General features: G+C 62.5%; 50 protein-coding genes and 1 tRNA gene (2 of these 51 running past the window's edge). 26 read left to right on the top strand and 25 right to left on the bottom strand.

Annotation, left to right across the window (positions count from 1 at the left end):
• The 4 genes in view from CRO06_RS07985 to CRO06_RS07970 are tightly spaced (at most 15 nt apart) and all read right to left on the bottom strand, a layout consistent with a single transcriptional unit that may run on beyond the window.
• Positions 1 to 769, bottom strand: the 5' portion of a protein-coding gene (locus CRO06_RS07985; protein ID WP_097058169.1) for a YciK family oxidoreductase. 8 nt of this gene lie to the left of the window's left edge; the window shows 769 of its 777 coding nt (coding positions 1-769); the start codon lies at positions 767 to 769; its stop codon lies off the left edge, out of view.
• Positions 766 to 1,446 carry an HAD-IA family hydrolase gene (locus tag CRO06_RS07980; RefSeq protein ID WP_097058168.1) on the bottom strand — a complete coding sequence of 227 codons (681 nt, stop codon included), beginning with the start codon at positions 1,444 to 1,446 and terminating at the stop codon, positions 766 to 768. The genes CRO06_RS07985 and CRO06_RS07980 overlap by 4 nt, the downstream gene beginning before the upstream one ends.
• Positions 1,447 to 1,461: 15 nt before the next feature.
• The gene (gene ubiG, locus CRO06_RS07975) at positions 1,462 to 2,175 is read right to left on the bottom strand and encodes a bifunctional 2-polyprenyl-6-hydroxyphenol methylase/3-demethylubiquinol 3-O-methyltransferase UbiG (RefSeq protein ID WP_097058167.1); all 714 of its coding nucleotides are present in this window, start codon (positions 2,173 to 2,175) and stop codon (positions 1,462 to 1,464) included.
• A complete protein-coding gene (locus CRO06_RS07970) occupies positions 2,172 to 3,500 on the bottom strand; it encodes a TRZ/ATZ family hydrolase (protein WP_022996435.1) in 1,329 nt (442 codons plus the stop codon). The genes ubiG and CRO06_RS07970 overlap by 4 nt, the downstream gene beginning before the upstream one ends.
• 380 nt (positions 3,501 to 3,880) lie before the next feature.
• Between CRO06_RS07970 and gyrA the strand changes: the two genes are divergently transcribed.
• From gyrA to CRO06_RS07910, 12 genes are all read left to right on the top strand, one after another.
• On the top strand, positions 3,881 to 6,580 hold the full coding sequence (gene gyrA, locus CRO06_RS07965) for a DNA gyrase subunit A (RefSeq protein WP_022996436.1): 2,700 nt from the start codon (positions 3,881 to 3,883) through the stop codon (positions 6,578 to 6,580).
• Between the two features lie 76 nt (positions 6,581 to 6,656).
• Positions 6,657 to 7,736, top strand: a complete 1,080-nt coding sequence (gene serC / locus CRO06_RS07960) for a 3-phosphoserine/phosphohydroxythreonine transaminase (protein WP_026949179.1) — start codon at positions 6,657 to 6,659, stop codon at positions 7,734 to 7,736.
• Positions 7,737 to 7,932: 196 nt separating this feature from the next.
• Complete coding sequence (gene pheA / locus CRO06_RS07955; protein WP_022996438.1) at positions 7,933 to 9,015, top strand: prephenate dehydratase; 1,083 nt, start codon at positions 7,933 to 7,935, stop codon at positions 9,013 to 9,015.
• Positions 9,016 to 9,054: 39 nt separating this feature from the next.
• On the top strand, positions 9,055 to 10,167 hold the full coding sequence (gene hisC / locus CRO06_RS07950) for a histidinol-phosphate transaminase (RefSeq protein ID WP_097058166.1): 1,113 nt from the start codon (positions 9,055 to 9,057) through the stop codon (positions 10,165 to 10,167).
• Entirely contained in the window at positions 10,167 to 12,410 is a 2,244-nt protein-coding gene (locus CRO06_RS07945) for a bifunctional prephenate dehydrogenase/3-phosphoshikimate 1-carboxyvinyltransferase (protein WP_097058165.1), read from the top strand. The genes hisC and CRO06_RS07945 overlap by 1 nt, the downstream gene beginning before the upstream one ends.
• Positions 12,407 to 13,078: a (d)CMP kinase gene (cmk, locus tag CRO06_RS07940; RefSeq protein WP_097058164.1), complete on the top strand. Its 672-nt coding sequence runs from the start codon at positions 12,407 to 12,409 to the stop codon at positions 13,076 to 13,078. Before CRO06_RS07945 ends, cmk begins: the two co-directional genes overlap by 4 nt.
• 198 nt (positions 13,079 to 13,276) lie before the next feature.
• Positions 13,277 to 14,956: a 30S ribosomal protein S1 gene (gene rpsA / locus CRO06_RS07935; RefSeq protein ID WP_022996442.1), complete on the top strand. Its 1,680-nt coding sequence runs from the start codon at positions 13,277 to 13,279 to the stop codon at positions 14,954 to 14,956.
• 68 nt (positions 14,957 to 15,024) lie between these two features.
• A complete protein-coding gene (ihfB, locus tag CRO06_RS07930; protein WP_014995307.1) occupies positions 15,025 to 15,411 on the top strand; it encodes an integration host factor subunit beta in 387 nt (128 codons plus the stop codon).
• Positions 15,412 to 15,438: 27 nt separating this feature from the next.
• Positions 15,439 to 15,678, top strand: coding sequence for a lipopolysaccharide assembly protein LapA domain-containing protein (locus CRO06_RS07925; RefSeq protein WP_022996443.1), 240 nt, complete (start codon positions 15,439 to 15,441; stop codon positions 15,676 to 15,678).
• On the top strand, positions 15,675 to 16,853 hold the full coding sequence (gene lapB / locus CRO06_RS07920) for a lipopolysaccharide assembly protein LapB (RefSeq protein WP_022996444.1): 1,179 nt from the start codon (positions 15,675 to 15,677) through the stop codon (positions 16,851 to 16,853). The genes CRO06_RS07925 and lapB overlap by 4 nt, the downstream gene beginning before the upstream one ends.
• Positions 16,850 to 17,545 carry an orotidine-5'-phosphate decarboxylase gene (gene pyrF, locus CRO06_RS07915; RefSeq protein ID WP_022996445.1) on the top strand — a complete coding sequence of 232 codons (696 nt, stop codon included), beginning with the start codon at positions 16,850 to 16,852 and terminating at the stop codon, positions 17,543 to 17,545. Before lapB ends, pyrF begins: the two co-directional genes overlap by 4 nt.
• A gap of 94 nt (positions 17,546 to 17,639) precedes the next feature.
• Entirely contained in the window at positions 17,640 to 17,954 is a 315-nt protein-coding gene (locus tag CRO06_RS07910; protein ID WP_022996446.1) for a ComEA family DNA-binding protein, read from the top strand.
• A 125-nt stretch (positions 17,955 to 18,079) separates the two neighbouring features.
• Here CRO06_RS07910 and nth read toward each other — a convergent pair whose 3' ends face one another.
• A complete protein-coding gene (gene nth / locus CRO06_RS07905; protein ID WP_022996447.1) occupies positions 18,080 to 18,718 on the bottom strand; it encodes an endonuclease III in 639 nt (212 codons plus the stop codon).
• A 135-nt stretch (positions 18,719 to 18,853) separates the two neighbouring features.
• Between nth and gltS the strand changes: the two genes are divergently transcribed.
• Entirely contained in the window at positions 18,854 to 20,029 is a 1,176-nt protein-coding gene (gltS, locus tag CRO06_RS07900) for a sodium/glutamate symporter (RefSeq protein ID WP_022996448.1), read from the top strand.
• Positions 20,030 to 20,261: 232 nt separating this feature from the next.
• Here the strand turns inward: gltS and CRO06_RS07895 are convergent, their stop codons facing one another.
• From CRO06_RS07895 to CRO06_RS07860, 8 genes are all read right to left on the bottom strand, one after another.
• Positions 20,262 to 20,792, bottom strand: a complete 531-nt coding sequence (locus CRO06_RS07895; protein ID WP_022996449.1) for a glycine zipper 2TM domain-containing protein — start codon at positions 20,790 to 20,792, stop codon at positions 20,262 to 20,264.
• A 174-nt stretch (positions 20,793 to 20,966) separates the two neighbouring features.
• Positions 20,967 to 21,680: an electron transport complex subunit E gene (locus tag CRO06_RS07890; RefSeq protein WP_063140721.1), complete on the bottom strand. Its 714-nt coding sequence runs from the start codon at positions 21,678 to 21,680 to the stop codon at positions 20,967 to 20,969.
• The gene (rsxG, locus tag CRO06_RS07885) at positions 21,673 to 22,320 is read right to left on the bottom strand and encodes an electron transport complex subunit RsxG (protein ID WP_097058163.1); all 648 of its coding nucleotides are present in this window, start codon (positions 22,318 to 22,320) and stop codon (positions 21,673 to 21,675) included. The genes CRO06_RS07890 and rsxG overlap by 8 nt, the downstream gene beginning before the upstream one ends.
• Positions 22,317 to 23,342: an electron transport complex subunit RsxD gene (gene rsxD, locus CRO06_RS07880; protein WP_026949172.1), complete on the bottom strand. Its 1,026-nt coding sequence runs from the start codon at positions 23,340 to 23,342 to the stop codon at positions 22,317 to 22,319. Before rsxD ends, rsxG begins: the two co-directional genes overlap by 4 nt.
• A 31-nt stretch (positions 23,343 to 23,373) precedes the next feature.
• Complete coding sequence (rsxC, locus tag CRO06_RS07875) at positions 23,374 to 26,013, bottom strand: electron transport complex subunit RsxC (RefSeq protein WP_097058162.1); 2,640 nt, start codon at positions 26,011 to 26,013, stop codon at positions 23,374 to 23,376.
• Positions 26,013 to 26,597: an electron transport complex subunit RsxB gene (gene rsxB, locus CRO06_RS07870; RefSeq protein WP_014995295.1), complete on the bottom strand. Its 585-nt coding sequence runs from the start codon at positions 26,595 to 26,597 to the stop codon at positions 26,013 to 26,015. Before rsxB ends, rsxC begins: the two co-directional genes overlap by 1 nt.
• Positions 26,598 to 26,640: 43 nt before the next feature.
• A complete protein-coding gene (gene rsxA, locus CRO06_RS07865) occupies positions 26,641 to 27,225 on the bottom strand; it encodes an electron transport complex subunit RsxA (protein ID WP_022996454.1) in 585 nt (194 codons plus the stop codon).
• Positions 27,226 to 27,435: 210 nt separating this feature from the next.
• A complete protein-coding gene (locus CRO06_RS07860) occupies positions 27,436 to 29,343 on the bottom strand; it encodes a metallophosphoesterase family protein (protein WP_097058161.1) in 1,908 nt (635 codons plus the stop codon).
• Between the two features lie 190 nt (positions 29,344 to 29,533).
• On the opposite strand from CRO06_RS07860, the gene CRO06_RS07855 reads away from it, so the two are divergent.
• Positions 29,534 to 29,992, top strand: coding sequence for a Spy/CpxP family protein refolding chaperone (locus CRO06_RS07855; protein WP_022996456.1), 459 nt, complete (start codon positions 29,534 to 29,536; stop codon positions 29,990 to 29,992).
• Between the two features lie 100 nt (positions 29,993 to 30,092).
• Here CRO06_RS07855 and metG read toward each other — a convergent pair whose 3' ends face one another.
• Together metG and CRO06_RS07845 are read right to left on the bottom strand one after the other, a co-directional pair.
• A complete protein-coding gene (gene metG, locus CRO06_RS07850; RefSeq protein ID WP_022996457.1) occupies positions 30,093 to 32,126 on the bottom strand; it encodes a methionine--tRNA ligase in 2,034 nt (677 codons plus the stop codon).
• Between the two features lie 125 nt (positions 32,127 to 32,251).
• Complete coding sequence (locus CRO06_RS07845) at positions 32,252 to 35,014, bottom strand: hybrid sensor histidine kinase/response regulator (RefSeq protein WP_231504718.1); 2,763 nt, start codon at positions 35,012 to 35,014, stop codon at positions 32,252 to 32,254.
• Positions 35,015 to 35,309: 295 nt separating this feature from the next.
• Between CRO06_RS07845 and CRO06_RS07840 the strand changes: the two genes are divergently transcribed.
• From CRO06_RS07840 to CRO06_RS07820, 5 genes are all read left to right on the top strand, one after another.
• Positions 35,310 to 36,722, top strand: a complete 1,413-nt coding sequence (locus CRO06_RS07840) for an alkaline phosphatase D family protein (protein WP_233925179.1) — start codon at positions 35,310 to 35,312, stop codon at positions 36,720 to 36,722.
• Positions 36,723 to 36,786: 64 nt separating this feature from the next.
• On the top strand, positions 36,787 to 37,098 hold the full coding sequence (locus tag CRO06_RS07835; RefSeq protein ID WP_022996462.1) for a DUF2288 domain-containing protein: 312 nt from the start codon (positions 36,787 to 36,789) through the stop codon (positions 37,096 to 37,098).
• A 90-nt stretch (positions 37,099 to 37,188) separates the two neighbouring features.
• Complete coding sequence (locus CRO06_RS07830) at positions 37,189 to 38,235, top strand: PA0069 family radical SAM protein (protein ID WP_022996463.1); 1,047 nt, start codon at positions 37,189 to 37,191, stop codon at positions 38,233 to 38,235.
• Positions 38,236 to 38,352: 117 nt separating this feature from the next.
• A complete protein-coding gene (locus tag CRO06_RS07825) occupies positions 38,353 to 39,114 on the top strand; it encodes an SDR family NAD(P)-dependent oxidoreductase (protein WP_022996464.1) in 762 nt (253 codons plus the stop codon).
• Between the two features lie 18 nt (positions 39,115 to 39,132).
• Positions 39,133 to 39,774: an alpha/beta family hydrolase gene (locus CRO06_RS07820; RefSeq protein WP_244902793.1), complete on the top strand. Its 642-nt coding sequence runs from the start codon at positions 39,133 to 39,135 to the stop codon at positions 39,772 to 39,774.
• Positions 39,775 to 39,780: 6 nt separating this feature from the next.
• On the opposite strand, the gene CRO06_RS07815 is transcribed toward CRO06_RS07820, so the two are convergent.
• Entirely contained in the window at positions 39,781 to 40,257 is a 477-nt protein-coding gene (locus tag CRO06_RS07815; RefSeq protein ID WP_022996466.1) for a hotdog fold domain-containing protein, read from the bottom strand.
• Positions 40,258 to 40,368: 111 nt separating this feature from the next.
• Here CRO06_RS07815 and CRO06_RS07810 point away from each other — a divergent pair, with 111 nt between their 5' ends.
• Together CRO06_RS07810 and CRO06_RS07805 are read left to right on the top strand one after the other, a co-directional pair.
• Entirely contained in the window at positions 40,369 to 43,377 is a 3,009-nt protein-coding gene (locus tag CRO06_RS07810; protein ID WP_179746520.1) for a DUF748 domain-containing protein, read from the top strand.
• Complete coding sequence (locus CRO06_RS07805) at positions 43,378 to 44,124, top strand: spermine/spermidine synthase domain-containing protein (protein WP_022996468.1); 747 nt, start codon at positions 43,378 to 43,380, stop codon at positions 44,122 to 44,124. It abuts the gene before it with no gap.
• 128 nt (positions 44,125 to 44,252) lie between these two features.
• Here CRO06_RS07805 and CRO06_RS07800 read toward each other — a convergent pair whose 3' ends face one another.
• Positions 44,253 to 46,130, bottom strand: coding sequence for a transglycosylase SLT domain-containing protein (locus tag CRO06_RS07800; protein ID WP_244902792.1), 1,878 nt, complete (start codon positions 46,128 to 46,130; stop codon positions 44,253 to 44,255).
• 210 nt (positions 46,131 to 46,340) lie between these two features.
• Here CRO06_RS07800 and CRO06_RS07795 point away from each other — a divergent pair, with 210 nt between their 5' ends.
• Positions 46,341 to 47,309 carry a class I SAM-dependent methyltransferase gene (locus tag CRO06_RS07795; protein ID WP_022996470.1) on the top strand — a complete coding sequence of 323 codons (969 nt, stop codon included), beginning with the start codon at positions 46,341 to 46,343 and terminating at the stop codon, positions 47,307 to 47,309.
• Here CRO06_RS07795 and CRO06_RS07790 read toward each other — a convergent pair whose 3' ends face one another.
• The 4 genes from CRO06_RS07790 to CRO06_RS07775 all read right to left on the bottom strand — a co-directional run bounded on the left by CRO06_RS07790 (position 47,310) and on the right by CRO06_RS07775 (position 50,812).
• A complete protein-coding gene (locus CRO06_RS07790) occupies positions 47,310 to 48,296 on the bottom strand; it encodes an SDR family oxidoreductase (protein ID WP_080531203.1) in 987 nt (328 codons plus the stop codon).
• A gap of 39 nt (positions 48,297 to 48,335) precedes the next feature.
• Complete coding sequence (locus CRO06_RS07785) at positions 48,336 to 49,214, bottom strand: DNA ligase (protein ID WP_063140736.1); 879 nt, start codon at positions 49,212 to 49,214, stop codon at positions 48,336 to 48,338.
• A gap of 167 nt (positions 49,215 to 49,381) precedes the next feature.
• A complete protein-coding gene (fdhD, locus tag CRO06_RS07780; RefSeq protein ID WP_097058158.1) occupies positions 49,382 to 50,263 on the bottom strand; it encodes a formate dehydrogenase accessory sulfurtransferase FdhD in 882 nt (293 codons plus the stop codon).
• Between the two features lie 114 nt (positions 50,264 to 50,377).
• Entirely contained in the window at positions 50,378 to 50,812 is a 435-nt protein-coding gene (locus CRO06_RS07775) for a MarR family winged helix-turn-helix transcriptional regulator (RefSeq protein WP_022996474.1), read from the bottom strand.
• Between the two features lie 95 nt (positions 50,813 to 50,907).
• Here CRO06_RS07775 and CRO06_RS07770 point away from each other — a divergent pair, with 95 nt between their 5' ends.
• The 4 genes from CRO06_RS07770 to CRO06_RS07755 all read left to right on the top strand — a co-directional run bounded on the left by CRO06_RS07770 (position 50,908) and on the right by CRO06_RS07755 (position 52,470).
• Positions 50,908 to 51,234: a rhodanese-like domain-containing protein gene (locus CRO06_RS07770; protein ID WP_022996475.1), complete on the top strand. Its 327-nt coding sequence runs from the start codon at positions 50,908 to 50,910 to the stop codon at positions 51,232 to 51,234.
• A 254-nt stretch (positions 51,235 to 51,488) separates the two neighbouring features.
• Positions 51,489 to 51,710 carry a hypothetical protein gene (locus CRO06_RS07765; protein ID WP_022996476.1) on the top strand — a complete coding sequence of 74 codons (222 nt, stop codon included), beginning with the start codon at positions 51,489 to 51,491 and terminating at the stop codon, positions 51,708 to 51,710.
• A 172-nt stretch (positions 51,711 to 51,882) separates the two neighbouring features.
• Positions 51,883 to 51,956: transfer RNA gene (locus tag CRO06_RS07760), tRNA-Gly, on the top strand.
• A gap of 289 nt (positions 51,957 to 52,245) precedes the next feature.
• A complete protein-coding gene (locus CRO06_RS07755) occupies positions 52,246 to 52,470 on the top strand; it encodes a hypothetical protein (protein WP_014995261.1) in 225 nt (74 codons plus the stop codon).
• 29 nt (positions 52,471 to 52,499) lie between these two features.
• Here the strand turns inward: CRO06_RS07755 and CRO06_RS07750 are convergent, their stop codons facing one another.
• From CRO06_RS07750 to CRO06_RS07735, 4 genes are all read right to left on the bottom strand, one after another.
• On the bottom strand, positions 52,500 to 53,744 hold the full coding sequence (locus tag CRO06_RS07750; protein WP_097058157.1) for an SMI1/KNR4 family protein: 1,245 nt from the start codon (positions 53,742 to 53,744) through the stop codon (positions 52,500 to 52,502).
• Positions 53,745 to 53,907: 163 nt separating this feature from the next.
• Positions 53,908 to 54,546, bottom strand: a complete 639-nt coding sequence (locus CRO06_RS07745; RefSeq protein ID WP_022996478.1) for a peroxiredoxin — start codon at positions 54,544 to 54,546, stop codon at positions 53,908 to 53,910.
• Between the two features lie 152 nt (positions 54,547 to 54,698).
• Positions 54,699 to 56,207 carry a DUF3336 domain-containing protein gene (locus CRO06_RS07740; RefSeq protein WP_022996479.1) on the bottom strand — a complete coding sequence of 503 codons (1,509 nt, stop codon included), beginning with the start codon at positions 56,205 to 56,207 and terminating at the stop codon, positions 54,699 to 54,701.
• Between the two features lie 347 nt (positions 56,208 to 56,554).
• Positions 56,555 to 57,069, bottom strand: partial view of an SIMPL domain-containing protein gene (locus CRO06_RS07735; RefSeq protein ID WP_022996480.1) — the 3' portion only. It continues 184 nt past the right edge of the window; 515 of the gene's 699 nt are visible here — the last part of the coding sequence; the start codon falls outside the window, past its right edge; it ends in the stop codon at positions 56,555 to 56,557.

The following is a 57,069-nucleotide window of genomic DNA, read 5'->3' as shown; positions in this document are numbered from 1 at the left end:
GCTGCGCGTCCAGAGAAACGCCGTTTACGTTGCTGCTGTCCGGGCCCAGCAGATAAAGATAGACCGGTAACAGCTCTTCCGGGGTTTTCAGCGTCATCGGGTCTTCGCCGGGGTAGGCGTTGGCACGCATGGCGGTACGGGTGGCGCCGGGGTTGACCGTGTTGACGCGGATCTTGGAGGTGTTTTCCAGTTCCTCGGCGAGCACCTGGGCCAGATTCTCGGTGGCTGCCTTGGACACCGAATAGGCTCCCCAGTAGGCGCGGCCGCGCCGGCCGACACTGGATGAAGTGAACAGGATGCGGGCGTCGTTGCTGTCGCGAAGTAACGGCAACAGCGCCTGGGTCAGGTAGAAGGCGGCGTTGACGTTCACCTGCATGACCGAGTCCCAGGTGTCGGCGCTGTAGCCGTCCATGGGAGTGATGTCGCCAAGCAGCGAGGCGTTGTGGAGCACGCCGTCCAGACGACCGAACTCTTTCTCGAACAGGCTGGCCAGCTCCAGATAATCACTGGGACGGGCGACCGTCATGTTGACCGGCGCCAGGGCCGGTTCGGGGCCGCCGGCGGCTTTGATTTCGTCGTACACCGCTTCCAGCTTCGACTGGGTACGGCCCAGCAGGATCACGGTGGCGCCGTGCCGGGCCAGTCCCAGGGACACGGCCCGGCCGATGCCGTCGCCGGCGCCGGTCACCAGGATGATGCGATCCTTGAAGGCTTTATCCGGACATTGATACGTCACCGCCTGGCTATTCAGGGACTGCAGATCGGTCATGTCAGGCTCCCGCTTGTCAGGGTTTTCAGTAAGGGTAACAGGTCTTCGCCCCGCTCCAGCAGGTGGTCCGCCTGCCAGCCGTGGGGGTCGTCGTCGGCGTCGATGTAACCGAACGCGGCCACCGCGGTGGCCATGCCGGCGTTCTTGCCAGCCTGAATGTCGCGCAGGTGATCACCGACGTAAAGACAAGCAACCGGGTTAACCCCATCCCGCCCGGCTGCCATCAGCAAACCTTCCGGGGCCGGTTTGCTCTGGCGCACGTGATCCGGGCAGATCACCGCGCCAACCCGGGTTGCCAGCCCCAGGCCCTCGAGCACCGGCAAGGTGAAGCGCTCCGGTTTGTTGGTGACGATGCCCCAGGGCAGGTCATGCTGGTCGAGCCAGTCCAGGGTGTCGGCCATGCCCTCGAACAGCCGGGTGTCCACCGCCAGATGACCGGCGTAGGCGTCGAGCAATTGATTCAGGTAATTGTCGAAGGCGTCGTCTTCCGGGCCCAGGCCAAAGCCCAGCTCGGTCAGCGCCCGGGCGCCGTTGGATACATTGGCGCGCACCGCCGCATAGCTCACCGCCGGGCGGCCGTGCTCCGCCAACAGGTTATTGAGCACGCTATAAAAGTCCGGCGCGGTGTCGATCAGGGTGCCGTCCAGATCGAAGTAAACAGCCTGCAGAGATGTCATGGAGCCTCGCTAGTGTCAGACCGCTTTAACCGCGTGCATCAGGTAATTGACCGAGACGTCCCGGTTCAATTTGTACACCTGGGTGACCGGGTTGTAGGTCATGCCAGTGGTGTCGCGCACATCCAGGCCGGCATCCCGGGACCAGCCCGCCAGTTCAGACGGGCGGATCAGTTTGGCGTATTCATGGGTGCCGCGCGGCAGCAGGCGCAGCACGTACTCGGCGCCGACAATGGCGAACAGGAATGACTTCGGATTGCGGTTGATGGTGCTGAAGAACACTTGGCCGCCGGGCTTGACCAGCGCGGCGCAGGCGCGGATCACGGAGAACGGGTCCGGGACGTGTTCCAGCATTTCCAGGCAGGTGACCACGTCATACTGGCCGGCCCGCTCGGCGGCGATGTCTTCCGCCGGGGTTTGCAGGTATTCCACTTCCACGCCACTCTGTTCGGCATGTAGCCGTGCCACGGCCAGCGGCGCTTCGCCCATGTCGATGCCGGTGACGGTGGCGCCCCGGCGGGCCATGCCTTCGGAGAGCAGGCCGCCGCCGCAGCCGATGTCGATGACGGTTTTGCCGGGCAAATCCACTCGCTCATCGATGTAGTTCAGGCGCAGCGGGTTGATGTCGTGCAACGGCCGGAATTCGGAGTTCGGGTCCCACCAGCGCTCCGCCAGCGCGTTGAATTTGGCGACTTCGCTGTTGTCCACGTTGCTGTGGGTTACTTCGTTCATTGGCTTTCTCCGGCGATTTTCCGTTGCCATTGTTGAGCATTGTGCACCAGTTGGGCCTCGTTGAGGGTGAGCAGGTTTCGCTCTTTCAACAGGGCGCGGCCGGCGACCCAGACGTCGGTGACCTGATCGCGGCTGGCGGCATAGACCAGTTGGGCCACCGGATCGTAAACCGGCTGGGTCTCCAGGCGGGCCAGATCCACCGCCACCAGATCGGCCTGCTTGCCCGCCTGCAGGGAACCGATCCTGCTCTCCTGTCCCAGGGCGCGGGCGCCGCCCAGAGTGGCCATTTCCAGAATCTCGGCGGCGGGCAGGGCGTCCGCGCGCAGGCTGACGCCCTTGGCCAGGAGGGCGGCGCCGCGCATCTCACCGATCATGTCCAGGTCGTTGTTGCTGGCGGCGCCGTCGGTACCCAGGGCGACGTTGACGCCGGCCTGGCGCAGTTTGTACAGCGGCGAGAAGCCGCTGGCCAGTTTCAGGTTCGACTCCGGGCAATGCACCACATGGGTGCCGGTCTCGGCCAGCCACTGGATTTCCTCGTCCAGTAACTGGGTCATGTGCACGGCCATCAGTCTCGGCGTCAGCAGGCCCAGCCGGCGCAGCCGCGCCAGGGGCCGGTCACCGTTGTGCTCCACCGCCTGCTGGATTTCGCCGGCGGTTTCGTGCACGTGCATCATGATTTGCAGGTCCAGTTCCTCGGCCAGGGTCAGAGCCTGTTCCAGCGGGCCGTCGGATACCGTGTAAGGGGCGTGCGGACCAAATCCCAGGGACAGCCGCGGCTCGTGGCGCCACTGATCGACAGCGTCGGTGGCCAGCCGTAAATAGTCCTCCGGCCCGGACCCCATCGGCGTGGGGAAGTCCATCAGCGGACAGAAAATGGCCGCCCTCAGACCGCTTTCCAGGGTGGCCCTGGCTACCGCGTCGGGAAAGAAATACATGTCGGCGAAGCAGGTGGTGCCGGCGCGAATCATTTCCGCCGCCGCCAGCCGGGTACCCTCGTAAACGAACGGGTCACTGACCCAGCGTCCCTCCGCCGGCCAGATGTGTTTTTCCAGCCAGGTCATCAGCGGAAGGTCGTCGGCGAGGCCGCGAAACAGGTTCATGGCGGCGTGGGTGTGAGCATTGACCAGACCCGGGATCAGCAGATGCCGGTCCAGCCGGCGGACCTCCGTGGCCTGCCATTGCTGGTCCGCCAGCGCACTGGGCAGCAGATCAACGATGGTATCGCCGCGCACCACCACGGCGTGCTGTTCCAGTACCGTGGCGTCCGGCGCCACCGGCGCCACCCAGCGGGCGTGCAGGATCAGGTCGGCCTGATTGTCGCTCATTCAAGGCTCCTTGCTTCAACCGGGGCCGCCGCCGGACGGCGGTGGCCATTAGTGGTGGCGAGTATAGCCTGTCCGGAGGGCAAGGTTCGATGCGCAAGTGCGGTCCGTGGATCTCTATTGTCCCGCGATTCGCTGGCAAGCGGAGCCTCGCCCGGCACGCTTCCCACGGAGCGGCGATGACGCTGCCGTGGGAGCGGCCTCGGCCGCGAATGGAGCGTGCTGGCGTGCAGGCCTGTCGCGGGACGCCAGTGGCTTATCGGCCGTCATGTCGACCATCGGCCCCCAGCCGGAATACTTATTCAGAGCTTCTCAAGCTGTGCTATCATCGTTGACTTTTCCAGGAGCGTCACCCACGCCACCGAGGATACAAAAGGAACGCCATGACGGACCTCGCAAAAGAAGTCACACCCGTCAATATCGAGGACGAACTGAGACAGTCGTACCTGGATTACGCCATGAGCGTGATCGTCGGACGCGCTTTGCCCGACGTGCGCGACGGCCTGAAACCGGTGCACCGGCGTGTGTTGTTCGCCATGCACGAGCTCAACAACCATTGGAACCGGCCGTACCTGAAGTCCGCCCGGGTGGTGGGCGACGTCATCGGTAAGTACCACCCCCATGGTGACTCCGCCGTATACGACACCATCGTGCGTATGGCCCAGCCGTTCTCGCTGCGCTACATGCTGGTGGACGGGCAGGGCAACTTCGGTTCCATCGACGGCGACTCCGCCGCGGCCATGCGATACACCGAGGTGCGCATGGCCAAGATCGCCCACGAGCTGCAGGCCGATCTGGACAAGGAAACGGTGGATTTCGTCGACAACTACGACGGCACCGAGAGGATCCCGGAAGTGATGCCCACGCGGGTGCCGAACCTGCTGGTCAATGGCTCCTCCGGTATCGCCGTGGGCATGGCCACCAACATTCCGCCGCACAATCTGGGCGAAGTGATCGACGGCTGTCTGGCGCTGATCGACGACGACAGCCTGACCCCGGACGACCTGATGCAATACATCCAGGGCCCGGACTTCCCCACCGCTGGCATCATCAATGGCCGCGCCGGCATCGTGCAGGCGTACCGTACCGGCCGGGGCCGTATCTACGTGCGCGCCCGCGCCACCGTGGAAGAGGCGGACAAGAGCGGCAAGGAAGCAATCATCGTCACCGAGCTGCCGTATCAGGTGAACAAGGCGCGGCTGATCGAGAAGATCGCCGAGCTGGTCAAAGAGAAGAAAATCGAAGGCATCACCGAGCTGCGTGACGAGTCCGACAAAGAGGGCATGCGCATCTACATCGAGCTGCGTCGTGGCGAGAACGGTGACGTGGTGCTCAACAATCTCTATCAGCAGACGCAGATGGAGTCGGTGTTCGGCATCAATATGGTGGCGTTGGAAGACGGCCAGCCGAAGACACTGAACCTGCGCCAGCTGCTGGACGCTTTCCTGCGGCATCGCCGCGAAGTGGTTACCCGCCGCACCGTCTATGAATTGCGCAAAGCACGGGAAAAGGCGCATTTGCTGGAAGGCCTGGCGGTGGCTCTGGCCAACATCGACCCGGTGATCGAACTGATCAAGGCGTCGCCGAGCGGCGCCGAGGCCCGGGAAAAGCTGCTGGCCAAGGGCTGGCAGCCCGGCGATGTGCTGACCATGCTCGAACGCGCCGGTGGCGAGGATATCGCTCGTCCGGACAATCTGGACGAGCAGTTCGGCCTGCGTGACGGGCTTTACTACCTGTCTCCGGAACAGGCTCAGGCGATCCTGGATCTGCGCCTGCAGAAACTGACCGGCCTGGAGCGGGAGAAGCTGGTCACGGACTACCAGGAGTTGCTGGAACAGATCCGTGAGTTGAGCCTGATTCTGGCCGACCCGGAGCGCCTGCTTGAGGTGATTCGCGAGGAACTGCAAGCGATTCGTGACGAGTACGCGGATGAGCGCCGTTCCGAAATTCAGACTTCCCGCTCCGACCTGAGCATGGAAGATCTGATCGCCGAGGAAACCGTGGTGGTCACACTCAGCCACGGCGGTTACGCCAAGATTCAACCCATCGACACTTATACCGCGCAGCGTCGCGGCGGTCGCGGCAAGGCGGCGACGACGGTGAAGGATGAGGACTATGTCGAGCAGCTGCTGGTGGCCGGCACCCACGATACGCTGTTGTGTTTCACCAGCATCGGCAAGGTGTACTGGCTGCGGGTGTTCGAATTGCCGCAGGGCGGGCGCAACTCCCGCGGTAAACCGATCGTCAATCTGATCCCGGCGTTGCAGAAGGAAGAGCGGATCACCGCTATCCTGCGGCTGGACGCGGAAATGGTGCGTCAGCAGGGCAATACCGACGACGAGGACGAGAACGAGGCGGAAGGCGCCGATGTCATCGAAGACGCCGAGGGTGTGGAAGAAGTGGATACCACTCCCGGCCCGTTCATCTTCATGGCCATTTCCAATGGTGTGGTGAAACGCACCGAACTGGCCAAATTCGCCCGGCCGCGCAGCAATGGTCTGATCGCGGTCAAACTGCAGGAAGGCGAGCACCTGGTGAACGTGGCCATTACCCAGGGCGCCGAGGATGTGGTGCTGGTGGCCGGCAACGGCAAAGTGGTGCGTTTCCAGGAATCCAAGGTTCGGGTCATGGGCCGCACCGCGCGGGGCGTGCGCGGCATGAAAGTCGCCGATGGCGAGGAAGTGATCGCGCTGATCGTACCGCAGGAAGGCGGCCAACTGCTGACCGCGTCCGAGCACGGCTATGGCAAGCGTACCGATCTGAGCGAGTTCCCGACCAAGGGGCGCGGCACCCAGGGTGTGATCGGCATGGTGGTCAATGAGCGCAACGGTTCTCTGGTCGGCGCCGCTCAGGTATTTGGCGAGGAGGACATCATGCTGATCTCCAACCAGGGCACGCTGGTGCGTACCCGGGTCGATGAGGTCAGCCATCTGAGCCGTAACACCCAGGGTGTGCGCCTGATCCGTCTTGGTGATGGTGAGGCGCTGTCCGGTCTGGCCACCATTCCCGAGCTGGAAGGCGCGGAGGACGTCGTCGACGACCTGGAAGAGAATCCGGAAGAAGACGGAAACGGAGAAGACTGAGGTTCCGTTTCCTGCTCCCGGCATGACCATTCCGGCCCGGTTCGACCGGGCCGTTTTATCGATACGGAGAAACTGAATGTCCCGCGCTTTCAACTTTTGCGCTGGTCCGGCGGCGTTGCCGGAAGCAGTGTTGCGTCAAGCCCAGGAAGAGTTGCTGGATTTTCGCGGCACCGGCATGTCGGTGATGGAAATGAGCCACCGTGATCAGGTGGTGGTGGAACTGGCCCAGCGTGCGGAGCAGGATCTGCGGGATTTGCTGGGTATCTCCGACGATTACGCGGTGTTGTTCCTGCACGGCGGCGCCAGCACCCAGTTCGCCATGGTGCCGCTGAACCTGATGGGGGACAACGGCAAGGCGGACTACGTCAACACCGGGCAGTGGTCCAGCAAAGCGATCAAGGAAGCGCGCCGTTACGGTGACATCAACGTGGCGGCCAGCAGCGAGGATCGCAACTTCAGCTATGTGCCGCCGCAAGCGGACTGGACGTTGTCCGCCGATGCCGATTACGTGCATTACTGTCCGAACGAAACCATCGGCGGCCTGGAGTTTGACTTCATTCCCGAGGTGGACAAGCCGCTGGTGGCGGACATGAGCTCCACCATCCTGTCCCGGCCCCTGGACGTGAACCGGTTCGGCCTGATCTACGCCGGCGCGCAAAAGAATATCGGCCCGGCCGGCATCACCCTGGTGATCGTGCGCCGCGATTTGCTGGGGCGCGCGGGGGCCAAAGTGCCGGCGATGCTGAACTATCAGATCCACGCCGACAACGATTCCATGTACAACACGCCGCCGACCTTCGCCTGGTATCTGGCCGGTCTGGTGTTCCAGTGGCTCAAGGAGCAGGGCGGCTTGACCGCCATGGCCACCATCAATGAGCGCAAGGCGACGCGGCTGTACGACTTCATTGATGCCAGCGATTTCTACAGCAACCCGGTGGAGAAGGCCAATCGCAGCTGGATGAACGTGCCGTTCGTGTTGGCCGACAGCGATCTGGACAAGGTTTTCCTGGCCGAGGCGGGCGCCGCCGGTTTGCACAATCTGAAAGGTCACCGCAGCGTGGGCGGCATGCGGGCCAGCATTTATAACGCGGTGCCGGAGGCCGCGGTGGAGGCCCTGGTGGCGTTCATGGCGGATTTCGAGAAGCGAAAGGGGTAAAGCGCTAACGCGCGAAACGCCGGCACGCGTATAACGCGCTGGCACGCCATGTTGGGTGGGGGTGTCGAAAGCGGCGGATATGGCGATTGCCGGTGGTGCCCGCAAAGACGATGGGAAACAATGGTGGCACAATCCGGCCGTGCGCTCCCCGCGGTGCGTGGGCGTTATCCGTGCCGGCGTGCAAGCGAGAGAGACAATGACCGATTCGTTGGACAGCCTGAGGGATCAAATCGACGCTCTGGATCAGCAGCTCCAGACGTTGCTCAATCGCCGGGCCGAACTGGCCCATGCGGTGGCGGATGTGAAGCGCCGCGAGGACAGCAATCCGGTGTTCTATCGCCCTGAACGCGAGGCCCAGGTGCTGCAGCGTATCAAGGAGCGCAACCAGGGCCCCATCGACGGTGAGGCCATGGCCCGGCTGTTCCGCGAGGTGATGAGTATTTGCCTGGCGCTGGAACAGCCCATGCGGGTGGCATTCCTGGGACCGGAGGGCACCTTCACCCAGCAGGCGGCGATCAAGCACTTTGGCCACGCGGTGGAAAGCGTGCCGCTTGGCGCGATCGACGAAGTGTTCCGTGAAGTGGAAGCCGGGGCCGCCCATTACGGCGTGGTGCCGGTGGAAAACTCCACCGAGGGCATGGTCAGCCATACCCTGGACACCTTCATGTCCTCCAGCCTGAAAATCTGCGGCGAGGTGGAGCTGCGCATCCACCACCATTTGCTGGCGGGACCTCACACCCGCCGTGACAAGGTCACCCGCGTTTATTCGCACCAGCAAACCCTGGCCCAGTGCCGCCAGTGGCTGGATGCGCATCTGCCCACGGTGGAGCGTATTCCGGTGAGTTCCAACGCGGAGGCCGCGCGGCGGCTGCGCGACGAATGGAACGCGCTGGCCATCGCCGGCGACATGGCGGCCGAGCTTTATGGGCTGGAGCGGGTACAGAGTAATATCGAGGACCGTCCGGACAACACCACACGGTTCCTGGTGATCGGACGCCAGGACACGCCGCCGTCCGGCCGTGACAAGACCAGCATGCTGGTCACCGGCAAGAATCGCCCCGGGCTGCTTTCCGATATGCTGCTGCCGTTCCGCGAACAGGGCGTCAACCTGACTCGTCTGGAAAGCCGTCCGTCACGTACCGCCAACTGGAGCTATGTGTTCTTCATCGATTGCGAAGGGCACAAGGAAGATCCGCTGTTGAAGAGCGTGCTGGAAAAGCTGGAAGGGGATGGCAACACCATCCGTATCCTGGGCTCCTACCCCAAAGCGGTATTGTAGAAAAGGCCGTGGATTCGGCCTGAACAAACAGGAAACACCATGACCTGCGATTACATCAAACTGGCTAACGGCGGTGTGCAGCGGCTGCAACCCTATTCTCCCGGTAAACCGATCGAGGAACTGGAGCGGGAACTGGGTATTCGCGACATCATCAAACTGGCCAGTAACGAGAACCCTCTGGGGCCCAGTCACAAAGCGCTGGAAGCGGCGAAGCGGGCGCTGGAGCAGGTTCACCTCTATCCTGACGGCGCCGGCTTCGGCCTGAAGACGGCGCTGGCGGAAAAGCTCGGCGCCAACAGCAATCAGATCACCCTGGGTAACGGCTCCAACGATATTCTCGAACTGGTGGCCCGGGCTTATCTGCAGCCCGGGGAAGAGACGGTCTACGCGGAATACGCGTTCGCCATCTATCCATTGGTGACCGTGGCCTGCTCGGCCAAACCGGTGATGGTGCCGGCGCATCTCTATGGCCACGATCTGGCCGCCATGGCGGACGCCATCAACCAGAACACCCGTATCGTGTTCCTGGCCAACCCGAACAACCCCACCGGCACCTGGTTCAATGATGTGGCGCTGGACCGTTTCCTTGAGCGGGTGCCGGAAGATGTACTGGTGGTTTTGGATGAGGCCTATTTCGAGTATGTGGAAGAGGCCCATTACCCCGACGGTCTGCGCCGGCTGGCGCGCTATCCGAACCTGATCGTCACCCGCACCTTTTCCAAGATTCACGGGCTTGCCGGGCTGCGGGTGGGCTATGCGGTGTCGCATCCGGACGTGGCCGATATCCTCAACCGGGTGCGTCAGCCGTTCAACGTCAATATCCCCGCCCTGGCCGCCGCCGAGGCGGCGCTGGACGATACCGACCATCTGGAGAACTCCCGCTGCGAGAACACCGCCGGTCTCGGCCAGTTGGTGGAAGGGCTGAATCAGCTCGGGCTGGAGCATATTCCCTCGGTGGCCAACTTCATTACCGTGGATTGCGCCGGTGAGGCCTTGCCGGTGTACGAGGCGCTGCTGCGTGAAGGCGTCATCGTGCGCCCGCTGGGCGGCTATGGTCTGCCCAACCACCTGCGCGTCACGGTGGGCACGGCGCGGGAAAACGAACGTTTCCTGAAGGCCCTGGGCAAGGTCATCAAAGCGGGGGCGCGCTGATGAGCCGTGACGCCCCGCTGTTTCGACGGGTGGCGATCATCGGGCTGGGCCTGATCGGCGGCTCTTTTGCCGCCGCTTTGCGGGAGCGGGGCCTGGCGGGCACGCTGGTGGCCGGCAGCCGTTCCGCCCGGACCCTGGAACAGGGCCTGGCCATGGGGCTGATCGATGAAGGCAGCCAGGATCTGGCGTTGGCGGTGCGTGGCGCCGATCTGGTGTTGCTTTCGACGCCGGTGTCAGCAATGGAGCGCTCCCTGGCGGCGCTGGCGCCGGGGCTGTCGGAGCGCGCCATCGTCACCGACGGCGGCAGCGTCAAGGGCAGTGTCATCGCCGCCGCTCGCCGGACGCTGGGGGGGCATTTTTCCCGCTTCGTGCCCGGACATCCCATCGCCGGAAAGGAAACCAGCGGCGTGGCCGCCGCCGACGCCGGCCTCTACCAGGATCACCGGGTGATTCTCACGCCGCTGGCGCAGACCGATCCGGCGGCCACCCGCGCGGTGCGTGAACTGTGGACCGCGCTGGGCAGCGAAGTGCTGGAGATGACGCCGGAGCATCACGACCGCGTGCTGGCGGAAACCAGCCATTTGCCCCATCTTCTGGCGTTTTCCCTGGTCGATACCCTGGCACGCCAGGGCGATTCCACGGAGATCTTCCGCTACGCCGCCGGGGGATTCCGCGATTTCACCCGTATCGCCAGTTCCGACCCGGTGATGTGGCACGATATCTTTCAGGAGAACCGGCGGGCGGTGCTGGATGCTCTGGCCCTGTTCCGGGATGGCATCGACGGTTTCCGTGACGCCATCGAGGCCGGTGACTCCGACGCCCTGATGGGTATCATGACCCGCGCCAACACGGCACGGGCCCATTTTCTGGCGCTCAATGCGAGGACCTCCTATACGCAGGCGCGCCATTCGGATAACGAGAGCAGCATGAGCGATCAGCACGATCCCACCTTCGTGGTTCAGCCCGGTGGCAGCCTGCGGGGCCGCGCCCGGGTGCCCGGCGACAAATCCATTTCCCACCGGTCCATCATGCTCGGCGCTCTGGCTGACGGCATCACGGAAGTGGAAGGGTTTCTCGAAGGGGAGGACGCGCTTGCCACCTTGCAGGCGTTCCGTGACATGGGCGTGGTGATCGAAGGCCCCCATAACGGCAAGGTCACCGTGCATGGGGTCGGTTTGCACGGCCTGAAGGACCCGGGCAAGCCGCTCTACATGGGCAACTCCGGCACCTCCATGCGCTTGCTCACCGGGCTGCTGGCCGGTCAGGCGTTTGACGTTACCCTCACCGGTGATGCTTCGCTGTCCAAGCGGCCGATGGAACGGGTGGCCAAACCGCTGCGGGAAATGGGCGCCAGTATTCAAACCGGCGACGGCGGCCGCCCGCCGGTGCGGATCCGTGGCGGGCAGACACTCAAGGGCTTTCATTATGACTTGCCGATGGCGTCCGCCCAGGTCAAATCCGCGCTGTTGCTGGCAGGGCTTTACGCCCAGGGCGAGACAGCGGTGACGGAACCGGCGCCGACCCGCGATCACACCGAACGCATGCTCTCCGGTTTCGGTTATCCGGTGCGCAGTGAAGGGCCGCTACGCGCGGTCACCGGGGGCGGCGCCCTGCGCGCTTGTCATCTGGAAGTTCCGGCGGATATTTCTTCTTCCGCGTTCCTGCTGGTTGGCGCTTCCATCGCGGCGGGCAGTGACGTGCTGCTGCCTCATGTCGGCATCAACCCGACCCGTACCGGCGTGATCGATATCCTGCGTTTGATGGGGGCCGATATCACCCTGGAGAATCAACGTGACAGCGGCGGCGAGTCGGTGGCGGATCTGCGGGTCAGAAGCGCGCCGCTCAAGGGTATCGAGATTCCCGCCGAGCTGGTGCCGCTGGCCATTGATGAATTTCCGGCGATCTTTGTCGCCGCCGCCTGTGCTGAAGGCGACACCGTGCTGCACGGCGCCGAGGAACTGCGGGTGAAGGAGTCCGATCGCATTCAGGTGATGGCCGACGGCCTGAGCGCCCTGGGCGTGGATCTGGAGGTGTTCGAGGATGGCATCCGCATTACCGGCGGTGTTCTCGGTGGTGCCGAGGTGGAATCCCACGATGATCACCGGATCGCCATGAGCTTCGCCATTGCCGGGCTGCGCGCCACGGCGCCGATCACCATTCGCCATTGTGCCACTGTGGCCACCAGCTTCCCCGGGTTCGCCGACCTGATGCGGTCGCTGGGGCTGGGCCTGGAGGTTCGATGATTCCTATTATCGCCATTGACGGACCGGTTTCCTCCGGCAAGGGCACCGTGGCGCGGCGGGTAGCGTCCGCGCTGGGCTGGCATCTGCTTGATTCCGGCGCCCTGTACCGGGTGCTTGGGCTGTATGCGCGACACCAGGGGGTGGCCCTGGATAACAAGCTCGAGCTGGTGGACCTGGCGGAGAATCTGCCTGTCCGGTTCGTGGAGCGGGGCGGGGACACCCGCGTGGTGCTCGAGGAAACCGACGTCAGCGAGGAGATCCGCCAGGAAAGCGTGGGCGAACTGGCCAGCCAGGTGGCGGTGTTGCAGCCGGTTCGCGATGCCTTGTTCGCACGTCAGCGGGCGTTCGCCCAGGCGCCGGGATTGGTGGCGGACGGTCGTGACATGGGCACGGTGGTGTTTCGTGACGCCCCGCTGAAGATCTATTTGACCGCCAGCGCCGAGGAGCGCGCCCGGCGGCGCTACAATCAGTTGAAAGAAAAGGGGTTTGATGCTACCCTCGCGGCCCTTGTGGAGGATATTCGTACTCGTGATGAGCGGGATATGAAGCGCTCCGTGGCACCGCTGAAACCGGCGGAAGATGCCCTGGAGCTGGACTCCACGGACCTGACTGTGGATCAGGTGGTCGCGCGTATCCTCGATGAGGCAGCGGCCCGCTCACTGATCTGACGATCAGGCACAATTGGTTTTCAGAGCCCGAACCGGCTCTTTAAACGGCTTCGGACGCGCCCTGATTGCGGTGGTGCGGCTGGAGCCGTTGCTGCATAACGAACGCCAGCCCCTTACAGTAAACCAGCTTGGGGTGGTGATCGCTTTATCCATAACCCGCGTCTGCTGGCTGGCGCGTGTATCGTGAGACGTTTTTTCATGACTGAATCTTTTGCCGAACTTTTTGAAGAAAGCCTTAAGGACCTGGACGTTGCCCGTGGTTCCATCATCCGCGGCACCGTGGTCGCCATCGACAGCGACTGGGTGGTGGTCAACGCCGGTCTGAAATCCGAAGGCATCATCTCCCGCGACGAGTTCATCAGCGAGAGCGGTGAACTGGAAATCGCCGAAGGCGATGAGGTGGAAGTTGCCGTTGACGCCATCGATGATGGCATGGGCTTCACCCGCCTGTCCCGTGAGAAAGCCAAGCGCGCCGAAGTCTGGGGCGAACTGGAAGTGGCTTTCGACAAAGACGAGATCGTCAAAGGTCAGATCTCCGGCAAGGTCAAAGGTGGTTTCACCGTGGATATCGGTCCGATCCGCGCGTTCCTGCCAGGCTCCCTGGTGGATATCCGTCCGGTTCGCGATGTCACCCACCTGGAAGGCAAGGATCTGGACTTCAAAGTCATCAAGCTGGATCCGAAGCGCAACAACGTGGTGGTTTCCCGCCGCGCGGTCATGGAAGCGGAACACTCCGCCGAGCGCGAAGCTCTGCTGGAATCCCTGCAGGAAGGCATGGTGGTCAAGGGTATCGTGAAGAACCTGACCGACTACGGTGCGTTCGTGGATCTGGGCGGCATCGATGGCCTGCTGCACATTACCGACATGGCCTGGAAGCGCATCAAGCATCCCAGCGAAATCGTCGAAGTGGGCCAGGAAATCGAAGTCAAGGTACTCAAGTTCGACCGCGAGAAAATGCGTGTCTCCCTGGGCCTCAAGCAACTGGGCGAGGATCCGTGGCACGACATCGTGCAGAAGTACCCGGAAGGTGCCCGCGTCAAGGCGCGTGTTACCAACCTTACCGATTACGGCTGCTTCGCCGAGATCGAGGAAGGTGTGGAAGGCCTGGTTCACGTTTCCGAAATGGACTGGACCAACAAGAACATCCACCCGTCCAAAGTGGTAGAGATCGGCGACGAAGTGGAAGTGATGATCCTGGATATCGACGAAGATCGCCGTCGTATTTCCCTGGGCATCAAGCAGTGTCTGTCCAATCCGTGGGAAGCTTTCGCCACCAACTACCAGAAAGGCGACCGCATCTCCGGCAAGATCAAGTCCATCACTGACTTCGGCATCTTCATCGGCCTGGAAGGCGGTATCGACGGTCTGGTGCACCTTTCCGACATCTCCTGGGAAGAAGCCGGCGAAGACGCGGTACGCAACTTCAACAAGGGTGACGAGCTGGAAACCGTGGTTCTGTCCATCGATGCCGAGCGCGAAAGAATTTCCCTTGGAATCAAGCAGTTGACAGACGATCCGTTTGCTCAGTATGTTGCTGCAAACGAGAAGGGCAGCATCGTTAAGGGTACGGTTAAGGCCGTGGACGCCAAAGGCGCCACCGTCGAGCTGGCTGAAAACGTGGAAGGTTACCTGCGTGCCAGCGAGATCAGCCGTGATCGCGTTAACGACGCTTCCCAGGTTCTCAACGTGGGTGACGAGGTGGAAGGCCGGATCACCAACATCGACCGTAAGAACCGTTCCATCAATGTGTCCGTGCGTGCCAAGGATCAGGTTCAGGATCGCGAGGCCATGGACAACCTGCAAGGCCAGGAAGCCAATGCTCCGAAGACCATTGGTGACCTGATCAAGCAGCAAATGGAAAACAGCAACGAGTCATAACGGCTCCTCCCGGGGGCCGGCCACGAGGCCGGCCCCGCTGGGCAGGGAGCCCAGGGGAGTAGGTTGTAATGGCATCTGCGTTAACCAAGTCCAAACTCATCGCTCGGATCGCCAGAACTTACACCAGCAATGATCTCTCCACCAAGGACGTGGAACTCGCCATCAAAGCCCTGATCGACTACATGGCCGACGCCATGGTAGAAGGCGAACGCATCGAGATTCGGGGTTTCGGCAGCTTCTCCCTCCATTTCCGCGCCCCGCGCGTGGGCCGTAATCCAAAGACCGGCGCCAGCGTGGAGTTGCAAGGCAAATACGTTCCCCACTTCAAATGCGGCAAGGACCTGCGTGAACGGGTCAATCGTGCCATGCAGGACGATGACGGGGGCGACCATAACGAGCACCGGAGCGAGCGGCGCCACCATGCCAGCCACAGCGCCAAGGCCATCCGGGGCTGATACCGACGACACCGGGGCCTGACCGACATGCGAACTCTCTACCGTGCTCTGTTGATTCTGGTACTGCTGGCCATTTTCCTGGCCGCATTCTTCTTTGTTACCGCCAACACTCAAATGGTGACTCTGGATATGTTGATCCAGGGATGGCGCTGGCAGGTCAGCCTGGGCGTGCTTGCCGTGGGTCTGCTTGCCGTGGGCCTGTTGGCCGGGCTGCTCACCGGGCTGGGCTTTAAAGGACTGCGTGGGTTGTTTGGAAGCCGTTCATGAGTGAACCCCTATGGCTGATACCGCTGTTCTTCTTCGCCATCGCCATGGGGTTCTTCCTGGGGCGGCGTGAAGGCAAGCGGCGGCAACGGCGGCGCATGGCGTCGCTGTCCCAGGAATACGTGGCCGGGCTCAACTTCCTCCTCAACGAGGAGCCGGACAAGGCGGTGGAAGCCCTGCTCAGCAGTCTGGAGGTCAGCCCCCAGACCCTGGAAACCCACCTCAGCATGGCGCGCCTGTTTCGCAAAAGAGGCGAGTTCGACCGTGCCACCCTGATCCACTCCCACCTGCTGGAAAGCGGCGATTTGCCGCGGCCCACCCAGGAGCAGATCCAGCTTGAGCTGGCCGAGGATTATTTCGCCGGCGGGTTGTTCGACCGCGCCGAGGAAGTGCTGCTGGAAATGCTCGACCAGGATTGTGAGCAGCGCGAGCAGGTAACGCGTCAGCTGATGAAGCTCTATGAGCAGGAGCGTGACTGGCCCAATGCCATTGCCATGGGCGAGCGGCTGATCAAGGGCGACGCCAAGATCGCGCCGATTCTGGCCCAGTATTGCTGCGAGGAGGCGGAAGGGCAGGTGGCCCGTAGCGAACTGGGGCCGGCCCGCCGCACGTTGCGCCGCGCCCTGGGCTTCGATAAGGAGTGCGTGCGCGCCAGCGTCGATCTGGGGCGCCTGGAAATGCGCGAACAGAATTGGGAAGCGGCCATCGCCGCCTTCCGCCGCATCTGGGATCAGGACCGCGACTTCTTCGATGAATACCTGGACGATCTGCGTCAGTGCTATGAACAACTGGAGCAGGAAGAGGACTTCATCCGCATGCTCGCCGACTACAGCGCCGAGCATCCCAGCACCGCCCGGGTGCTGGTGCTGTCCGGTCAGCTCAAGGAGCGCTATGGCGATCGTGAAGCGGCCAAATTCATCGCCGAGTACATGCAGGCCAACCCCTCCGTTCGGGGGTTGGATCGCCTGATCGATATGAATCTGCAGGTGGCTGATCAAAGCGAAGCCCGTGAACAGCTCGAATTGCTCAAGCAATTGACGCAAAGGCTGATGAGCGACCGCACCATCTATCAATGCCGTCGTTGCGGCTTTACCACGCCGCTGTTGCAATGGCGCTGCCCGAGTTGCCGCCGCTGGGGCACCATCAAACCGCGATCCGAAGGAGACGCCAAATCGTGACCCCCAGCAGTCCCATTATCGTTGCTCTGGACTACCCTCGCGCCGAGGACGCCCTGGCCATGGCGGCGCGGCTGGACCCCGCCCGGGTACGGGTAAAAGTGGGCAAGGAGCTGTTTACCCGGGCCGGTCCCGATGTGGTGAGAGCGTTACAGGACCAGGGCTTTGACGTGTTTCTGGACCTCAAGTATCACGACATCCCCAACACCGTGGCCGGCGCCGTGCGCGCCGCCGCCGAATTGGGCGTGTGGATGGTCAATGTGCATGCCAGTGGCGGCAAGCGCATGATGAGCGCCGCCCGGGAAGCGCTGGAAGGTGCCGCCCGCCGGCCCTTGCTTACCGCGGTGACGGTATTGACCAGCCAGACCAGCGACGATCTGCGCGAAGTGGGCATTGCCCGTGCCGCCGAGGAGCAGGTGATGGCACTGGCGCGATTGACCGAGGAGAGCGGTCTGGATGGCGTGGTCTGTTCCGCCCTGGAAGCACCGGTGCTGCGTCGCGCCCGGGGCGAGAACTTCCTGCTGGTGACACCGGGCATTCGTCCCGAGGGCAGTACCAGTGACGATCAGCGCCGCATCATGACCCCGCGCCAGGCCCGCGAGCAGGGCGTCTCCTACATGGTTATCGGCCGCCCTATCACCCAGGCGGCGGAGCCGGCCGCGGTGGTGGACGAAATCCTACAGAGTTTGTCCTGAAACACTGACGATAACTGTCTGAAATGGCGGACAGCCTGCTCCGCGCGTCCCGTTTAGAGTGTCTTCTCCAACAACAAACCTTAAGGAGAAGGGAATGAAACTCTATCGTGCATTGTGTTTGGTGGCGGCGTTGCTGGGATCGGCGGTCTGGACCCAGGCCACCCAGGCAGCGGAGGATCCGGCGCTGGACAGTGCCACGGCTTCGGCGGTGGTGGAACAGACCATCAACCTGAATCAGGCCACGTCGGCGGAGCTGCAATTGCTCAAGGGCGTCGGCCCGAAGACCGCCGAGGCGATCATTGCCTGGCGGGAACAGGAAGGGCCGTTTCAGGATGTGGAGCAGTTGCTGGCGATCAAGGGCATTGGTGAGAAAACCCTGCAGGCGATCCGCGACCGGCTGACGTTGTAAGTGAAACCCGGCTCCCGGCTTGTCCGGGAGCCATGGTAGTAACAGGTCTTTCGCTGCCCTGGCAGCGAATCAGCGCTGGATGTGCCGCCGTATAGGGCGGGCTGGCACCAGGATACGGATGGGGCTTACACCGGCCGCTGACTCCGCGGAAACTCGCATAGATCGGCGATGATGCATTCTCCGCACTTTGGCTTGCGAGCCACGCAGGTGTAACGCCCGTGCAGGATCAGCCAGTGGTGACAGTCACGCTTGAATTCCTCCGGGACGACCCGGAGCAAGCGTTGCTCCACTTCGTTGACGTTTTTCCCCGGCGCGATGCGGGTGCGATTGGACACGCGGAAAATATGGGTGTCCACGGCGATGGTGGGCTCACCGAAGGCGGTGTTGAGCACCACGTTGGCGGTTTTACGGCCGACGCCAGGCAGCGCCTCCAGAGCGGCGCGATCACGCGGCACTTCGCCACCATGAAAGGCGAGCAGCTGCTCGCACAGTTTAATGACGTTATTGGCCTTGGAATTAAACAGCCCAATGGTTTTGATGTATTCCTTCAAACCGTCCACGCCCAATGCCAGAATCGCTTCCGGCGTATTGGCCACCGGAAACAAGCGATCGGTGGCCTTGTTGACGCCGACATCGGTGGCCTGGGCGGACAGCACCACCGCCACCAGTAATTCAAAAGGGGTGTTGTAGTTCAGTTCCGTGGTGGGGTGAGGACGCTGTGCCCGCAGACGGCGGAAAATTTCCGTGCGTTTCTCGCGATTCATGCCTGCTCCTGAATCAGATCGCCGCAGTATAGCGAATCAGGGCGCTATCGCCACGTCGGAACGAACCGGACTTCCCCGCGTCAAAAACAGATTGCCCATGTCCCCGGTAAGAGGGCGAAGGAAAAGGGAGTGAGTATGCAGTTTTCCGCCATGGAAACCCTGATGGTGGCCCTCATCGTATTGGTAGTGGGGCAGTTATTGGTTCATCGGTTCCGTATTCTGTCCGACCTCAATATGCCGGAACCGGTGGTGGGCGGGCTGCTTGCCACGCTGCTGGTCACCGGTCTGCAGCTGGCGGGTGTATCGCTGGCCTTCGATGATGCTCTGAAAGGCCCCGCCATGCTGTTTTTCTTCGGCGCGGTGGGCCTGGCCGCGGATTTTCGTTTGCTGCGCCAGGGTGGCTGGCCGATGGTGGTGTTCGCGATTCTGGTGATCATCCTGGTATTTCTGCAGGACGTGGCCGGTGTCCTGATGGCCAAACTGCTGGGACTGTCACCGTTCTACGGCCTGCTGGGAGGCTCGATCACCATGACCGGCGGCCACGGCACGGGTATCGCCTGGGGCGAAGTCTTTGCCAATAACTTTGGTATTGACGGCGCCAGCGAACTGGCCGCGGCGTCCGCTACTTTTGGTCTGGTATTCGGGGCGCTACTGGGTGGGCCATTGGCAATGATGCTGATTCGGCGCTATAGGCTGCAGGTCCCCGCTGGCCGCGAGGATGGCGAATACGATGGCGCGGAAAAGCCCCGTCCCATTGCCGCCGCCAGTGTGGTGCGTATTCTCATGCTGTTGTCCATCGGTGTGGTGGTGGGTTCCGTGGCGGAACACTACTCCCAGCACTGGGTGCGCCTGCCGACCTTTGTCTGGGTGCTGTTCGTCTGCATTCTGCTGGGTAACCTGGCCCGCCGGCTGTGGCCGGTGAATGACGCCACCATCGAGATGGTGGGCAACACCTCGCTGAGCGTGTTTCTTGCCATCACGCTGATGAGTCTGCAGTTATTGCAATTGGTGGATCTGGCGCTGCCGATGCTGGCCATGCTGCTGGTTCAGGTGGCGCTGGCGGTCAGTTTTATTGTTTTTGTCACGTTCAGAGTGATGGGCCGGAACTACGATTCCGCGGTGTTGTGCGCCGGCCATTGCGGTTTCGCCATGGGTGCCACGCCCACCGCGGTGGCCAATATCCAGGCCGTGACGCAGCATCACGGTCCCTCGCCGTTGGCCTTCATCATCATTCCGGTGGTGGGCGGTTTCATCGTCGATATCGTCAACGCCACTATTATTCAGGGATTTGTTTCTGTACTTGGAGGGTGAAAAGCAATTGACAGTTGATAGCGAAAAAATAAAAACAGGAATATTGCAAACACCTGAGCGAACCCCGTTCGCTTGCAAGCAAGCTTCCCACGGCGGCTAAAGATCAGGCTGTTTCGTCTTTTCTTTGTTTTTCGCTGTCAACTGTCCACTATCAACTGTCAACTGCAAAAAGGCCGCTGGAATCCTTTCCAGCGGCCTTTTTGATGGTGAGCGCTTTTTCGGTTTTGCGTCCTTACTGGGTGATGACGTGGCCGTCCTCAATACGCAGCCGGTCACCCGGTTTGTTGTCCATTTTGATGGTGTCTTTCTTACCGTCGAACACGTAAGTGACCTCGTAGCCCTCCACGGAGCTCTTGTTGTCCATTACCGTGTTACAACGCCGCTCGGTGGTGGTGACGGTGTTGTTTTGCTGCATTTTCTTCTGCGCCTGGTTGCCGGCGATACCGCCAACGATGGCACCACCCGCGGTGGCCGCGTCCTTGCCGCTGCCGCCACCGAACTGATGGCCGATCACGCCGCCGACCACGGCGCCAATGGCGCTACCGGTAATACGATGCTGGTCCTTCACCGGAGCCTGACGTTGTACCGCCACGTCCTGACAGACCTCGCGGGGTTCCTGCCATTTCTTGACGATGGGTTCCACGTTCGTCACCTCGGCATAGCCGGACTGTTTCGGGGCTATTGCCTGGTAGGCGCCATATCCGATCCCGGCCACGGCAACGGTACCCACGACGGTCAAAGCGACAAGGGCTGCACTCTTCATGGGGGGGCTCCTTTTATTAAAGTTTGCCGTTGTATGAGCTTATTATCGTGGATTTTGGCCGACCCGTTGTATAACAGTAGTAAAATCGCGACTGGCGGCACACCAAATTTTTGGTTATCAGAGCGGCTTTTCAGGCGAAAGAAAGGTGAAACCGGCGTGACCCGCCGGTTCCGATCAACTGACTTTACCGGTGGTGCGGACGCGGCGGCTGCCGGAGGAGGAAGGGGCCTCTCGGCGCTGTTTGGCGGCTTTCATCCGTTTGTCGATGACATTCTTGCCGGCGATGATCAGACCCAGCCCCAGGAAGGCCCCGGGGGGAAGGACCGCGAGCAGGAAGCCGCCGTAGTTGGGGATGATCTCGATTCGCAGCTGTTCCGCCCAGGGGCCGAGCAGCAATTGCATATTGGCGAACAGGGTGCCGGCGCCAACCACTTCGCGCAGGGCGCCAAGAATCACCAGCACGATCAGAAAACCCAGGCCCATCATGAAACCGTCGGTCACCGCCGGCAGCAACGCGTGCTTGCTGGCGAAAGCGTCGGCGCGTCCGAGCACGGTGCAGTTGGTCACGATCAGAGGAATAAAGATCCCCAGAATCTGGTACAGCTCGAAGGTGAACGCCTGCATCAGCATCTCGATCACCGTCACCATGGCGGCGATGATCATGACAAAGGCGGGCAACCGTACGGCGTCGGTGACATAGTGACGGATCAGCGACACGGCGGCGTTGGACCCCATCAGCACCACCAGCGTGGCCAGGCCCAGACCAAGAGCATTGACCACAGAACCGGTCACCGCCAACAGTGGGCACAGGCCGAGAATCTGCACGGTGGCCGGATTGTTATTCCACAACCCATCGCGGGTGATCTTGCCGTAATCCACGTCAGCCATCACAGCTCTCCGTTGTCTGCGCTTGGGCGGGCGCTTTGAACACCTCATCTCCGTGCGCCTGATAGTAACGCAGGGCGCCATGCACGGCGCTTACCACCGCCCGGGGAGTGATGGTGGCACCGGTGAAACTGTCAAACCGGCCGCCGTCCTTCTTCACTGCCCATCCCGAAGCGGACGGCTGCTCGAGGGAAGTGCCGTTGAATCCCAGAATCCAATCGGATTTGCGGATTTCGATATTATCGCCCAGCCCCGGGGTTTCATTATGCGGTGGCACCACGCGCACGCCGAGTACGGTGCCGTCACGGTCGACGCCGACGATCAAACGGATATCACCACCGTAGCCGTCCGGCGCCACCGCTTCCAGTACCGCGCCGCTGGCCTCGCCGCCAAGACGGGCACGGTAGATATGATGCTCGCCGTGGCCCAGTAAGGGGTCGGTAACGGTAATGCTGTCATCCAATAACGGATTGTCGTGCCGGGCCGGTGGCATCACCTGGGCCAGAGCGTCCGCCAGGGCGGCTTGCCGGTTGCACTCCACCCGCTGCCGGGTGGCTTGATTGGTCAGCGCCAGAGTGGCGGCGGTGCCGATGGCGAACAGACCGAGAATCACCGCGTTGCGGGTAATCGCCTGGCCAATCATGAGCCGGCTCCCCGCTTGGCGCGCTCGTGGCCATAGGTGCGCGGCCGGGTGTAGTAATCAATGAACGGGGCCGCCAGATTCAACAGCAGCACCGAGAACGCCACCGCGTCCGGATAGCCGCCATAGGTGCGGATCACCCAAATCAGTATTCCGATCAGCGCGCCGTAGATCAGACGCCCACGTGAGCTGGTGGCGGCGCTGACCGGATCGGTGGCGATGAAAAAGGCGCCAAGCATGGTGCCGCCGGAAAACAGATGAAACAGCGGATCGGCATAACGCAACGGGTCAATCTGCCAGGCGATCAGCGCCGGCAGGGCAAGGCCAGCGAGAAAGGCCAGCGGAATATGCCAGCCGATCACGCGACGGAACAGCAGGTATAGCCCGCCAAGCAGAAACGCCAGATTGACCCATTCCCAGCCGAGCCCGGCCCAGCGACCATGCAGAACAATCATGCGATCCAGCGCATCGGCGTTGCCGGCGAAGGTGCGAAAGGTGTCCAGAGGGGTTGCCCCGGAAAGGCCGTCAAGCGCGCCATGCCCGAGGAACTGGAATACGCTTTCCAGAACATCGGGAGTGCGATAGGGAGCGCCGCCGACCCAGTTGGTCATCGCTACCGGGAAGGAGATCAGTAGCAGCACGTAGCCGACCATGGCCGGGTTGAACGGATTCATGCCCAGGCCGCCGTACAGCTGCTTGGCGACGATAATGGCGAACGCCACACCGATAAACGTCAGCCACCAGGGCGCGGTGGGGGGCAGGGCCAGAGCCAGCAGCACGGCGGTGACCACGGCGCTGCCATCGCGCAAGTACAATGCAATGGGACGGCCACGAGCACGCAGCATGGCCGCTTCACAGAGTACCGCCACCAGTATCGCCCAGACCACATTCAACAAAGTGCCGATGCCGAACAAAAGTGTCAGTATCGCCAGGCCGGGCAGGGTGGCGTAGATTACCTGGCGCATCACCATGCCGGTGTCGACGGGACCCCGGGTATGGGGCGATGAGGCGTTGATCAGCGCCATGTGCGTTGCGCTCCTGGTGTTCCGATAGGATTCATTCTTCCGTCAGCCCGTGTTCTTCCAGGGCCTGTTTCAGGGCCCGCCTCGCCAGATGAGCGTCGTGTTCCAGGGTGCCCAGCTCCGAGGTCAGTCGTTTCAGGGTGTCTTCGTCGGCGGTATCGCGCAGGCGTTTCAACTCGTCGCTCTTGTCCCGCAGCGCTGTTTCCGCGCGGGCGGCGTCCAGCTTGAGGGTTTTCAGATCCTTGCCGGTATGGGCGAGCAGCGATGCCTTGGTTTCGTCCATCAGGGCATCCAGGGCATCGCGGGTGTGGTCGGCTTTGCTCTTGAGCTTCTCCACTCGGGCTTCCATCGCGGCCAGATCCACGGCGCCGTCGCGGCGGGCCCGGTCGAGGGCGGAATGGGCTTCCTTGTATTGCTTGTGCGCCATCTTGTAGGCGGTCTTCAAGGCATTCAGGCGTTTTTGCTGCTTGGCTGCTTCTTCGTCGCTTGCGGACGCTTGGCCACCGGCGCCGGCTGGTTCGGTTGTTGTCGGCGCGGCAGCGGCGGCCGGGGACGGCGCTGCTTTTGGCGTGGCGGGCGCCGCGGCCTTGGCGTCCCGCAGCTGTTGCTTGAGTTCGTCCGCCTTGGCCTTCAGGCGGTCGGCTTCGGCGCGCAACCGGGCCGCGTCATCGGCTTCGTTTTGTTCCGCCTCCTTGGTTGCCTTCACTGCCGCCTTGTAGGCGGACGAGGCTTCGGCCACTGCTTTTTTCAGTGCTTCCACCGGATCCGGGGCGGCCGTGGGGGCGCTGGCGGGCTGACCGGCACGGGCATCACGCAGGGCGGCCTTGAGCCGGTCCGCCTCTGCTTTCAGGGTTTCCGCCCGGCTTTGCAGCGTGGCGGCATCCTCCCGCTCTTCCGCCAGCGCGGCCTTGGCTTCGCGCAGAGCGTTCTTGTAAGCGGCGGAGGCGTCGGCGACCTGCTTCTTGAGGTCCGCCTCGGCCTTGGGGTGGGTGTCGGTGGACGGCGGCGCGGCCTTGCCGGCGTCACGTACCGCCGCTTTGGCCTGATCCGCGGCGGTTTTCCGCTTCTCCACTTCGGCCTGATAGCGGGTCAGATCCGGATCACCCCGGTTTTCCGCTTCCTTGGCGGCCTTGACCGCTGCTTTATAGGCCTTGGAGGCGTCCAACGAGGCTTGCTTGAGGGCAGCGGCGTTGTCACCGGCGGCTGCGGGAGCGCGGTTGGCCTGTTGGCGCGCGCGGCGGCGTGCCTCTTTCTCGGCCTGCTCCTTTTCCACCCGGGCCTGGCGGGCCTCGAACCGCTCACGGGCGCGGTCCGCCTTGGCTCGCTCCGCCGCCTGGATACGGATCTCGCCCTTGGCATAGCGGTAGTACTGCACCAACGGAATATGGCTGGGGCAGACATAGGCGCAGGCGCCGCACTCGATACAGTCCATCAGGTTCTGCTGTTGAGCCCGCTCCAGGTCGTCGTTCTTAGCGTACCAGTACAGCTGTTGGGGTAACAGGCTGGCGGGGCAGGCATCGGCGCAGGCGCCGCAGCGGATACAGGCCTGCTCCGGCTCCGGCTCCGGCAACAGATCGGTGGATGCGGCGATCAGGCAGTTGCTGGTTTTCACCAGCGGGATCGCCGGATTATGCAGAGTGAAGCCCATCATCGGGCCACCCAGCACCAGCCGTTGCAGCCGGGTCTTGTCGACTCCGGCGTGCTGCAGCAATTCCGCCACCGGGGTGCCGAGCAGAACCTCATAGTTGCCGGGCCGTGCCACCGCGTCCCCGGTCACCGTGGTGATGCGGCTGATCAGCGGTTCGCCGTCGAACAAGGCCCGCTTCAGAGCGTAGGCGGTGCCCACGTTCTGGCACACCACGCCTACCTGGATCGGCAGGCCGCCGCTGCCCACTTCCTTGCCGGTGAGCAGCTGTATCAGCTGTTTTTCGCCGCCGGAGGGGTACTTGGTGGGCACCACGCGGACGTCGATATCGGCGCCGACGGCGGCAGCGCGCAAAGCGGCGGCGGCTTCCGGTTTATTGTCCTCGATGCCGAGCAGGGTCCGTTCCGGATTCAGCAAATACTGCAGTACCTGGATACCCTGGACGATATCCGCCGCTCTTTCGCGCATCAGGCGGTCGTCGGCGGTAATGAAGGGTTCGCACTCGACCCCGTTGACGATCAGTTCACGCACGCGCTGATGATCGCCCAGTGACACCTTCACCGAGGTGGGGAAACCGGCGCCGCCAAGGCCGACGATGCCGGCTTCGGCGATGCGCTCCAGCAATTCACCGGGGCTCAGCGCGAAAGGGTCATCCAGCGGCGCCCGGTCTCCCCAGCGGTCCTCGCCGTCCGGTTCCAATACCAGACATGGGGCGTCCATGCCGGAGGGGTGCTGGATCGGACGCGGTCCGATGGCAACGACGGTGCCGGACGTCGGCGCATGGACCGGGGCGCTGACGGCACCGTTGCCTTCGGCCAGATGCTGTCCCTTGAGCACCTTGTCACCAACCTGGACCAAGGGCCGGGCGGGGGCGCCGATATGCATGTTCAACGGCAATATCAGTTGCGAAGGAAGCGGGCCGGGGAGGATCGGCGTGGTGTTGGATTCGCTTTTGTGCTCCGGCGGATGAATGCCGCCGGGGAAGTCGAAAATTTCGCGGGTGCCGCCCCGGAACAGTCTCGCCAACATCACAGATTCACCACGTCGATGCGTTGTTCGGGGCTTTGGCCGGCGCCGGCCGGCCGCTGCCAGGTCCAGGTGCCCAGGGTCGGGGCCACCGGCACCATGTCGATGCAGTCCACCGGGCAGGGTTCCACGCACAGATCGCAGCCGGTGCACTCATCGACGATCACCGTGTGCATCAGTTTGGCGGCGCCAACGATGGCGTCCACCGGGCAGGCCTGGATGCACTTGGTACAGCCGATGCACTCGTCCTCGCGGATGTAGGCCACTTTCTTCACCGTGGCATCCTCGCTGCCGTCGTCGTCCAGCGGCAGCACTTCGCGGCCAAGCAGTTCGGCCAGCGCTTCCACCGTTACCTCGCCGCCGGGCGGGCAGCGGTTGTGTTCCTCGCCGTTGGCGATGGCTTCGGCATAGGGACGGCAGCCGGGATGGCCGCATTGGCCGCATTGGGTTTGCGGCAACAGGGCGTCGATCTGATCGACGATGGGATCACCCTCGACCTTGAATTTCTCCGAGGCGAAGCCCAGCGCGGCGCCGAACACGGCGGCCAGGGCCAGCAGCGCGGCGATGGCAATCAGGATCGTGGTCATGATCGCGCCTCCGGAGACGCCGGGCGCTTGGTATCCCGTCTCTTCATATCTTCACCAGCCCGGAAAACCCCATGAACGCCAGTGACATCAGACCGGCGGTGATCAGGCCGATACTGGGTCCGCGAAACGCTTCCGGCACGTCGGCGGCGGCGATCCGCTCACGCATGGCGGCGAACAGTATCAGCACCAGGGAAAAACCGAGGGCGGCGCCGAACCCATAGGTCAGCGAGGTCATGAAGGTGGCGTCTTCCTGGCGCACGTTCAGCAGCGCAACGCCAAGTACCGCGCAGTTGGAAGTGATCAGCGGCAGGAATACCCCCAGCACCCGATACAGCAGCGGGCTGGCTTTCTTGACGAACATTTCGGTGAATTGCACCGCCACCGCGATCACCAGGATGAAACTGATGGTACGCAGGTATTCCAGCGACAGCGGCTGGAGGATATAAGCCCAGGTGAGATAGGCGAGTACCGACGACAGCGTCAACACGAAAGTGGTGGCCAGGGACATGCCGATGGCGGTCTCCACTTTGTTGGAGACACCCATGAACGGGCACAGGCCCAGGAACTGGACCAGCACGAAGTTATTCACCAGCACCGCGCTGACAAGAATGAGCAGGTAGTCGGTCATCACAGGAGCCCGTCCGGCCGCTCGACGCCAAGGCGCCGCGGGCCTGTTTTCTCACCAGTTTATGAAGGCGGCATAGTATGGGACAGGGAAATATGCCGAACAAGACGGTTTTGTTTACCCTACCCGGCGGTTTCGTTATAAGAAAGCGCCTCTCAGGCAGGATTATGCCGCGATGACCCGCTTCCGGGTTTGTTGTGGATCAAGCGGCACTCAGTCATCCGGCTCGAATTCGGCATCGCGGCCATCGGCGCCCAGATGCCGGATTCGCGCCGGAGCGCCGTCGGCATCCAGCCAGACCCGGCCAATGCCGGCACGGTTCAGCAGGCGCCGGCCGGCTTCATGGGGATCGGGCCGGTAGGGCGTGACCGCCAGCCGTCGGCGTTTGGTAAAGGCGTTAAGTGGCGACCAGGGGGCATAAAGCCAGCGGTTGAGCCGGTCGAACCATTCCAGCAGCCGCTCCGGGAAACGGTTGCGCAGGCCGCTGTCGGTGATCTGCCAGATGCGCGGGCCGCCGTCGCGGTGACGGATGCGGATCCGGTAGACGAAGGAATAGTGCACATCCCCGGACAGGATCACGTAGTTGGCCGGGGTGCGGGAGTGCCGAAAGATATTCAGCAGAACCCGCGCGGCCCCCGGGTGCGCCATCCAGTTTTCGGCGTCCACCATCAACGGCTTGCCGATCAGAGTGAACAGCCGCTGCACGGTCTCGATCAATTTCACGCCGAACATTGGGGCCGGTGAAACCACCACCACGGCTTCCTCGCCGAGCAAGGCTTGTTGCAGTTCGGAGAGCGCCTCCCAATCCAACAGCCCGGAAGGACGGGTAGGGCGGCGCTCGCTGCGCCAGCGGCGGGTGCGGGTATCCAGTACGATCAGTTTGGGCGTGCCCGGCCATTGGTAATGCCAGCCATCAAAACGCAGCAGGCGGGTGATCAGCGCGTCCTGGGACGCCATCACCAGAGCGCCGGTGCCGTCGCCGAGCAGCGCGGCGGCGTCATCGATCAGAGGCGCCACCCGGTCCGGCGCGTTGCCCCAGCCCTGACAGAGCAGGTAGGCGATCAGGGCGTTGCCGATGATGCGGCGTGAAAAGGGCTGGCCGTAGGCGGTCAACTCCCAGTCGGCGGTCAGATTCCAATCGTCGGTGACATCGTGATCGTCGAAGATCATCAGCGTCGGCAGATGGGCCAAGGCCCTGGCCACCGCTGGCATCTGTTCCCGGAACGTGGCCAAGGCCCGCGCTTCGCGCTGATACTGTTCCTGGTCGGTGGCGTCCAGGAGAGGAGGGCGCGGCTCGGCCAGATGCCAGGGGGTCGGCGACCAGGCCAGCAGATACATGGCGATCACCTCGGCGAATGTGACCAGATGGCGGTCGGCGCTGGCGGTGGTGAAGATTGGCTTGCGCACGCCGCCGAAAAAGCGTTTGCGCAGGGCGCGGCCACTTTCCACCGCAGGTAGCAGGCGTTGCCGGTGGAAGCCGTCATGGTGTTGGTAAAGCGCCTGGCTGTCGCCAACGCGGGCGCCTTCCAGGGTTTCATCGATCAGCCCGAGCCGCTCAATCAGGGCGTGGACGGTGGCCAGCATCGGCATGGCCACGTCATCGGCATAGATCTGATCGCCGGTGAGCAACAACAGGTTAGGGCGCGTTTCGGGATCACCGAGCGAGTCCGCCACCACCTGATCCGCCCGCGCCAGCCCGTCCGGCCCGGGCTGGTGGGGCTTGCGGCAGGAGCCGTGCAGCAGATTGGTAAGACGCGGCCGCCATACCAGGCTGGGACGGCGCTGGCCGGCGTGCAGCAAATGGGGCGCCCAGTCCGCTACCGCCCCGTGGCCATGGACGATCAGGTCGTAGCCGACTTCCCGTCCCTTGGGCAATGAAGAGGTCAGTGGCAGATCGATCAGGTGCAGTACCGCCGCGGCGCCGACCGGCAGCCTGCGGCAGTTGTCGGCGTTCAGAGGCCATTGCCGGTCCGGTTGTGCGCCCTGCGGATCCGTTTCGAACAGGTGCAGATGCAAATCCAGATCGTGGGAAGCAACCAGCCACAGAACCAGGCGTCGTTCTTCCAATCGTCTCAGAATTGGTCCGGCCAGGACCGGCGGCAGCTCCGGGGTACTGGACATCAACCCTCCTTCTCATGCAGGGTAGCGAAGGCGCGAGAATCACGGATAGCGCCCGCCCCAGCGGCGGGCAGCTGATGTTGAACAAGCGTAAAAAGTGTCGTGTTTTCCATACCGCACCGCGTTTTTCCCGGGGGAATGAGATAGGGTACACGGCGTATCGGACCTGAAGATGAATTTCAATGGAGATGTTATGAAACTTTTTCGATTGCTCGGCGTGGCCCTGACCGCTTTGACTCTGAGCTTGCCGCTGGCCGCTCAGGCGCAGCAGGCTGGGCAGCCGGATGAAGTGGCGCAGCTGGCCAGTCTGGTCAATCTGACCGACGATCAGCAGAAGGAAATCCGTGGTCTGATTCAGTCCACCGATGCCGAGGTCCGCAAGCTCCAGGCGGAAGCTCGCAGTCTTCAGGAAAAGCTGCAAGGCGAAGTGAAGCCCGGTTACAGCGAGCGCAATATTACTCGCACGGCGAAGAAACTGGGTGAAGTGATGGGCGAGATCACCGGTAAAACGGTATTGCTGCAAGCTCAGGTGGAATCGGTAATGACCGAAGAGCAACGCGCCGAGCTGCAGAAGAAAATGGAAGAGCAGCAGCGCCAGATGCAGCAGCGTATGCAGCAGATGCAGCAACAGCAACAACAGCAGCAACGCTAAAGCGCGGTTGCCAGCCGATAAAAAAGCGGGCCCTATGGCCCGCTTTTTTTTGGGAGGGGAGACACATCGCGGAATAACGGGGTGAGTCTTCCCGCGGTGTTCAGCCCACTTCCATACCGGGTTCGGCGCCGCTGTCCGGAGACAGCAGGAAGATATCCTCGCCACCGGGGCCGGCGGCCAGAATCATGCCTTCGGAGACACCGAATTTCATCTTGCGTGGCGCCAGGTTGGCGACCAGCACCAGTAACCTGCCATTCAATTGTTCCGGGCTGTATTTGGCTTTGATGCCGGAAAACACAGTGCGCTCGCCAAGCGCGCCGACATCCAGCCGCAGACACAGCAGTTTATCGGCGCCTTCCACATGGGACGCTTCGATCACCCTGGCGACGCGCAGCTGCACCTTGCTGAAATCGCTGATATCAATGTGACCCTCGCTTTGCGCCGCCGCCCCGGCTGTTTTGTTGTCTTCCTTGTTCTTTGCCGCCGCCGGCGTGGAATCCTTGGATGCTTCCAGCATGGCTTCGATATGGGCCATATCCACCCGCGCCATCAGCGGAGTGAACTTGTTGATCGGGTGCTCCAGCAGCAGCTTATCGGCGTCCGCCCAGGTCATCGGCTCGACCGCCAGGAATTGCTCCGCCCGCTCCGCCAGACCCGGCAATACCGGCTTCAGATACAGCGTCAGCAGGCGGAACACGTTCAGGGCGGTGGTGCACACGGCCAGCACTTCCTGTTCCCGGCCTTCTTCCTTGGCCAGGGTCCAGGGGGCCTTGTCGGCGATATAGCCATTGGCGTGATCGGCCAACGCCATGATTTCCCGCATCGCCTTGCCGAATTCCCGTTGTTCATAGAACTCAGCGATGCGGGGCGCCGCTTCCTGGGCTTCCCGCACCAGCAATGGATTATCCAGCTGAGCACTCAGAGTGCCGCCGAATTTCTTGACGAAGTTACCGGTGCGGCTGGCGATGTTCACCACCTTGCCGACCAGATCGGTGTTCACGCGCTGGGCGAAGTCGGTCAGGTTGAGATCGAAGTCGTCCACCCGGTTGTTGAGTTTGGCGGCGAAGTAATAGCGCAGGTACTCCGGATTCAGATGCTCCAGATAGGTGCGTGCCTTGATGAAGGTGCCGCGCGACTTGGACATCTTGGCGCCGTTCACGGTGACAAAGCCATGGCTGAAGATGGCGGTGGGCTTGCGCAGCCCGGCGCCATCCAGCATCGCCGGCCAGAACAGGCCGTGAAAGTTGATGATGTCCTTGCCGATGAAATGATACAGCTCGGTCTTGGAGTCCGGCTGCCAGTATTCATCGAAATCCAGCCCTTCGCGCTCGCACAGGTTCTGGAAACTGGCCATGTAACCAATCGGGGCGTCCAGCCACACATAGAAGAATTTGCCCGGATAGCCGGGAATTTCAAAGCCGAAGTAGGGCGCCTCCCGGGAGATATCCCAGGGCTGCAGATCTTCCATCCATTCCTGAAGCTTATTGGCCACGCCTTCCTGGAGGGAGCCGGAGCGGGTCCATTCGCGCAGCAACGGTTCGAACTGAGGCAGGTCGAAGAATAACTGGGTGACCTCCTTTTCCACCGGAGTGGCGCCGCTGATGGCGGAATAGGGCTCGATCAGCTCCGCCGGCGAGTAGGTGGCGCCACACACCTCGCAGTTGTCGCCGTACTGATCCGGGGATTTGCATTTCGGGCAGGTGCCGCGTACGAAGCGGTCCGCCAGGAACATGCCCTTTTCCGGGTCATAAAGCTGGGTGATGGTCTTCTCGACGATGTAGCCGGCGTCCTTGTTCCGTTGGAACACCATTTCGGAGAGCGCTTTGTTCTCCGGACTGTGGGTGCTGTAGTAATTATCGAAGCGGATCAGAAAGTCGGCGAAATCCCGTTCGTGATCGGCTTTCACCTGGGCGATCTGCTGCTCCGGCGTGATGCCGTTTTCCTGCGCCTTGAGCATGATGGCGGTACCGTGAGCGTCGTCGGCGCAGACATAAAGGCAATTGACGCCACGCAGTTTCTGGAAGCGCACCCAGATGTCGGTCTGAATGTACTCCAGCAGATGACCCAGGTGGATCGGGCCATTGGCATAGGGCAGGGCGCTGGTAACCAGGATCTTACGGGTTTGGTCGCTCATGAAAGACTACATCGTGGACGGAATCGGACCGGCTATGATACTGGCCATGGCGGTTATTTTCACGCCCGATTCGGCCGCGCCCGCGGATACAAAACAGGGTTGGGGGGGACTCGCGGAAGAATCCCCTAAGGCGCGCTCAGATTGGCGATGGCCCGGTTGCGTTGCAGCGCCTCCATCACCTGGTCGCGAGAGACCGGTTTGCTGAGGTAGTCGTCCACGCCGGCTTCCCGAGCTTTCTGCACGTAGTCATTGGTGGCGTGGGCGGACAGCGCGATGATCCAGCTCGGGTCCACCTCCCGGTCCGCCTCGAACTGGCGGATCTCGCGGGTGGCCTGATAGCCATCCATGACCGGCATTTCGCAGTCCATGAAGATCACGTCCCAGCCCCCCGGCGTCTGCATCGCGTGCTCCAGCGCCTGGCCGCCGTGGTCGAGGAGGGTGGCGTGAATGCCCAGTGAACGCAGGATGGAGTCGATCACCAACTGGTTCACGGCATTGTCTTCCACCACCATGACGTTCAGCCGTGACAACGGTGAGCCGGTGCTGGCGGGACGCGGCCCTGTCTCGGGGGCGGCCGGTTGCTGCTGCCGCAGCAACTGGCCCAGGGTGCTCTTCAGGCCCCGGGACGACACCGGTGTTTCCAGCAGCAGCATGTCTTCCGGCAATTCGCCTTCCAGTTGGGCGCCAATGGTCTGCAGGATCATCAGGGGCGGATTGCCGAAGGCGCGTCGCGCGGCCAGCAGGTCGTCGCACAGCTGCAGGTTGTCCTCCGCCGCGATCAGGAGATCCACCTCAAGGTCCGCCGGGCGGGTGTTCAAGGCTTCGCGGGCATCGCTGTTCTCATACACTTGCAGGCCCCAGCGGGTGAGCAACTGGGACAGGCTCAACGACAGGGCCGCGTCCTGATTGAGCAACATGACCTTGCGGCCGGCCAGAGGCCGGTCCTGCCGTGGACCGCGCTGAACCCGCGTGGGCAGGGTCAACCAGAAGGTGGCACCGCGCCCCAGCGAGCTGGATACGCCGATCTCGCCGCCCATCAACTGCACCAGCCGTTTGCAGATGGTCAGACCAAGCCCGGCTCCCTGGGCCTTGTGGCGGGCGCCATGGGGGCTCTGGTTAAACACCTGGAACAGATTGCGCTGCTGCGCCTCGTCCAGGCCAATCCCGGTGTCCACCACTTCCATCATCAGCACACAATAGCCCTGATCGTCGGGTGGCTGACGCACGGTCAGGTGTAGCGCCACCTGGCCGCGATCGGTGAATTTGAAGGCGTTGCTGAGCAGATTGGTGAGAATTTGCTTCAGGCGGATCGGGTCGGCCTGGATGTACTGCGGCACCCGCGAGTCGATGTAGGTGTACAGAGGCAGCCGTTTTTCGTTGGCGCGGGCGGTGAACAGCCGCACGCAATCGTCCACCAGAGCCTCCAGGTCCACTTCCTGAAGCTCCAGTTCCAGCTTGCCGGATTCGATACGGGAGTAATCGAGAATGTCGTTGATGACCGTGACCAGGGATTGGGTGGACTGGTAGATGGTGTCCACATACTGACCCTGCTGGTGCGTCAGATCAGTACGCCGCAGCAAGTCGGTCATGCCGATGATGCCGTTCATGGGGGTGCGGATTTCGTGGCTCATGGTGGCCAGGAACTCGCTCTTGGCCTGGTTGCGGGCACCGGCCTTGAACGCTTCCATCTCGGCCACCGCCTTGTCGCGCACGGAATGGGCGTGGGCCTCCTTGAGCCGGGTGATACGCCGCGCCAGCGCCAGGGACAACAGCACCACGTCCAGGAACACGCCGATTTGCGCCAGATTCTCGGTGAGCGTGGTTCGTGGCAGTACACCGTATTTGTTCAGCGCCATGGTGGCGGCGCCGACCATGAAGCAGGTCCAGGCCAGCGTGAAAATACGCGCGTCGGGATCGCCGGCCAGAGCCCGGGCCACCGCCACCGCCATGATGCTGATATCCATGACCAGGATCGCCAGCACGCAGATCGGGATGAGCGTATCGCGGCTGATGAAGGGCGCCGCCAACAGCAGCACCACTCCCACCGTCACCAGCCCCCTGAGCAACTGGGCCAGCGGTGGTGCCCGCTCCGCCAGACTGAGGAAATTGAGGCTGAACAGCGATGGCATGATAACGATCAGTGGCAGCAGATAATGCACCGAGTATTGACTGATCAAAGCGGAACCCGGCCACAGATATTGCTGGCTGAACCCGTGTAACGTTGCCATGAACAGCGTCACCACCAGGGACCAGCAAACGTACAGCAGATAAACCCGCTCGCGGATGGTGAAGAACAGCACCAGATTGTAGAGAATCATCACCAGCATGCCGCCGAAGAACAGGCCTTGCAGCAGGGTCCTGTGCTGCAACTGCTGATGAAAATGTTCGGAACTGAGCAACTGCATGGGCAGTTGGATGCTGTGGGCGGAATCCACCAGCATCAATACGGTGCGCGGTTCGCCGGCGGGCAGGGTTAACGGGAACGCCGGCAGGGCGTGATGGTCCGGGCGCGCCTGGAAGGGCAGATCGATCCCCGCCCGGTACTCCGAGAGCAGCGCATTCTGCCCGTCCAGCACGTACACTTGTAGCCGCCCCAGCAGGCCGTAGGGGATTTCCAGGCGCCAGTCGGTGCGCGCCGGATCGCGGTTCTCCACCGCCAGCCGGAACCAGCAATGGTCCCGGGTGAAGCCGAGATTGGGGGCGTGCTCACCGGCAGGTTGCCAGGGCCAGCGTTGCAGATCGCGGGTCAGGGTGTCGCGGTCGGGCACCTGGTTGGCCGGAGCGCAGAAATAGCCGAGGTGGGAATAGGGCGAGAGGTCATCATCGCCGTGGTTGATGACCACCGCTTCCGCGGCGTGCGCGCTTACCGACAGCAGCAAGATGAGCAAGCCGGAAAGTGCGAGCCAGATTGAGCGGTTTGCTGCGTCCTTGATCAAAATCGTTGTAACCCGATGAGGCGATCCATCTGGATAGTATTAATTAAGTATGGCGGCCTTGCCAGCTCGGAATAGAGAGGAAAAAATCGCCGGGAGCGATTTTTGACGTCGCCTTGGCGACGGCCCACAGGGTGACCGCCATGGACGGTGGTCACGAAAAATCGCCGGGAGCGATTTTTGACGTCGCCTTGGCGACGGCCCACAGGGTGACCGCCATGGATGGTGACCACGCAAAACAGGGGGAAATGTGAAAGTCCACTCATTTTCGGTGGGACCCGTGGTGGGAGCGGTAGCGCCACGGCGGGTGCGTATTTTGGGGGTGATGCCAAGCGCGTCGCTGGTGGCCGGGGAAAAAAAGGCATTGGGGCGGATTCGCTGGCGCCGCGAAGGGGAACACCATTGGCGCGGACCGAAGCATTTTCGTATCAACGGCAATTTCGACAGCAGCGGCGTGGTGGTGCTTTCGGAACTGGAACCGGGATGCCGTTACCAGTTCCAGGCCGGTTGGGTCAGTGACAGTGCCGTGGTCGATACAGCATTACAGTGGGACGGAGCCGACGAGGGGACCTTCCGTACCTCGCCGCTGGATGAAACAGCGCCGGCCCGGTTCCTGTTCGGCTCCTGTTGCTATCGCTTCGTCGGACCCGACCGGGAGGTGGAGGACGCCCGGGCCGACCGGGTGTTCGCCACCATGGCCGGTGTCGCCGAGCATGAGCCCACGGATTTCGTCATGTTTGGCGGCGATCAGGTCTATGCCGATGCCACCTGGCGGCTGTCGGCGGCGTCCACCCAGCAGCATTATTTCGACCTGTACCGGCAGAGTTTTGGTCAGCCCAACATCAAGCGGCTGATGGCCCGTTACAACCAGCACATGATCCTTGATGATCACGAGATCGAGAATAACTGGCCGGCGCGGGCGGACGCCGATCTCTGGACCAGCAAGTATCCGGCGGCGATCAAGGCCTATCAGATCTATCAGGCGTCGCATTCGCCAGCGGTGCCGCTGAACGACGCCGGTACCCGCCTGGACCGTGATCCGGATGCGCTCTGGTACCGCTTCCGCTGGGGGTGCGCGGACTTCTTCATGATGGACCTGCGTACGGAGCGAGTGCTGAGCCGCTGGCCATGGCAGAAGCGGATTACCTCCAAGGCACAGGAACAAGCGGTGCTGGAGTGGCTCAATACGGAACCTGACCGAATCAAATGCCTGGTGTCCTCGGTGCCGCTGTTCCCGGAACAGCGCTGGCCGTTTCGCGGCAACGACGCCTGGGAAGGGTTCCGGGGCCAGCGTCAGCGGCTGCTGGAGGGTATCCGTGATGCCGGCTGTCGACGGGTATTGGTACTCAGCGGCGATGTGCACGCCTCGCTTTACGCGCGCCTGGACGCCCGTGGCCGCGCGCCGGTGCATGCCTGGATCTGCTCCGGGCTGTTCTGGCCCACCGCGCTGATGGCGTTTCGCTGGTACCGGCCGATGATCCGTGATCAGCACAGCCTGCGCGGTTTGAGCCGGTTATCGATGGGCAAGGTGTCAGTGCCCGGCGAAGTGCATAGCCGTGATGCGTTCTCGCGGATCGTGCTCGATGACAACGGGGCATCGCTGACCGCCTATGACCGGCATGGCGATCCGCTGCCGCGGGTGGGCCGCGAAATCCAATGGTGACGGCGGTTTTGCCCCGCTCGTTACCTGGGCCATAATGGCGCCCCTTTTTTCGACCGGAGCCGTCATGACCGAGCCTTCCCCCGGCCAGGTATTGCGAGAAAAACTGAATCAGGAAACCGCTCCGATACGCTGGTCCGAGTTGCAACCGTTTTTCGCCCGGGGCCAGGTGGTGGCGGTGGCCGCCCACCTGGACCTGATCGATGTGGCGGCGGCGTTCGCCGAGGATCAGGCGGCGCAAATCGCCGCCTGGCGACACAGCGGCGAAGTGGATCTGGTCCAGGATGAGCAGGCCAGGGACTGGTTCGCGGCCGATCAGGAGTTATGGACCCTGGTGGTCAAGCCCTGGGTGCTGGTCCAGCCGATACCGCTGCACTAACTCTTCCTCCGGCGCCATCCAAAGCGCTTGCGTTGGCTCTGATCTGTCCTGATAATACTGTTCAAAAGAACAGTATTTTGAGGGCGGATCATGGCCAACCAAGCTGGTAATCGGGGTACCCTGAGCGAATGCCCGGGTCGTTTCGCGGTAACCCGGATAGAAAGGGACGAGCCTCCGACGGCGCGGCCCACTCGCTACCACCGGGAAATCGCCCGTTCCGTTATTACCCATAATCGCAGCCCGGATCTGCACTTTGACAGCAGTATCAATCCCTATCGGGGCTGCGAGCATGGCTGCATTTACTGTTTCGCCCGCCCCAATCACGCCTATGTGGATCTGTCCCCGGGGCAGGATTTTGAAAGCGAGATTTTTTGTAAGGACAACGCCGCCGAGGTGTTGCGTGATGCGCTGCGCAAGCCGGGCTACCGTTGCCGCCCGCTGGTGATCGGTACCGCCACCGATCCCTATCAACCGGTGGAACGGGAGCGGCGCATTACCCGGGAAATCCTGCAAGTGTTGTCCGATTGCGCGCACCCGTTCAGCCTGATCACCAAAAGCGCTCTGGTGCTGCGGGATCTGGATCTGATCGCGCCGATGGCACGGAACGGGCGGGCCAGCGTGGCGGTGTCGGTGACCACCCTGGACAATACGGTGAAGAATCAGTTGGAGCCACGTGCCACCGCCGGCCGCGAGCGGGTGCGGGTGGTGCGGGAGCTGGCCCGGGCCGGTGTGCCGGTGACGGTGCTGGTGGCGCCGTTGATTCCGTTCATCAATGATCACGAACTGGAAGATATTGTCGAGCAGGTGGCCGCCGCCGGCGCCCGCAGCGCCGGTTATGTGGTACTGCGTCTGCCCCATGAACTGGGCGCTCTGTGGGAACAGTGGCTGCGGGAGCATTATCCGGATCGCGCCGGGCGGGTGATGGCGACGTTGCGGGAGCTGCACGGCGGCGCCGCTTATGACAGCCGTTGGTTCCATCGTCATCAGGGCAAGGGGCCTTGGGCGTCGTTGTTGTCCCAGCGGTTCCGCAACGCCTGCCAGCGTCACGGTCTGGCGCCCCGGGAAGGTTTCAAGCTGGATGTCTCCGGTTTTCGGCCTCCGGGCCTGGAAGGCCAGATGAGTCTGTGGGGGGATTAGAATTTCTCCGGCGTTCGCGGTCAGCGCCATTTTGAACAGGCTTTTACGAATCGACACTTAAATATGCAGTGAAAAAAGCGTTAACTGAGGGCATCTGAACCATCGACGGAGCGGGGTATGGAAGCGGTACTGATCACCGGCGCCAGTGCCGGTATTGGCGATGCTTTCGCCCGGCAATTGGCGGCGGAAGGGTACAACCTGGTGCTGGCGGCGCGGCGTTTGCCGGCCCTGCGGCGGCTGGGCGAGGAACTGGCGGCCTCGTTCAATATCGAGGTGGTGGCGCTGGAATGCGATCTGGCCAGACCCGATGCGGTATCGCGCCTGATACACGACCTGGATACCCGCGCCATTCGTCTGGTGGGGTTGATCAATAACGCCGGTTTCGGGGAGCGGGGGCCATTCAAGGATCTGCCGTTGTCACGGCAGATGAACATGATTCAGGTGAACGTCAATTCGCTGGTGGCGCTGACCTGGCAGGTGCTGCCGCAACTGAGCAATGCCCGCGATGCGTTCATTATCAACGTGGCCTCCACCGCCGCCTTTCAGGCCGGGCCGAACATGGCGGTTTACTACGCCACCAAGGCGTTTGTCCTGTCCTTCAGCGAAGCTCTGCATGAGGAATTGCGCGGGCAGGGTATTGAGGTCAGTACGCTTTGTCCTGGTGCCACCCGTACCGAATTCGCCGAGCAGGCCAACATGAGCGGGACCCGGCTGTTCAGGGCCGGTACCATGCAGCCCCGCGATGTGGTGCGTCAGGCTCTGGAGCACCGGCGGCGGGCCATCGTGGTAACCGGCTGGCGCAACCGGTTGCTGGTGTGGCTTGGTAAATTCTCCCCGCGCCTGGTGACCCGTCGTATGGCCGCCTGGTTGCAGGCCTGATGGTGAGGAGACCGATCGTTGTCGTTGTTGTGGAATCGGCCGGAGCGGCCAAAAGCTACCCTGGTGCTGGCCCACGGCGCCGGGGCGCCGATGGACAGTCCGTTTATGACCGGCATGGCGGAACTGCTGGCGGAGCGGGGTATTCAGGTGGCCCGCTTTGAATTCGATTATATGGACCGGCGGCGGCGCGAAGGCGTCAAGGCACCGCCGGACCGGGCCGGGAAGTTGCTGGCGAGGTTCGATGCCGTTGTGGGCGAGGTGCTCAAGGAAAACAGCGCCGGACTGCCGCTGTGGATTGGCGGCAAATCCATGGGAGGCCGCATGGCAACGCTGCTGGCGGCGGACACCGGAGCGGGCGAACAGCCCTGGGCCGGCGTTGTGGCCCTGGGCTATCCATTCCATCCGCCGGGGAAGCCGGAGCGTACGCGCACCGAACACTTGCCGCTGTTGTCGCGGCCGACGCTGATCTGCCAGGGTGAGCGGGACCCGTTCGGCAAGCCGCCGGAGGTGGCCGGTTATGCGCTGGGCAACCGGGTGACGGTGACCTGGCTGCCCGATGGGGATCACGACCTGAAGCCGCGCAAATCGGCGCCGGTAAGCCATCAGGACAACCTGCGTGAGGCGGCGGATCGCATCCATGGATTCATTGATGCGCACTAGCGGACGTCAGGCGTCCCGGGCCGGTTTCTCGGTGACCCAGAGATGAATGGTCCCGGCCACCACGACGGTACCGTCGTCGCGACGGGCGGTGACGGTAACCGGCAGGTCCGGGCCGTTTTCCCAGGCATCGGCGTCCACTTCGGCGGTGGCGACGATGTCGCTGCTGGCCTTGGCCGTGTAGCGCACGTCCATGCCCTTGGGAATCCAGCGCAGGTGTTTGGGAATGGATGCCTCGGCCATGGCACCCATGGCGGCTTCCAGGGCATTACAAATGGCGATGACATGAACGGTGCCGATGTGGTTCTCCACCGCCTTGCGCTTTTTAATGTGAACTTCGCAGTAGTTGGGCCGCAATTCAGCGATGAGTGGCCGGACAGTGCCGAAATAAGGCGCCTTGCGGCTGAAAATCAGGGAAAACAATTCCCGCCCCTTGGGAATCCGGCGGGTCTTGCGGTACAGACTAAGTAGATAATTGTCGCTCATGGGGGCTCTCCAAAAAGGAAGGCCCCGATTGTGCCGGCGCTGATTCCCGGCACAATGGCCGTGGAAACCGCGGCGGCGGTCTCGCCGTCGATAAAGGAACAGGAGACTGACATGGACACCCCATTAAAGTGGTGGCGTCGCCAGGGCTGGGGCCGGCGTACGGTGGTGATCTGCCTCTTCCTCTATGTCCTGTATCTGGTGGTGGTGGGACTGATCCTGCCCGGCTGGTTGCGCGGCAAGGCGGAGGAGGAATTGTCCTCACTGCTGGGTCGGACGGTGACCGTGGAAAAGGTCAGTCTCAATCCCTTCGTTTTATCGGCCACCGTGGAAGGGTTCGATATCGCCGATGACCGCACCGACACCCTGCTGGGGTTTCAGCGTTTGTTCGTCAATGCCCAGTTCTGGTCTTCGCTGTTCCATTGGCGTCCGTGGGTCAGGGAAATCAGCCTGGATGGGCTGGACGCGGGAATGTGGCGGGGCAAGGGCGGCGAGCTGAGTATCGACGACATCCTTGCCCGACTCTCACAGCCGCCCGCCGATGCGGATAGCTCTGATACGAATGGCTCCGATACCGTGGCGGGCAGCGAACCGGAGCAGCAAGACATCTCCGAGCAGCAACAACAGGAACCCCGGGAGCCACGGGAACAGCTGGTAGCGGAAGAAGCATCGGTCGACGAGGCTGACGGGGCGCGACAACAGGACTCCCCGGTGCCGGCGCTGACCGTGGATGTGCTGCAATTGACCGCGGGCCAGGTGCGCTTCATCGACGCCACCGGCGAGGAACCGGTGACGCTGACGCTGCCGGTGGAATTCAAGGTCGAGGACCTCACTACCCGCACGCCGGAGCAGGAAGACAATCGTTACGCTCTGAATATCGAAGGGCCGGATGGCGGCACGCTGGAGTGGAGCGGCCGCTTTAATCTGCTGCCGTTGAGCACCGATGGGCGGCTGAGTATGAGCCAGGTGGATCTGGTCTCCTTTGCCCGGTTGCTGCGTTCCCAGTTCGATTTTCGCATACCGTCCGGCCAACTGGCGTTGAGCGCGGATTACCGGTTCTCGGCGGAACAGGGACAGGGCCTGACGGTGAGTAACGGTTCTTTGGAACTGGCTAACCTGGTGATCCGCCGTACCGGCCAGGAAGAGGCCAATCTGACCCTGCCACGTATCGCCGTCAAAGGTGTAAGCCTGGACACCGTGGCCCGGGAGGTAACGGTGCCGGAAGTGCGCATCAGTGACGCGGTGGTGAAAGCGGAGCTGGATCAGGAGGGGCTCGATCTGGCCACCCTGTTCCTGCCGCGTAACGCGTCCGAAGAGGCCGGTGAAAACACCGAAGACAGTGCCGGTGAACCCTGGCGGGTAACCTTGCAAACGGTGGCGTTGGAACAAGCGCAACTGACATTGCTGGACAAAACCGTGAATCCAGCCACGCCGGTGGCGCTCACCAACACCAATCTGACCGTCACCGATGTGACCGTGGGCGACCAGATCAGCTGGCATTGGCAGGGCGACGCGGTGCTGGCGGAGAGTGGCCAGCTCAATCACAGCGGCGAAGGCAGTCTGTCGCCGCTGAACGTCTCCGCGGCGATCAAAGCGGACGCTATCCCGCTTCCGGCGTTCGCTCCCTGGGTGAAACAGGCGGTGCCGATCACCGTTCGCAGCGGCCAGGCCAGCGCGGACGTGAAGGTGGATGTGTCCGGCGAGCAACCGGTGGTGACTGTGTCCGGCGGCGCCGGATTGAACAACCTTGACCTGCTTGAAGGCAATGGCCAGAGCTTCGCCAAATTGGCGGCGATGCAGGCCAGTGGTGTGTCCGTCAACACCGCCGAGCATCGCGCCACGGTAGCGAATATTGATATCAGCGGCTTGGATCTGGTCAATCGCGTTGACGCCCAGGGCCGGGACCTGGTGTCGCGGCTTGGCACCGGCGGTGGTGGCGGTGACGCCGGCGGGCCGGCCTGGCGGGTCGGCCTGAAACAGGTCCGCGTGAAGAATTCGAAGCTGGCGCACAACGATGCGTCGCTGTCGAAACCGTTCGCCATTTCCCTGGAACAATGGAACAGCACGGTGCGCAACTTCGACACTGGCGGAGGCCGTGCGGCGATCACCCTGAACGGCAAGGTGAACGGCAATGCGCCTTTGAAAGCGGAAGGCACGGTGTCACCGGATCCGTTGTTCCTGGACCTGAAAATGGATTTCCAAAGCTATGGCATGGAAGGGCTGACCCCCTACACAGGGCGCTTTCTCGGCTACGCGGTGCGCCGCGGCCTGTTGAGCGTGAACTCCACGGTGAAGATCGAAAACAATCAGTTGGAAAGCCGCTCCACGGTGGCCGCCGACCGCTTTTTCCTGGGGGACCGGGTGCAGAGCGATGAAGCCGTGAATGCGCCGGTGCGGCTGGGTTTGTCGGTGCTGCGTGATTCCTCGGGCATGATCAATCTTCCGCTGAACGTGTCCGGAGACATGAACGACCCCAGTTTCAGTGTTACCGGACTGGTCTTCACGGTGATCAAGAACGTCTTGGTGAAAGCCGCCACAGCGCCATTCTCGCTGTTGTCCAGTCTGGCCGGTGGCAAGGATCTGGAGCAGATCGCGTTTCCCGCCGGCGAAGCCATGCCCGGTGCGGAAACCCGGCAGAATCTGGCGACCCTGAATGACGTGCTCAGCAAAAGGCCGGGCCTGTCGGTGGCACTCAGCGGACAAACCAATGACGAGGACCGGGCCGCCTTTGCTCGCCAGGCCCTGGGCGAGCAATTGAGTGAAGGTCTGTTCCGCGGCGACTGGCCGGGAGAGCAGGCCGCTCTGGCCGATAGCCGTTGGGGCAAGCGCATCGTCAAGGAATTCGAAAGCCGATTCGATACCGACAGCGCCGAGTTGGGCGTCGAAGGCCGGGATGACGAGGCCGATGCCCGCCGTGCCCGGCTGGCCTGGGAGCGGCTGGTGGACGCCGCCGCCAAGGATGTCAACGCACAGACGCTGCGGACACTGGCGACCCAGCGGGCGGAGAACGCGCGTAACGAACTGGTTGAGCAGCATGGGCTGGATGCGGGCCGCGTTCGTCTCGGCGAACCGGTCGTGGACGGTAAACTGGCTGGCATTCAACTTGGGCTGGGCAACGATTAAATGAGTCTGATCTGGGAGCAGCAGCACGACGGGGTGTGTTATCAGGTACGTCGCCGGCGAACCACTTTGGAGCTGTACGCCAATGGGGTGCAGCACTCCGAATTCCACCCCCGCCGTTTGGTCACCGGCAGTGTCTGGGATCTGTTGTGGTTGCCGGCGTTATTGGGAGAACCGGAACGGCTGCGGCGGGTGCTGGTGCTGGGTTTGGGAGGCGGCACGCTGATCCCGCCGCTGCGCCGGTTATTGAAACCGGAGTGTCTGGTGGCGGTGGAAATGGACCCGTTGCATCTGACCGTGGCGCGGGACGTGTTTCAGGTGATCGACGATGATATGGAAACCGTGGAAGGCGACGCGGTGCAATGGTTGCGTGATTACCAGGGGCCGCCTTTCGATTTGATCATTGAGGACCTGTTCGCGCCCAGTGACGAATCGGTAACGCGGGCGGTGGCGGCGGATCGCGACTGGTGCGACAGCTTGAGCCGGCATGTCTCCGAGCATGGCGTATTGGTGATGAACTTCGGTGATTATCGCGAATTTCGCGACAGCCACGCGGCCGGTTCCGCCGCCATGGCCGGTTGGGCCAGCCGTTTTCGTCTGTCCTGCGGGGATTGCCATAATGCGGTGGTGGCGTTTTCCCGATTGCCGGCGCGCAGCGTTCACTTGCGGCGCCGGGTGCAAGCGCATCCGGCGCTGGCCGCGTCTGTGCGCGACGGGCGCCTTAACTATCATATCCGCCAGCTGAACTAGGCTGCTTCCCACGGACCAGACCACGAAGCCACTGTAGGAGCTTGCCCGCAAGCGAATATCCCGAGAATGCCTGAGAAATACCCATTCGCTTGCAGGCAAGCTCCTACAGTGGCTTCGTAGCCCTTTTATTATTTCCTCACCAGTGCCTCATCGCTTTGCAAAAGCGCCTGGGAATAGTCCACGTCGCGTTCCGCCGGGGTGGTCAAATGCACTTTCTCGTTTGGGGCGTGTAGACCGGCCAGTAGTACCCGGTAGGTGAGCACCGCCTGCACATACTCGCGGGTTTCGCGGAAGGGAATGGACTCGATCCACACATCCATCGGGCGGCTGTCGCTTCGTTCCGGCAGCCACTGCGGAATACGGCCCGGCCCGGCGTTGTAGGCGGCCAGGGCCAGAATCCGGTTGCCATTGAACCGGTCCAGCATATCGGAGAGGTAGCGGCTGCCCAGATTGATATTGGTCCATGGATCAAAAACCTGATCACGGGATGGTGCCGGCTGCTCCTCATCCAACGCGACCTTGCGGGCGGTACCGGGCATCAGCTGCATCAGTCCCATGGCGCCGGCATGGGACTGGGCGCGGGGATTGAAGGCACTTTCGCGGCGGGAAATCGCCATCGCCAGCCACGGGTCCAGTTTGTGGCGAGCACTGGCGCGGGCGAATTCCTGGCTGTAGGCGGCGGGGAAGCGCCAGGCCAGCGTGTCCCAGGCCTTGGCCTGGATGGATGCCTGTACGGTCAGATCGTACCAGCCCTGCTCCAGCGCGTACTGGGCCAGGCGGTCCTGATGGGGGCGATCGTTGTGCAACATCAGCCAGTGCCATTCTTTCCAGGCGGCACCGTACTCTCCCATGTCACGCAGCAAACGCACGCGGATCACGCCGGGGGGCAGGCTGACATTGGCATCGGGCTGGTAGGCCCGCTGATTGAAGCTGTAGGTCTGTCCGAGCTGGTCGGCGGCCAGAAAACCGTAGAAATTCCGTTGCTCGGCGGCCTGCTGCCATAGCGGTGTCGCTTGGTTCCGCTGGCCGTTTTCCCAGGCGGCGCGGCCGGCCCAGTAGCGCCAGCGGCTGTCGGCGGCTTCCTCGGCGGGTAACTGTTGAATCCAGCGCGTCACGGCAGACCAGTCCTGCTCGATGATGGCGCGGCGAATACGCTGGTCCAGCAGGGCGGTATCGGGGTGATCCGACAACCATTGGTCCAGCCAGTCCTGATTCTCGCGAACGCCACGGATCGTGGAGTAAAAAGCAATCCGGTCGCCAGCGGCGTTACGCAGCCGCGCATCAGTGAGCCCCCATCGTCTGGCTCTTTGTTCGAAGGCCTGGCGGGCGCCGCTGGTATTGGTATAGGCCATGCGCTGCAGCGCCGCGGAAACCAGCTCCTGACGCCGGATATCGGGTAGTGTCGCCGGCAACTCTCCGACCTTATCTGGATTGTGATAAAGCTGCTCCAGCCATTCACCGGCGGTTTGATAAGGTTCGTCCAGCATGCGCTTGAGGTAGCGCATCAAACCGGTGGCCCGCGCTTCGAACGCCAGTTGCATGCGTTGCCAGATTTCCTCCTGGCCGATGACGCCGGCGGCCTGGGCGGCTTCGAACAGCGGATCACAGGCGGAAGGGCGGGATTGGCCGGCCAGCCAGATTTCACGGGCGTCTTGCAGCGCCGCGTCGCGATCGCGGCGCAATTGCGCCCTTTGATAGTAACAGCGTGCTTCGATGGCGCTGGGAGGGGTGTCCATGGCCTCGGCGGCGGCGTCCCAGCGGCCTGCCTTGGCATAGGCGATCAAGGCAATCTGGCGGATGTCCGTTGGCAACGGGGAGCGGGGATAGCGGTTTTCGTAGTCGCGCAGACGCGATGGATTCAGCTCCGGCAGGTCCCTGCGCAGGTGGTGGAATTCGAGATAATCGCGCAGCGGATAATCCTGGGCGATGCGTGGTTCCAATTGCGCCAGTGTTTCCCAATCATTGTCGCGAGCTGCCCGCAGCGCGTCCTCGAAATTTGTGTTCACGGGTTGTGCGGCGCATGCCAGGGCGCTACAAGCGAAACTGAAAACCAGTACGGCGCGACGGATCATCCTGCCTCCATTCGTAGGGTGATCTCACCATTCTAGCGAGACGCGACCGCCGGGCGTGCGCGGCGAATGTAAAACTTGAGGTGGCGCCGCCGCCGGGGTTTATACTGTCGCCCCTTTTTTCGCCTGCCCTGACCGGTGACCGTGATGGAAAACAGCACAAAACTTTTGCAACGTCAGGCGTCCGCGCTGGCGGCTCGCCGGGCCGGGGTGGTGGAGGCCGATGACGCGGCCCTGGCCGATCTGCCTGCGGCCTCCCTGTGGCTGCATGCCGATGATTTTACCGTGGCGGCGGATCAGTGGCGGCCGTTGCCGGAAGTGGCCGAGGACACCGATTTGTTGATCCTGCCGTTGCCGAAGGCGGCGGACCGCATGACGCTGCTGTTGCGGCATCTGGCCGGCGTGATCCGCAAGCCGCTGCCGCTGTGGCTGGTGGGGCCGGCCAAGGGCGGAATCCGTGGCGGTGTTACCCGGCTCAAGGGCTTCGCCGATGACATCCAACTGCTCGACAGCGCCCGCCACTGCAAACTGTATGAGGCGCAACTGAGACCTGGGCCACCGCTATCCCTGGCGGAGCAGGCCGCGGTGATCGAGGTGCGCGGTGCACGGGTGACCAGTTACCCCGGCGTGTTCAGCCACGGCCGCCTCGACGAAGGCAGCGACTTGCTGCTGGATGCCCTGGAAGCCGCCGATGTCGGTGGTGGCAAGGCTTTGGATATCGGTTGCGGCGCCGGTGTGCTGACGGTCTGGCTGGCCCGGGCCGGCTGCCGGGTGCAGGCGTTGGATCCAAGTGCCACGGCGGTGGCCGCCGCCCGGGCCACTCTGGCCGATAACGGGTTGAGCGCCGAGATACAGGGCGGCGATCTGTTTGACGGCATCACTGGTCGCTTTGATCTGCTGGTGACCAACCCTCCGTTCCACGATGGCCGTGAGCGTACCACCCAGATCACTCGCCGTTTAATCCGGCAGGCGCCAGAGCATCTGCAAGCGGATGGGGAACTTTGGCTGGTGGCAAACCGGGAATTGCCCTATGCCCAGTGGCTGGACGACGCTTTCCGGCAAGTGACCGTGGTACGGGAAACCAATCGCTTCCGGGTTTATCGGGCCCGCCGCTGATCAGGCTCTCAGCATCCCTTCCGCGCGCATCCAGTCGATGCATCGACGCAGCATGACCTCCAGTGGTACCTGATCATCAAAGCCCAGCTCCCGTACCGCCTTGGCGCCACTGACCCTACTGCGCGCGGAGACCAGCGCCACCTTTTCCGGCGTCAGACGGGGCTCGTTACCGGTAAAACGGGCGGCGATGGGAGACAACTGTCCCAGCAGGCCCAGTGCCCAACGCGGCGTCACTTTGCGGGGCGCCGGCCGGCCCAGCAATCGCCCGATGGTTTGCGCCAGTTCCAGAAAACTGGCCTCGACGCCGGCCAGAATGTAATTGTGTCCGTCCCGGCCCGCGTCCCACGCCGCCAGATGGGCACGCGCTACTTCCTCCACCGCGCCGAAATTGCCACCGCCAGGGGGAACACCGGGCAGGCGACGCTGGTCGATCAGGCCGATCATCTGCGACCAGTTGTGCGTATCGCCGGCGCCAATGATGGCGCAGGGGTTGAGGATCACCGTACTCAGGCCCTGACGGGCGCCATCACGGACTTCCTCTTCCGCCAGATATTTGGTGCGGTTGTAACCGATCCAGTCGTTGGCGGCGTTGGACGGAGTCTCCTCATGGATAATGCCATCCTGCTGGCCCCAGGCGGAAATCGAGGAGGTATGAATCAGCCTGCCCGCCTGGTTGCGCAGGGCGGCGGTGACCACCGCCCGGGTGCCCATGACATTGTCCTGATACTGCTGATCGCGGCGGCGGCGCCAGAGACTGGTGTTGCCGGCTACGTGGAATACCGCGTCCACCGCGGGCGGCATCACCAGCGTGAGCTCGGTGGCGTTGGTCAGCGGCGCGTGAACAATCTTCAGGCCCGCCTCCCGCAGCGCCTGGCCATCGCTGCCCGGGCGTAGCAGGGCGGTGACTTCCCAGCCCTGTTCCACCAACAGGCGGGCAAGATGGCCGCCGAGAAAGCCCCGGGCTCCGGTGATAAAGGCGCTGGGCATGGTGTCGCTCCCCGTTCATGATTTGTCTCCGGTTATCGCCTAGCGCGAGGAGCGTGTAAAGCCCGGACCTTCTTCGCGCAGGCGCAGGAAACTGGCGAACCGGGGCAGGCCGTGGCGGGTGTGGCCGTGATATTTGTAGGTGACAACGCTGCCAATGGCCGGAGGCCGTGCTCGCAATGCATCGCTGAATCCGGTGCCCAGACGGAAATGACGCCCGCCGGGCGTTTTCACCAGCAGCGCCCCCATCATTCCGGTGTACTTGCCTTCGCCGGGGATCACCGCGACTACTTCCGCTTCCGCGTCCAGGTAGGGTTTCACCTTGAGCAGATCGTCGTTGCGTTCGCCCCGGTAGGGCGCGCCGCCACGATGCAGCATCAGGCCTTCTCCGCCCGCCGCCACCACCCGCTCCAGATCGCGCATCAGCGTGGCGTGGTCGCGTCCCCGGCGCTGGTCGACCATATGCAGGTGGGGCAGGGCGGCATCGTCGATCAGTTTGCGCAGGCGCGGCAGGCGCTGATCGAACGGGCCCGGGGATGAGGGCAGGTCGAACGCCATGAAATAAATGTGCCGCCAAGGCTCCGCCGACGGCGTGCGCCGGTTGAGTATCCCCACCAGCTGGCTGAAGGTGCCGCGCCCCATCCACAGCTCGCCGTCCAGGGGCTGCGTGGGAAAACCTTCGGTAAAGCCCGGTGGGGTATCGATCACGTTGCCGTTGCGTGACAACAACTGTTGGCCGTCCCAGAAAGCGCGCACGCCATCCAGTTTCTCACTGACCCAGTAACCGGTCAGATCAATGCCTTCTTGATAAATATTCGCTTGCATCAGCGCCGGTGCTTTCGCCGCCCGGGCCGCCGCCGCCATTATCAGAGCAGCGGCGATCAGTAACGCGCCGATGAAGTACAAAATTGGGCGGGACATCCTTGTTCCTCCTGGTCATCCATTGACGGAGCCAGTGTAGAAGAAGGGGCCGGCCGGGAATGCAGGACCAGGCTGAAATACGTGTAGGACTATTACTGCTCGCCAATGGTGATTTGCCGACAAGACCGCGAAACAGGTGGCCGGCCGCCCGATAAAATTCCGGGCGACTAAGCCTTCCTGGGTTCTTGGCCCAGGTGTCTGTGCCCGGTTTGCTCGCCGGGGGGCGGACTGAACAATCGGGGAGCGCCGTGGTGGGGCTGATGAATCAGGTTCAGCCGGCTGCTGCGTGCCCGCCGCACGCTCAGCGATGATGGCGCGGACAAACTCACCAGGGTGCCGGCGCCGGCACGCACTGCTTTGTGGATCAATTCCAGGCCGCAACGGCTGGTGATGGCAAAAAAGCCGCTGCCGGGATCCAGACCCGCGCGGACGCAGGCGCCGATCAGCTTGTCCAGGGCGTTATGACGGCCGATGTCCTCGCGGCACAGACGCGTTTTACCAGCACCATCCACGTAAACCGCCGCGTGCATGGCGCCGCTGTCGCGGGCAAGAGCTTGTGTCGCCTGGAAGCGCTCACGTAATCCCGCCAAATGGGCCAGCGGCGGCAGTGGCGCCGTGTCCCGTACGGGCAGTGGCGGCAAGGCCTGATCCAGGGCTTCCACCCCGCACAGGCCGCAGCCGCCGCTGCCCGCCTGGCCGCGGCGTCGGTGTTTGAAGGCGGTGAAGGCTCGGCTGCTTAAAGTCACTTCAACCTGGATCGCGTCTTCCTGCGGCGTCAGATCGATGCCGTGGATCGCCAGGGGGCTATCCACCAGTCCCGCGGTCAGTGTGAAGCCGGTAACAAAATCCTCCATATCGTTGGGGGTCGCCATCATTACCGCGTGATTGATGCCGTTATAGCTGATCGCCACCGCTACTTCGGCGGCAAGCGGCTGATCGCCGGACACGGCGTGAGGGCTGTATTCCAGATAATCGTAACGGGGGGACGGATCCACCAGAGCAGAATCTTCATTGGAGGAACGCCCGGCGCCGGGCCGGGAAGACGTCATGGTCGCTACCTCATGCGTTCAGGACGTATCCTGCGTTGTTCTGTCATTCAGGCTCTCAGAATAGGCCGATTCGGACCCCGGGTCCAAAACGTCAGAGGCTTTGTTCAGAGCCGGTTATTGCTGCAGTTTGTCCAGCAGTTTCGCCAGAGTGGTTACCTCGGCGGCGGTCAGCCGCTGTCCCAGACATTCCTGGATAACCCGGCCGTAGACCGGCCACATGCGTTGCAGCAGCCGGCGGCCGGAGCGGGTGATCAGAACCCGGTTGCCCCGGCCATCCTCCGGACTGGTCCGCCGGGTCACCAATGCCTCCTTTTCCAGGCGGTCAAGCAAGCGGGACAGGTTGTGCTTGGGCAGCAGCATGCGCTCGCCGATCTCGTACTGCCGCAGGCCGTGCCGTTTGCGATGCAGTTCCAGCAGCACGTCATACCATGCCAGGGGAGGCAGATCCGCTGCTTTCAGTGCCGATTGCACCTGTTCCTGCCATTGCGTATGAACGCGAAGCAGCCGGGCCCAGGCGGCAATCGTTTGTTCCGTGGGAGTCGTATTCATGTTCACCAGAGTAACGGCAAGTGGTTGCAAGTGCAACCGGTTGCGAGTAGGGTTGTTTTGGTTGCATTTGCAACCAAGTGAAAAGGAGTGAAACCATGAACGACAGCATTCAACGTGATGAACTGAAACGGCGTCTGGATAACGGTGACCCCATGGTGCTGGTGGAGGCCTTGCCGGAACGGCATTTCCATAGCGGTCATCTGCCCGGGGCGATCAATATCCCCCATGAGGAGGTGAGTGCCCTCGCCGGCACGGCACTACCGGACAAGGACGCCACCATCGTGGTGTATTGCGCCAATACCGGTTGCCAGAACTCGCGCATTGCCGCCGGTTTTCTGCGCGGTGCCGGTTACCGGAATGTATTGGAGTACGTGGAAGGCAAGGCGGACTGGCAGGAAGCGGGCTATCCACTGGAGACCTGACGCCGCCGGCAGGGGGAGGCGCCGCCGTGCTTTTGGCGGTGCCCCCTCGTTTTCCATCTCAGAGAGGTCATCGCTGTCGGCGTTTGAAGCCACCTTTGATCGACAAAAAGGGGTTGATTTTTGATCGCCGCTCCCTGATGTTGGATCAAGTCTGTTTACGGATCGGGGAGGGCCGGGCGGTGCAAACCAGAGCGGCGCCCTCGTGGAGAACGACACCAAAACCGATACTATTCGATAACAAAAGGTAGAGGCTAATGATGGATATCAGCACCACCCTGCTGGGGCAGATGGCGATCGCCTGGGCTGTGCTCTGTGCAGTGAGTTCCTATTTTCTGGCACGCAAGAAAGTTCGCGCACCGGTTCTTGCCGCCGTACTGGGACTGTTCATGTCCCTGGTCCCCCCATTCGCCTTGGTGTACATGGCGGTGTTGGCGTTCTTGCGGCCGGAGCCGCGGCACAGCCAGGTTTCCGCCTGACCTCCTGGTTGTCTGGGCTTCTCCACCAAAAGTGGGTGACGCCATGGCCGAGTTACCCTTGGTGACCCGGATACCCGCTTGGGCATTCGGGCAACAGCGCGCGCGCCTGTGGAAAATGCCGTGAGACAGTGGACATGGCATAAGGCGTTAATTATATTGCCGTTTCGCCAAGGCGGGTGTAGCTCAATGGTAGAGCAGAAGCTTCCCAAGCTTACGACGAGGGTTCGATTCCCTTCACCCGCTCCATACTGAAAGGGTCGCCTTATGGCGGCCTTTTTGGTTTGGCGTGGCTGGAGGTCATGGATTGACCCCTCCGGTTCGACGTCTCGCCGTATACGGCGAGCGGACGTCGCCCTGGCGACGGTCCCGCGCTTGCGCGGGATGCCTCTGGCACATTCCCTTCACCCGCTCCGAATCTTCCTTTCTCCCGCAAATAACACCTCCGTCACCAGCAGGGTGGAACGAGCCTTGTCAGGATGCGGTATCCTCTCTTCCTGGAAAACGATTCTGAAGACCAACGGATGAAGGACGTGACATGAGGAAGTGGTTCTGGGGAGTGGCGGTGCTCTTCTTGCTCGCTGGTTGTGGTGGCGGCAATGATCTGACGGCGGTCACGCTGGACAAGTTCACGGTGATGTTGATCGACGGCAAGGAGAGGAAGGCCGCGATCTGCCTCAGGAAGCTCAATGCCCAGGGGGACGGCATGATTGCGGGTTGTGGTGAGTGGACGCCGATCGACGTAGTGCATAAGACGCTTTAGTGGCGCGGCTGACGGCGCTGGTTGAGGTATTAAAGCCGGAATGCCTCCAGCCGTTCCACCTGCAAGCGCAGTCCGTCTTCACCCAGGTAGTGCGCGAGTTTGCCCTGTCTCACCTTTTCCAAACTCGTACGCAATGACGTCAACAGTGCTTGTTTTTGTTGCGGCAGGGTGGCGCGCTGCTGTACGGACAGCTGTTCGGCGATGCAGTGGGCGCTGTCGGGGACACCATGGAGGACGCAGCGCAGTGTTGCCTGTACCGAGGCCTGATCGGGGTGGGTCAGCAGTCGGGCCACCAACGCCTTGGGGACAGGACCGTTAACGTCGTCCAGCAGCCGTTCGGGGAGCGGTGGATTACGCTCAAGCAGGGCTTGAAAGACTGACCAGGCATTGTTGATAACAGCCAGGGAAAGCGGACCCATGTCGCCGCGTAACGGAATATCCAGCGCGACACCGCGGTCGAGCAATTGCGTGAGCAGGGCGGCATCGTCCTGTTGAATAGCGTGACTCAGAGCCAGCGTGGCAAGAAGAGGATTGTCGCTCAGGGTGCCGGTTTCCAGCGCGCCCCGCCAATCCAGCACGGCTTGCCGGTAAAAGTCGATGACCTTATCGGCCAGAGCGGCGGGTAAGTCATGCTCCTGCCGGCGGCAATCCAGATACTCCAAGAATTCCAGACCGGTATCGGCGCCGTCGTCGGAGACCGGATCTTTTTCCAGTCCAAGGCATTGAAAAGCCTCCCGCAGAGTCGGTGCTATGGTGGCCAGGCCGTCCTCGTGCATGGCGTGGCGCCATGCTGGCGGCAAGCCCATTTTCCAAGCCAGGGCGTGGCCGTAATCCAGGGCGTTATGGTCGGTGACCACATAGATGCGGTCGCAGTATTCGAAGCCGCCGATGGGCAGGGCTTCAATTTTGCCGTCCCAATTATGTCCACGCGCCTCGGCGGCTTCTTCAGCAAGCGCCTGTTCGTGCTCGATCCAGCCGGGCAGATCACGATAGCCATCGCTGTCGTGGTAGAACAGCTCGGCCCAGGAAATCGCTTCCTGATTGCCCTGCATGGTCAAGCGCAGATCGTAGTCCAAGCGGCCGCCAGCGGTGAGCCGCCAGAGCGACAGCAGGTCTTCGGGCAGGGAGCCACGAATGCGCTGGCGAATGTCCCGCAACGCATCCTCGCTGATGGGAGGCTGTGCTTCAAAGATGACGCGGTCAGTCCAGATCACGATATCGTGCTTACGCAGTTGCTGAAGTTCATCCTGGGTGAAGGTGTTGGAGAGATCCATTCCGGTTCGGTGCTGTGTCCAATGGGAAAGTCAGCTTACCATGACGCGGGCCAGGGTTTGCTGACCATGGCGGGGGGAGTTACAAGCCCATCAAAAAGCCGAAGCCCGCGCGAACACGGACTTCGGCTGTTCAGGTCGCCGCTCTGACAGAGGGCGGAACGGTTCAGCTGGTTTTCGGTTGCTTGACCATCCGCAGATAGGGCTTTTTCTCATCCCAGCCTTCGGGGAACAGCTTTTGTGCGTCCTCGTTGCTGAGCGAGGGAACGATGATGACGTCGTCGCCGTCGTTCCAGTTCACCGGCGTCGCCACTTTGTAGCCATCGGTGAGCTGCAGGCTGTCGATGACCCGCAGAATCTCGTCGAAGTTACGGCCGGTGCTGGCCGGGTAGGTGATGGTGAGACGGATCTTCTTGTTCGGGTCGATGACAAACACGCTGCGCACGGTCAGGGTGTCGTTGGCGTTGGGATGGATCATGCCATACAGGTTGGCGACCTTGCGGTCGGCGTCGGCCAGCAGCGGGAAGTTCAGAGCCTGTCCCTGAGTTTCCTCGATGTCACCGCACCAGGCCTTGTGATCATCGAGCGGGTCCACTGACAGACCGATGACCTTGGCGTTGCGTTTCTCGAATTCCGGCTTCAGCCGGGCCACTTCTCCCAGCTCGGTGGTGCACACCGGGGTGAAATCCTTGGGATGGGAAAACAGCACCACCCAGTTGTCCCCGGCCCATTGGTGGAAGGAAATCGGACCGTCGGTGGACTCCTGAGTGAAGTCCGGCGCGGTATCACCCAATTGCAGTGCCATGCTAAGCCTCCTTTTTATTTGGCTGATAGCCATGTTGGCTGACAGTTATGTTGGTTGACAGCTCCAGAGAACATAGAGGTTCATGATGACGCTTTAAAGGGGGCGGCAAGACGGAATTGCGCTAAGCATCTTCTCCGTGCTTATTAGTGCTCTTAGTGCGACAGATCGTTGGCGCTGACGCGCCGGTGTTCCGGATCGTCGGGGGAATACGCCAGTTGCAACCGGTTGAGCGTGCGTTCCTCCAGTTGATCCAACCGTTGGCGGCAGGCCAGGAAGGTCCGGCTGATACGGGTGGAGTTGCCGATCATGTCGAGTTTGGGCCAGGTGGTGCGTTCGCCCAGACTGATGAAGTTGCGCACATCGTCCATGCTGGGGTTGCGCAGTATGCGCAGCAGATTCAGCGGCTGGCGTGGCGGGATCAGATTGATGTCGCCGATGTAGCGTTGCTTGACCACGTTTTGCGCCTTGCTGATCAGCAGCCCCAGATCGTTGGAGCGCACCCGCCGCTGCGCCAGTTCCAGTGCGTAGTTCAGATTCATGGACAGGTTGCGCACGCCCCAATCGGCCAGGGTGCTGAAGCTGGAATCGGTGCTCTCGCTGCGTGACAGGAACGGCACTACGTGGGGATTGGTCTGGCTGACGATGGAGTGGTTGACGCCGAACAGGCGTGCCAGACGCCGCACCGGCAGGTCATCCTGGATCGAGCCGTCGACGAATTTGCGCCCGGGAATGTAAGGGACCCGCTCGCCGTCGATGTTCTTGGCCCACAGGCTCACCGGAGGGTAGATGCCGGGAATCGCGCAACTGGCCAGGGAAGCCTTGCGGATCAAAACGTTGGGTGAGGTGCGCCAGTTCAGCAGCCGACTATGCTGGTTGCGGTCATAGGGGCTGACGGTGATGTTGATCTCGCGGCCGGTCTTGCGATAGGCCTCCTCGAAGGTGAGGTCGGGAATGTTCTCTTCCAGGCAAGCTTCCAGATGATCGCCGTCCAGTACCGGCGTGCCGCGTACCAGGCCCTTCCAGCCGGCGGCGCGGAACGCTTCCAGATAAAGGTTCTCCGGGCGCAGTTTTTCCGCCAGTTCATCATTGCTGTGCGTGCCCACCACCGACGCGACGATACTGCCGGCGCTGGAGCCGGAGATCACGCACGGTAACAGGCCCTGTTCCCACAGGCTTTTCACCACGCCCACATGGAATAGCCCGAGGGCGGCGCCGCCGGACAGCATCAGGCCGCTCTGACCGAACGCCTGACCGGTGGTTTCGAAGAAATCCAGTTTCTGTTTCAGGCCAAATTGTTCGAAGGACTCGTCGCACAGATAGTTCAGGGCGGCGCAGACTTCGTCCAGGTAGCGCTCGATCAGATGCTTGGTACCGACCCGGCTGTGGCGGTACAGCGCCGGATTGGAAATGTTGCCGAGATTGCCGTGCAGGCCCTCGTGGAGGTGGAACACCAGCTTGTTGACATTGTGCCGCTCGCGGGCCTGGCGAATTTGCCAGAGCCGGTTGCGGATCAACTCGTAATCGTAGTGTGGGGAGCGGTCGATGTCCTTCCATTCATCGGCGCCGGATATCCGGTCGTGTTCCAGACTGGCTTCCAGCCACGCCTGATAGGTGGTGGCGTTGGCGATGTCGCGCTCGAGTTGCTTGAGCGTCCGATTCATGCGGATCTCCCTGGCTGACGACCGGCCCGTGGGCGGGCCGCCGATCTCGCTGCCGGCCCATGGGCGGACCGGAGATGTTTATTGTTGAGTACTTCGTGTTGAGTACTTCGTGTTGAGTGTTCCGTGGTTACGCCAATGCATGACTAGCACAACCGGATTGCGATTCAGTGTAGCCGTCCCTTCCGGCGGCATCGCTTCTGAATTGTCGGACAATACCGTAAAAAGTGACATTGACCGATGGCAGAGTGGCTGGCGGCGCGGAGGTCAGGCCGACAGTGAGTGTATTGGCGGGAAACAGGGTAACCACAGGGCCTCCACCATCCGGGGGGGCCCTGCGGAAAAGAGGATCAGCGCAACTGGAAGGTAACCATGACCTGAGCGCTCAGGTCCTGCTCACCAGGGCGATAGCTTTCCTGTACCGCGTCCTTGGCCATGGCGGCACGCATCATCGGTACCGGATGGCTCTGGCTCTGCACATTGATGGTAATGGCCGGGCCGAGCTTGCGGTCCGCTGCCTTGGCGACGATTTCAGCCTTGGCGCGGGCATCTTCCACCGCTGCTTCCAGCGCCTGCTGGTTCAGCTCGGCGGCGTTGCTGATATCGGTGCCGGCCGGGGAAATGTCCTTCAGGCCCAGTTTGGTCAGGCCGTCGGCCAGTTCCGCATAGACCTCGATTCCCTTGACCTGGAAGCGCACTTCCCGCGCCACTTCATGGCCGATCAGCTTGCGTTCCGGCTGGTACTGCCACTGCGGGGTAACGCGAATATCGGTAGCGGTGACGTCTTTCTCCTCGATATCCAGGGAATCGGCCAGATCCAGCATGGCCTTGACCTGATCGTCCACGCGATCCTTCATGGTGGCGA

The organism is Alloalcanivorax xenomutans (assembly GCF_900217905.1).
Taxonomy (GTDB): domain Bacteria; phylum Pseudomonadota; class Gammaproteobacteria; order Pseudomonadales; family Alcanivoracaceae; genus Alloalcanivorax; species Alloalcanivorax xenomutans.
This window is presented reverse-complemented; position numbering and strand designations above follow the sequence as displayed.

What these genes read in the sequence shown, in the direction of transcription:
- CRO06_RS07980 (WP_097058168.1), bottom strand. Translation starts at nt 1,446, where the DNA reads ATGACATCTCTGCAGGCTGTTTACTTCGATCTGGACGGCACCCTGATC.
- ubiG (WP_097058167.1), bottom strand. Translation starts at nt 2,175, where the DNA reads ATGAACGAAGTAACCCACAGCAACGTGGACAACAGCGAAGTCGCCAAA.
- CRO06_RS07970 (WP_022996435.1), bottom strand. Translation starts at nt 3,500, where the DNA reads ATGAGCGACAATCAGGCCGACCTGATCCTGCACGCCCGCTGGGTGGCG.
- gyrA (WP_022996436.1), top strand. Translation starts at nt 3,881, where the DNA reads ATGACGGACCTCGCAAAAGAAGTCACACCCGTCAATATCGAGGACGAA.
- serC (WP_026949179.1), top strand. Translation starts at nt 6,657, where the DNA reads ATGTCCCGCGCTTTCAACTTTTGCGCTGGTCCGGCGGCGTTGCCGGAA.
- pheA (WP_022996438.1), top strand. Translation starts at nt 7,933, where the DNA reads ATGACCGATTCGTTGGACAGCCTGAGGGATCAAATCGACGCTCTGGAT.
- hisC (WP_097058166.1), top strand. Translation starts at nt 9,055, where the DNA reads ATGACCTGCGATTACATCAAACTGGCTAACGGCGGTGTGCAGCGGCTG.
- CRO06_RS07945 (WP_097058165.1), top strand. Translation starts at nt 10,167, where the DNA reads ATGAGCCGTGACGCCCCGCTGTTTCGACGGGTGGCGATCATCGGGCTG.
- cmk (WP_097058164.1), top strand. Translation starts at nt 12,407, where the DNA reads ATGATTCCTATTATCGCCATTGACGGACCGGTTTCCTCCGGCAAGGGC.
- rpsA (WP_022996442.1), top strand. Translation starts at nt 13,277, where the DNA reads ATGACTGAATCTTTTGCCGAACTTTTTGAAGAAAGCCTTAAGGACCTG.
- ihfB (WP_014995307.1), top strand. Translation starts at nt 15,025, where the DNA reads ATGGCATCTGCGTTAACCAAGTCCAAACTCATCGCTCGGATCGCCAGA.
- CRO06_RS07925 (WP_022996443.1), top strand. Translation starts at nt 15,439, where the DNA reads ATGCGAACTCTCTACCGTGCTCTGTTGATTCTGGTACTGCTGGCCATT.
- lapB (WP_022996444.1), top strand. Translation starts at nt 15,675, where the DNA reads ATGAGTGAACCCCTATGGCTGATACCGCTGTTCTTCTTCGCCATCGCC.
- CRO06_RS07910 (WP_022996446.1), top strand. Translation starts at nt 17,640, where the DNA reads ATGAAACTCTATCGTGCATTGTGTTTGGTGGCGGCGTTGCTGGGATCG.
- nth (WP_022996447.1), bottom strand. Translation starts at nt 18,718, where the DNA reads ATGAATCGCGAGAAACGCACGGAAATTTTCCGCCGTCTGCGGGCACAG.
- gltS (WP_022996448.1), top strand. Translation starts at nt 18,854, where the DNA reads ATGCAGTTTTCCGCCATGGAAACCCTGATGGTGGCCCTCATCGTATTG.
- CRO06_RS07895 (WP_022996449.1), bottom strand. Translation starts at nt 20,792, where the DNA reads ATGAAGAGTGCAGCCCTTGTCGCTTTGACCGTCGTGGGTACCGTTGCC.
- CRO06_RS07890 (WP_063140721.1), bottom strand. Translation starts at nt 21,680, where the DNA reads ATGGCTGACGTGGATTACGGCAAGATCACCCGCGATGGGTTGTGGAAT.
- rsxG (WP_097058163.1), bottom strand. Translation starts at nt 22,320, where the DNA reads ATGATTGGCCAGGCGATTACCCGCAACGCGGTGATTCTCGGTCTGTTC.
- rsxD (WP_026949172.1), bottom strand. Translation starts at nt 23,342, where the DNA reads ATGGCGCTGATCAACGCCTCATCGCCCCATACCCGGGGTCCCGTCGAC.
- rsxC (WP_097058162.1), bottom strand. Translation starts at nt 26,013, where the DNA reads ATGTTGGCGAGACTGTTCCGGGGCGGCACCCGCGAAATTTTCGACTTC.
- rsxB (WP_014995295.1), bottom strand. Translation starts at nt 26,597, where the DNA reads ATGACCACGATCCTGATTGCCATCGCCGCGCTGCTGGCCCTGGCCGCC.
- rsxA (WP_022996454.1), bottom strand. Translation starts at nt 27,225, where the DNA reads ATGACCGACTACCTGCTCATTCTTGTCAGCGCGGTGCTGGTGAATAAC.
- CRO06_RS07860 (WP_097058161.1), bottom strand. Translation starts at nt 29,343, where the DNA reads ATGTCCAGTACCCCGGAGCTGCCGCCGGTCCTGGCCGGACCAATTCTG.
- CRO06_RS07855 (WP_022996456.1), top strand. Translation starts at nt 29,534, where the DNA reads ATGAAACTTTTTCGATTGCTCGGCGTGGCCCTGACCGCTTTGACTCTG.
- metG (WP_022996457.1), bottom strand. Translation starts at nt 32,126, where the DNA reads ATGAGCGACCAAACCCGTAAGATCCTGGTTACCAGCGCCCTGCCCTAT.
- CRO06_RS07835 (WP_022996462.1), top strand. Translation starts at nt 36,787, where the DNA reads ATGACCGAGCCTTCCCCCGGCCAGGTATTGCGAGAAAAACTGAATCAG.
- CRO06_RS07830 (WP_022996463.1), top strand. Translation starts at nt 37,189, where the DNA reads ATGGCCAACCAAGCTGGTAATCGGGGTACCCTGAGCGAATGCCCGGGT.
- CRO06_RS07825 (WP_022996464.1), top strand. Translation starts at nt 38,353, where the DNA reads ATGGAAGCGGTACTGATCACCGGCGCCAGTGCCGGTATTGGCGATGCT.
- CRO06_RS07815 (WP_022996466.1), bottom strand. Translation starts at nt 40,257, where the DNA reads ATGAGCGACAATTATCTACTTAGTCTGTACCGCAAGACCCGCCGGATT.
- CRO06_RS07810 (WP_179746520.1), top strand. Translation starts at nt 40,369, where the DNA reads ATGGACACCCCATTAAAGTGGTGGCGTCGCCAGGGCTGGGGCCGGCGT.
- CRO06_RS07805 (WP_022996468.1), top strand. Translation starts at nt 43,378, where the DNA reads ATGAGTCTGATCTGGGAGCAGCAGCACGACGGGGTGTGTTATCAGGTA.
- CRO06_RS07795 (WP_022996470.1), top strand. Translation starts at nt 46,341, where the DNA reads ATGGAAAACAGCACAAAACTTTTGCAACGTCAGGCGTCCGCGCTGGCG.
- CRO06_RS07790 (WP_080531203.1), bottom strand. Translation starts at nt 48,296, where the DNA reads ATGCCCAGCGCCTTTATCACCGGAGCCCGGGGCTTTCTCGGCGGCCAT.
- CRO06_RS07785 (WP_063140736.1), bottom strand. Translation starts at nt 49,214, where the DNA reads ATGTCCCGCCCAATTTTGTACTTCATCGGCGCGTTACTGATCGCCGCT.
- fdhD (WP_097058158.1), bottom strand. Translation starts at nt 50,263, where the DNA reads ATGACGTCTTCCCGGCCCGGCGCCGGGCGTTCCTCCAATGAAGATTCT.
- CRO06_RS07775 (WP_022996474.1), bottom strand. Translation starts at nt 50,812, where the DNA reads ATGAATACGACTCCCACGGAACAAACGATTGCCGCCTGGGCCCGGCTG.
- CRO06_RS07770 (WP_022996475.1), top strand. Translation starts at nt 50,908, where the DNA reads ATGAACGACAGCATTCAACGTGATGAACTGAAACGGCGTCTGGATAAC.
- CRO06_RS07765 (WP_022996476.1), top strand. Translation starts at nt 51,489, where the DNA reads ATGATGGATATCAGCACCACCCTGCTGGGGCAGATGGCGATCGCCTGG.
- CRO06_RS07755 (WP_014995261.1), top strand. Translation starts at nt 52,246, where the DNA reads ATGAGGAAGTGGTTCTGGGGAGTGGCGGTGCTCTTCTTGCTCGCTGGT.
- CRO06_RS07750 (WP_097058157.1), bottom strand. Translation starts at nt 53,744, where the DNA reads ATGGATCTCTCCAACACCTTCACCCAGGATGAACTTCAGCAACTGCGT.
- CRO06_RS07745 (WP_022996478.1), bottom strand. Translation starts at nt 54,546, where the DNA reads ATGGCACTGCAATTGGGTGATACCGCGCCGGACTTCACTCAGGAGTCC.
- CRO06_RS07740 (WP_022996479.1), bottom strand. Translation starts at nt 56,207, where the DNA reads ATGAATCGGACGCTCAAGCAACTCGAGCGCGACATCGCCAACGCCACC.